This is a genomic window from Gemmobacter aquaticus, from assembly GCF_007859075.1.
In the GTDB taxonomy this organism is placed as follows: domain Bacteria; phylum Pseudomonadota; class Alphaproteobacteria; order Rhodobacterales; family Rhodobacteraceae; genus Gemmobacter; species Gemmobacter aquaticus.
The window spans coordinates 1-54409 of sequence record NZ_VOAK01000023.1 but is presented as its reverse complement, the minus strand read 5'-3'; the positions used below and the strand labels follow the sequence as shown (position 1 = coordinate 54409).

The following is a 54409-nucleotide window of genomic DNA, read 5'->3' as shown; positions in this document are numbered from 1 at the left end:
TCGAAGACGGCATAAGGCGCAAGGTTCGGATGCGCGTTCCCCATCTTTTGTGGTGCAACGCCGGTGGCCAGATAGTTCAGCGACTGGTTGGCCATGATCGCCGTCGCCACATCCATCAGCGCCATGTCGATGTGCTGGCCCTCTCCCGTCCGACCACGCTGAACAAGGGCGGCCAGAATGGCGGTGGCTGCGTAGATGCCCGTAAAGACATCGGTGACAGCAACGCCCGCCTTTTGCGGCTGGCCTTCGGGTTCGCCGGTCACGCTCATCAGCCCGGCCATGCCCTGGATGATGAAGTCATAGCCCGCGCGGTGGGCATAAGGCCCGGTCTGCCCGAAGCCGGTGATCGAGCAATAGACCAGCCGCGGATTGACCTTGCGCAGGCTTTCGTAGTCCAGCCCGTATTTCGCAAGGCCCCCCAGCTTGAAGTTTTCGATCACCACATCGGCATCGGCGACAAGGCGGCGTACCGTTTCCTGGCCCTCCTTGGTGCGGAAGTCGCAGGTGATGCCGCGTTTCCCGCGGTTCGTCGCGTGGAAATAGGCGGCACTCTGTTCGCCACCATTGTCGATGAAGGGCGGCCCCCAACGACGGGTATCGTCGCCTTCGGGGGCTTCAACCTTGATCACATCGGCGCCAAGGTCGGCCAGTGTCTGGCCGGCCCATGGTCCGGCCAGAATCCGGGCAAGTTCGATCACGCGGATCCCGTGCAGTGGGGCGGTCATGTTACTTGGCAAGCTCCGCGTCGATCAGCGCCTTCAGATCGGTGTAGGACATGTTTGAATGCTTGGTGCCATTGATGAACAGCGTGGGCGTGGCCTCGACCCCGTCCTCGGCCATGGTTTCCTCAAACCGCTTGACCATGGCTTCGGCCAGTTTCTGGTCATTGAAACAGGCGTCGAGTTGTTCGTCGTTCATGCCCGCCGCCTTGCCGATGGTCTTGAGATTCGCGATCACCGTGGCCGGATCGTTCGAGGCCGCCCATTCCTGCTGCTTTTCGAACAGCACGCCGTTGATCCCGAAATAACGCATCTCGCCGCTGCAGCGGGCAAGCATCGCAGCCCACAGTCCATAGCGGTCGAAATAGACCTCGCGATAGATGAATTTCACCTTGCCGGTGTCGATGTATTCGGCCTTCAGCGGCTTGAAGACCTGCTCGTGAAAGTTGGCGCAATGGGGGCAGGTGTATGAGGCATATTCAGTCAGCGTCACCTTCGCGTCCGGGCTACCCAGAACCATATCCGGTACAGGCGGTGCCTCGGCCGTCGGAGTCGGGGTGGCGGCGTCCTGTGCAAGGGCCGGCAGCCCGAAGCCTGCGGCCAGCGCGGCACTTGCAGCCAGCGCGAACACGTCGCGGCGATTCATTTTGATCATATTCTGCCTTTCAACTGCTTCGGCGAGTTAAGATGTTCTGTGCCAGGGTTTCAAGCGCCTTGCGCAGGCCCTCGTCCTGAACCCCGTCGGCGGTATCGCGGGCGCGGGCAAGCATCTCTGGGGCGGGCGGCTTGGCAGCGGCTGTGGCGGGGGCGTGTTCAAACTGCGCCTGTCCGTCTGCAAAGCCAGTGGCCGCCGTCTGCGTCAGCACCACCCTGCCGATTGCGGCATAGCCGTAACAGGCATTCACCCGGTCACGGATACGCGGCAGTTGCATCTGCACAAGCGGCGCGTCGGTGGGTTTGACCAGCAGGGTCAGCGTGGCGCCGAATGACCCTTTGGCAAACCCAACCTTGACCGGTCGGGTCACGCGGGCCAGATCCTCGCCCGCCACCTCGGCCCAGTGGGTCAGAAGCCGGGTCACCGCGAAGCCGCGGCTTTCACCCGCCTGCCGGATGCGATCACGCAACAGGCCCGAGGTTGCCTCAAAGCCGCGCATCCTGCGCCCCTTGGCCGGGGCGGCGGTGCGTTCAGTTGGGTCGTGGCCCTCGCCCTTGTCGTTCATGCCGCCTCCATTGCGGCCAACCTACATGAGGGGCCGCGGTCGTTCCAGTGGTGCGGATTCAAGTGTCCATAAAGAATGCGTGACACTGTGCCCCAAGGCTCTGCGCCCTTGTCTTCTTTTCGCAAGTATCCTCGGGGGGAAGCCCGCAGGGCGCGGGGGGCAGACAGCCCCCCGTTGCGCGGTCGGGCAGGTATCGACGCGGTGGGGTGACGTCCAATTCGCCGCGTGATAGGCAAAGGGAATGGACCAGTTGCCCAGCAAAGAACAGATCCTTCAATGGATCGCCGACAATCCGACGCTTGCCTCCAAACGCGACATCGCCAAGGCCTTTGGCATCAAGGGTGGCGCCGCGCGGATCGAGTTGAAGCGCCTGCTCAAGGAATTGGAGCAGGAAGGCGGCGTTGCGCGCCGCAAGCGCCAGTTCCGCGAAAGCGGGTCGCTGCCGCCTGTGTCGATCCTGCGGATCCTGCCGCCCGATGCCTCGGGCGATCTCTTCGCCGTACCGCAGGAATGGGACAGCGGCGATGCCCCGCGTATCCATCTGATCACCCGCGCGGGTGATCCGGCGTTAGGGTCAGGCGACAAGGTTCTTGCGCGGCTGGACAAGGTCGAGGGCGAGGATTTCGCCTATCAGGGCCGGCTCATCCGCAAGCTGGGCACCTCGGCTTTGCGCATTCTGGGCGTTTTCCGCAGCACGCATGAAGGCGGGCGGATCGTTCCCATCGATAAGGGGGCCGACAAGGAATGGCGTGTGCCCACCGGTCTTACCATGGAGGCCGCCGATGGTGAACTGGTCGAGGCCGAGCAGGCCGGGCCAAAGCGCATGGGGCTGCCCACCGCGCGGGTGATCGCACGGCTGGGTGACCCTTCCGGCCCCAAGGCCGTCAGCCTGATCGCCATTCATCAGCACGGGATCCCTGATCAGTTCCCGGAAGCCGTTCTTGCCGAGGCGGACCGGGCCGAACCCGCTCATCTTGATGCGCGCGAGGATCTGCGCCACCTGCCGCTTGTTACCATCGATCCGATCGATGCCCGCGACCGCGATGACGCCGTTCTGGCGATCGCGGATGAAACCCCCGGCAATCCCGGCGGCTTCCTCCTCTGGGTCGCCATTGCCGATGTGGCCCATTATGTCCGCCCCGGCGCCGAGCTGGACCGCGAGGCGCGCCGGCGTGGCAACTCGACCTATTTCCCCGACCGGGTCGTGCCGATGCTGCCAGATGTCCTGTCGGGCGATCTGTGCTCGCTGCACGAAGGGGTGGACCGGCCCTGCATGGCGGTCGAGATCCGCATCGACGCGCAGGGGCACAAACTGTCGCATCGCTTCACCCGTGGCCTCATGCGTTCGCGCGGGTCTTTGCATTACGGACAGGTGCAGGCCGCCATCGACGGCGCCGTCGAGCCGAAGTTGGAGCCGCTGCTCGATCCGGTGATCCGGCCGCTTTACGCCGCCTATGCTGCGCTGAAAAGCGCCCGCGCCGTGCGCCAGCCGCTGGATCTGGATCTGCCCGAACGCAAGATCATCCTGTCGGAAGAAGGCAAGGTGACCTCTGTCGCCTTCCGCGAGCGCTTTGATGCGCACAAGCTGATCGAAGAGGCGATGATCCTTGCCAATGTCTGCGCGGCGGAAGAGCTGATCCGCCTCAAGTCGCCGCTCTTGTTCCGCGTACATGAAGAGCCGAGCCCCGAAAAGCTGGATGCGCTGCGCGAGGTGGCCGAGGCCTCGGGGTTCACATTGGCCAAGGGGCAGGTGCTCAAGACCGCGCACCTCAACCGGCTGTTGCAACAGGCCGAGGGCACCGATCAGGACGAACTGATCAACATCACCACGCTGCGCTCTATGACGCAGGCCTATTACAGCCCACAAAACTTTGGTCACTTCGGGCTGGCCCTTCGCAACTACGCGCATTTCACCTCGCCCATCCGGCGCTATTCCGACCTGATCGTGCATCGCGCCCTGATCGCTGCGCATCGCTGGGGCGACGATGGCCTGTCGCGTTGGGATATCGAGAACCTCGAGGAAACCGCCAAGCTGATCTCCGAGGCCGAGCGCCGCTCCATGGCGGCCGAGCGTGACACCATCGACCGCTATCTGGCGGCCTATCTGTCCGACCGGATCGGCCAGACCTTTACCGGGCGCGTTTCGGGCGTGCAGAAGTTCGGTCTCTTCGTGAAGCTTGATGAAACCGGCGCCGACGGTCTTGTGCCGATCCGCGAGGTGGGGCGCGAGTTCTTCTACTTTGATTCCGACAGCCAGACGCTGACCGGTGCTGACACCGGCCTGACGATCGGCCCCGGCGCGCGCGTCACGGTGCGGCTGGCCGAGGCCGTACCGGTCACCGGCGGATTGCTTCTGGAACTCTTGGAGATCGAGGGCGGGGCCCTGCCTGCCCGCAAGCCCACCAAACGCGGTCGCGGTGGCCCGATGCGCAGCGGACGCCCCACGGCGCGGCGCACGATCGTGCGCAAACGGCGCTAGATAGGCAGGCGCATACGCCGTTAGACGGGCGCCACCCTGCCGACGCCGCGTGCAATCGCGGCATCGGTGCTTCCCCCAGCGGGTAGCTTCGGGTTAGAGTTGTATCCGAGCAGACAAAACCAACCCGCCAAGGGCAAATCATGCATATTTCCAGAACCTTTGCCGCAATCGCGATTGCCGCCGTCCTGTCCGCCTGCGTCGGCGGTGGTGGCGCAGGACAGACCGGGAGCAGCCCGACCGTGATCAAATATGGCCGTGACCAGAATCCAGACCCGGCCAAGGTGGCGGGCCTGAACGCCTGGGTCGAATCCTTCCGCCCGCGCGCCCTGTCTTCTGGCGTCTCGGCTACCACCTATGACGCGGCCTTCAGCGACGTGGTCTACAATCCCGTCGTGATCGAACGGTCGATGAATCAGGCCGAGTTCACCAAGTCGCTGTGGGAGTATCTGGAGACCGCCGTTTCCGACAAGCGCGTGGCCAATGGCCGGGCCATGCTCGCCCGCTACGACGGCGTGCTGAACCAGATCGAGGCCACCTACGGCGTTGACAAGGAAGTCGTCGTCGCGGTTTGGGGTATGGAAAGCTCTTACGGTGAAAAGCGGGGCGATCTGCCGCTGATCGAGGCGCTGGCGACCCTGTCCTACGACGGGCGCCGGGCCGAGTTCTTTCAGGGCCAGCTTCTGGGCGCGCTGAAGATCCTGCAGGCGGGCGACACGGATTCCCGGCACATGATCGGGAGTTGGGCCGGGGCGATGGGGCATACGCAGTTCATTCCGACTTCGTACCTTGCTTTTGCGGTTGATTTCACCGGCGATGGCCGCCGCGACATCTGGTCGGATGATCCGACCGACGCGCTCGCCTCGACGGCCGCCTATCTGGCACGGTCGGGCTGGCAGCAGGGCCAGCCCTGGGGCATGGAGGTGACCTTGCCCGCCGGGTTCAATGCGGCCGTGTCGGGCAAAAATGCCAAGCGTTCGGGCGCCGACTGGCGGGCGATGGGACTGCGCCGGGCCGATGGTGGTGCGATCCCCGACGGGCAGGCGGCACTTCTGCTGCCTGCAGGCGTCAAGGGTGCGGCCTTCCTGATCTATCGCAACTTCCACGCCATTGAGCGCTACAATCAGGCCGATTCCTATGTGATCGGCGTCGGTCACCTGTCAGACCGGCTTAAAGGGGGCGGTCCCCTCAAGACCCCGTGGCCCGCGGGGGATGCGACGCTCCGGCTGTCCGAGCGGATGGAGTTGCAAGAGCGCCTGACGGCCGCAGGCTATGATACCGGCGGCACGGACGGTAATGTCGGCCCCAAGACCTATGCTGCGATCAAGGCCTTCCAGTCGTCGCGCGGGCTGGTCCCCGATGGCTACCCGGACCGTGAGTTGCTCGACCTGTTGCGGCGGTCCTGATCGTCGGACGGGGGGCTTTGCGCCCCCCGCGGTCATCGCTGCGCGCTGCCCTTCCCCCCGCAGGATATTTGAGAAAGGAAAGGGCGCCTTGACGTTTTATTAACCCCTCCGGCGTAGTCTCAAAGGGCGGTACAGGCGGGGACGCCGATGACCGCAAAGGAAAGGGGCCCGGTGTGGGATGCCACGCCGGGCAACTCGTCCTTGGCCTGCTTTCCTTTTCCAAATATCCTGCGGGGGTCCGGGGGCGCAAAGCCCCCGGGGCGGGGTAGATCAGAGGCCAGCCTCTGTCTCGGTCAGCAGCCCCTCGCTGACCAGCCGCCGCGCCCAGCCCTGCCAGCCGTCAAAACGGTGGCAGCGCCAGCCGCGCTCCTCTGCGGCCACGATATTGTCCTGACGGTCATCGGTGAACAGCAACTCATGCGGGGCCAATCCCGTTTCTTGCTCGACCAGTTCATAGATTCGCGGGTCGGGCTTGGTGACCCCCATGTGACCCGAGACGAAAGCCCGGTCAAACTCGGACAGGAAGTCATATTGGGTCTGCGCAAAGGCGAAGCTGTGGATGCCAAAGTTGGTCAGCGCATGGACGGGCATGCCACGCGCGCGCAAGGCCCGCATCAGCGAGATTGATCCGTCAATGGCGGGCGAGGCCATGTCGATCCAGTTGTCGAACCACATCCGGATCTCGGACTGCCATTCGGGGTGGCGGTCGGCCCAGGCGTAGATCGTTTCACGGAACGGTCCGCCCGCGTCGATCTCTTCGTTCATTGCGTGTAGGTCAACTTCGGCGAACAGCGCCTCGCGCTCGGCCCGGCCGATCTGCCAATCGTAAAATCGTTCCGGGTTCCACTCGATCAGCACATTGCCGATGTCGAAGATCACCGCCTTGACCGTCATTCCCGTCTCCTTGTCGCGCCCTCGCGCCAGAGCACATAGAGCCCGGCACCGCAGATCAAGGCAATCCCCAACCATGCGGTTGCATCCGGCCACTGGCCGAAAACGAGGACACCCCACAGGATCGCCATGGGCATGGCGGCGTATTCAAAGGGCGCGATGACCGCTGCCTCGCACATGCGGTAGGCCTGACTGACCAGAAGTCCGCCGATCGCGACCGAGAGGCCTGTCGCCAGAAACGCGGGCCAATCCTGTGGTGCAGGCCAGATCCACGCGCGGAAGAGAAAGGCGAGCGAGGGGTTTTCTGACCCCGCAAGATGCCCGTCCCCGACAACAAGCCCCATCGCCGTGCTGATCAGGATGAAGCCGATCTGCACATAGAGGTTCAGTGTGGCTGCACTTTCCGTCGCGCGCATATGGCGCGTCATCATATTGGTCGAGGCATAGGTTACGGCCGAGATCAGCACGAGGATGGCAGCCGGTTGAAACGCGCCGGCGCCGGGGCGCAGCATCACGACAACGCCCAGAAGCCCGAGCCCCACAGCGGTCCATCGGCGCGGGCCGACGGTCTCGCCCAGAACGAGAACGGAAAGCAGCGTGACGACGAGGGGGCTGATGAAGGCGATTGCAACGGCATCGGCGAGCGGAAGGGCTGCAAGGCCAAGGAAGTAGGTGATGTTCGACACCATGACGAGGCTTACGCGCAGAAGATGCCCGCGCGGGCGGCTTGTGCGCAATTGGCTGTAGCCGCCAGCCATGCCCATGAAAACCAACAGGAAAAGCAGGCTGATGATCGAGCGGGTCAGAATGATCTGGTGGAGCGCATAGGTGTCCGACAGCGACTTGATCGCGACGTCGTTCACCGAAAGCACGGCGGCGCCACAGACAGCGGCCAGAATGCCCAAGGTGGCAAGGCGGGGGGCGGTATCGATCATCATGCCGTGTGATACCGCGCGGACCGTGCCGCGTCTGTCTTGGCCGCGACACGGGGCAGCGACACAAAATGTCGTCTTTCTGCTATGATCCGGCTTGCCGTATCGCGCGATCCAACGCGTCGAGAAAGCGCGAGCGATCCGCGCGCGAGAACGGCTTGCCGCCGCCCTGCCGGAACGGATCGGCGCTGCGCAGGTCCTGCATCAGGTCTCGGGTAGCCAGAACCATGCCGATATTGGCGGTCGTCAACGCTTCGCCGTTGGGTTTGACCACGCGGGCGCCGGCGGCGACACAGCGCGCCGCGAGCGGGATGTCCGAGGTGATGACAACATCCCTCGGCCCCGCATTGGCCGCGATCCACTTGTCGGCCTCATCCGGCCCTTCGGCGACAAACACGCTGCGCACCAGCGGGTTGGCCGAAGGGCGGATGCCACCGTTCGAGACCAGCACCATCTCGATCCGGTGCCGCGTTGCCACGGTTTCCGCCTCGGCCTTTACCGGGCAGGCGTCGGCATCGACATAGATGACCGGACGGCGATCAGTCATAGAGCGCCGCGACGTGAAAGCCGATGTGATCTTCGATAAAGGTCGAGACGAAGAAGTAGCTGTGGTCATAGCCCTTCTGCATCCGCAGGATTCCGCCCTGACGTCGGGCGGCCATCGCCTCGGCCAGTGCCTCGGGGCGTAGTAGTTCGATGAACTGGTCGCTTGCGCCCTGATCGATCAGGATCGGCCCGTCAAAGCCGCGCTTGCGCATCAGCAGTGTGGCGTCATAGGCCGCCCATTTCGCCTCGTCTGCGCCCAGATAGGCGGTGAACTGCTTGCGGCCCCAATCGCTTGCGATGGGGTTGGCGATCGGTGCAAAAGCCGAAACCGAACGGAAGCGCCCCGGAAAGCTCATTCCGATGGTCAGCGCGCCATGGCCCCCCATCGAATGCCCCATGATCGACTGCCGCTCCTCGGCAAGCGGGAAGGCGTTGAACAAAAGCCGGGGCAACTCATCGGTCACATAGTCCCACATGCGGAAATGCGGCGCCCAGGGTGCCTCGGTCGCGTTGACGTAAAAGCCCGCGCCCTGACCCAGATCATAGGCGTCGTCGTTGGCGATATGGGCGCCACGCGGAGAGGTATCGGGAAACACCAGCGCAACGCCGGCCTCTGCCGCCCATTTCTGCGCGCCTGCCTTCACCATTGCGTTTTCATGCGTGCAGGTCAGCCCGGAAAGATACCAGATCAGCGGAACCGGACCACGCTCGGCCTCTTCGGGCAGGAACAGGCCAAAGGTCATGTCGCAGCCGCAGACCTGCGAGGCATGCGCGTAAACGCCCTGAACGCCCCCGTGGCAGCGGTTCTCGGATAGTGTCTTCATCAGTCCTCCTCAGCCCTTGATCCAGGCGATGACGGTGGTGACGGTCACGATGCTGGCGGCCGTCGAAATCAGGATGGCTGTAGAGACCCGCTGCGGGGCCACGCCGTAATGCTGGGCCAGAATATAGACATTGCCGGCAACCGGAAGGCTTGCCGCAGCGATCATTACGCCTGCGGCCTCGCGCTCCACCGGAAAGAGCCAGAGTGCCGCAATCGCGACCAGCAGGGGATGCAGGATCAACTTGGCGAAAGACAGCCAGCTTGCCACGCCCAACCGCTCGGCCCCCCGCCCGGCGAGCGAGGCGCCAATGGCAAAAAGCGCACCCGGCGTTGCCGCGCCCCCCAAAAGCGAGAGGAACTCGTTCACCGGCCCCGGCACCGGCAAGGCCCAGGCCGACCAGATCAGGCCCAGCACGATCGACACGACCATCGGATTCTTCAGCCAGCCAATCGCCAAGGATCTCAGCGCATGCCGCCCAAGTGCGCCGCCACGTGCGCCGGTGATGATCAAGGTGAACAGCGATGAAAACACCACCATATCCACGGTCAGCACCATCAGGACCGGCCCCGCCGCCGCTGGCCCGAGCAGGACGACCAGCATGGGCACACCGAGAAAACCGGTATTGCCGGACTGCGCGCATTGCGCCTCCATCGCGGCCTCCTCGATGCCACGCCCGCGGATCGTGGCGACGCCCAGCACCAGAAGGTAGAGAACCAACGAGGCCGAAAGATAGGCCATGACGAAGGTCGGATCGAAGATGTCGGCCAGGCTCAGGTTCGCGGCAAACCGGAACAGCATCGCCGAGAGCGCGAAGTAGAAAACGAACTTCGTAAGCCAGGCCACGCCCTCTTGCGGAAACATCCGGCTGCGACCTGCCAGATAGCCGACCCCGATCAGCGCAAAGAAGGGAAGCGTTTTCAGAAGGATAGAGATCATGCGCACCCCGTGGTCGTCCGCAGGCTTTCACGTCGCAAAGGCGGATGCAACCCTATGCGATGCCCCGGCGGCCCTATGGGCGGCCCGCCGTGGCGCAACTGCTGCGGGCGAGGGGAATCTAACCGCCGCCGATCAGCACGCCTGCCGCAAAGACCAGCGCACCGCCCAGAACCACCTGAAAGACCGCGCGGAAGAAGGGGGTCTGCATGTAGCGGTTCTGGATCCAGACAATCGCCCAAAGTTCGACGAACACCACGATCACCGCGATAGCCGTGGCCGTCCAGAAATCGGCGATGAGGTAGGGGAGGGCGTGACCCAGGCCGCCGAGTGTCGTCATCACGCCGGATGCGAAGCCGCGTTTGACCGGAGAGCCCCGACCCGACAGTACGCCATCGTCATGCGCAGCCTCGGTAAAGCCCATGGAGATGCCCGCGCCGACAGATGCTGCAAGGCCCACCAGAAAGGTGGTCCAGGTGTCCTGCGTCGCAAAGGCGGTGGCAAAGATCGGCGCCAGCGTCGAGACAGAGCCATCCATCAAGCCCGCAAGCCCCGGCTGCACCCATGTCAGCACGAACTGCCGATGCGCCGCCGCATCCTCGGCGCTGCGGCTGTCGGCATCGAGATGAACCTGCTCAAGCCGCTCGGCAGCTTGTTCATGACCCGCCTCGGCTGCAGCCAGATCGCCCAGAAGTTTGCGCGTGGCGGCATCCTGCGTGGCCTGCGCCGCCTTCAGATAGAAGGCACCCGCCTGCGCTTCCATTGCGGCGGCCTCGGCCCGGATGGCCGAAAGGCTCAGGTCCGGCATCAGCCAGACCGGGCGGCGTGCCTGAAAGCCCGCGACATGCTCGCGCCGGATCAGCGGGATCACCTCGCCAAACCGCGCGCGGTGCAGCGCGATCAGGCTCTGGCGGTGGCTGTCCTCTTCCAGCGCCATGCCGTCAAAGACAGCGGCGGTGGCTGGATAGTCGGCGCGCAGGCGCTGCGCATAGGTGCGATAGATACTGGCGTCGTCTTCCTCGGACGCGATGGCGAGGGCAAGGATCTCTTGCTCGGACAGGTCCGCGAACTTGCGACGATGCGACAGGGCAGAAAGCATGGCTTCACCAAATTAGAATAATTCTAATATAGGCGACTGCCGCGTATTGGCAAGCTGTTCCGAAGGTCAGGACAGATCGCGCGCCAGCAACTGCCCGCCGGGGCCGGGCTTGACCTCGAATCGGCTGGAGATCTTGCGCACCAGGTCCGAAAGCTTGGCGCTGCCATAGGTGCGGGTATCGAAGTCCGGGTTCGCCTGCGTGATGTACTGGCCGATCTGGCCTAGAGAATACCATTCGCCATCCGGATCGATGGCCCGCATTGCCGCAACAATCAGCGGGATCGCCTTTTGTGGTGGCTCTTTCTCGCGCCGCGTCATGGGCTTTGGCTCTGCCAACTGCCCCGCACGGGCGGGTTGTGCCACCACCTCTTCCGGCTCATCCGCCGACAGGTTCTCGACATAGATGAAGCGTTTGCAGGCCATGCGGAAGGCCTCCGGCGTCTTCTTCTCGCCGATGCCATAGACATCGAGCCCCTGTTCGCGGATGCGCGCGGCAAGGCGGGTAAAATCGCTGTCGGAACTGACCAGCACGAAGCCGTCGAACAGCCCGGAATGCAGAAAGTCCATCGCCGCGATCACCAGACCGATGTCGGAGGCATTCTTGCCCTTGGTATTGGAAAACTGTTGGTCGGCAACCATGCCAAGTGCTGCAACCTTCTTGGCCCAGCCCCCAAGACGCTGCGCAGACCAGTCACCATAGATGCGCCGCACGCTGGCCTCGCCCAGCCCCGCGATCTCTTCAAAGATCGCCTCGGCATAGCCGGATGGCACGTTGTCGGCGTCGATCAGCACACATAGGCGGGGGGCGCGGGCTTCGGGCATGGCTGTCCTCTTGTTGTTCTTGGCTGCATTGTCACAGCTTCCTGACACAAGGGAAAGCTCTTTCCGTCCGCGCGGTCAGGCGATCAGCTCGGCGGCCTTGGCGTCTGACGCCCGCAAAGCATCGGCCGGGGTCATCGAAACCAGCAGCCCGCGCTGGCCCGCATTGATCCAGACCCGGTCCAGCCCACAGGCCTGCACTTCGATCACGGTCGGGCTGGCCCTCTTCTGCCCAAAGGGAGAAATGCCGCCCACACGGTATCCGGTCAGCCGCTCGGCCTTTGCAGGCAGCATCATCTCGGCCTGCTTGCCGCCAAAGGCAGCGGCCACCTTCTTCATGGAGAGTTGGCGATCGGACGGCAGCACGCAGCAGCCGGGCTTTCCATCGACCTCGACCATCAGGGTTTTCAGCATGGATGCTGGCAGGATTCCCAGAGCCTTTGCCGCCGCGAGCCCGATGGCATCGGCGGACGGATCATAGTCATAGGGATGCAGCGCGAACACGATCTTCAGCGCGGCAAGATGTTTCAGTCCGGGGGTCGAGGCCATAATGGGTCGTTACTTTGCCGGGGCCGGGCCACCTGCGGGCGGCCAGGCCCTCTTTCCTTTGAAAAAAATCCTCTGGGGGTCCGGGGGGCGAAGCGCCCCCGGTGCCAGCTCTCAGTAAACCACGACCGCGCGGATGGATTTGCCGGCGTGCATCAGATCGAAGCCTTCGTTAATGCGCTCCAGCGGCAGGATATGCGTGATCATGCTGTCGATCTCGATCTTGCCGTCCATGTACCAGTCGACGATCTTCGGCACGTCCGTGCGGCCGCGCGCGCCGCCAAAGGCGGTACCTTTCCAGACCCGGCCCGTCACCAGCTGGAAGGGGCGTGTCTGGATTTCGGCGCCAGCCGGGGCCACGCCGATGATGATCGACTGACCCCAGCCCCGGTGCGTGCATTCCAGCGCGTCGCGCATGACCTTGACGTTACCGGTGCAGTCGAACGAGTAATCCGCCCCGCCGATCTGGTCGGCCTCGGTCTTGGTCAGGTTCACGATGGCCTGCACCACCGATCCCTCGATCTCTTTCGGGTTGATGAAGTGGGTCATCCCGAACTTCTCGCCCCATTGCTTCTTGTCGTTGTTCAGATCGACCCCGATGATCATGTCGGCGCCCGCCATCTTCAGGCCCTGAATGACGTTCAGGCCGATGCCGCCCAGACCAAAGACCACAGCCTTTGCGCCGATCTCGACCTTGGCCGTGTTGATCACTGCACCGATGCCGGTGGTCACGCCGCAGCCGATGTAGCAGATCTTGTCGAAGGGGGCATCCTCGCGCACCTTGGCCAGCGCGATCTCGGGCACCACGGTGTGCTGGGCAAAGGTCGAGCAACCCATGTAGTGATGGATCGGCGTGCCATCCAGCATCGAGAAGCGCGTGGTGCCATCCGGCAGCAGGCCCTGACCCTGCGTCGCGCGGATGGCGGTGCAGAGGTTGGTCTTCTGGCTAAGGCAGGACGGGCATTGGCGACATTCCGGGGTGTAAAGCGGAATGACATGGTCGCCCGGTTTCAGTGTGGTGACGCCGGGGCCACATTCGATGACGACGCCTGCACCCTCATGGCCCAGAATCGCCGGGAACAGCCCCTCGGGATCGGCCCCCGACAGGGTGAATTCGTCGGTGTGGCAGATCCCCGTGGCCTTGATCTCGACCAGAACCTCACCCCATTTCGGGCCTTCGAGGTTCACCTCCATGATCTCCAATGGCTTGCCTGGGGCAACGGCGACGGCGGCGCGTGTGCGCATGGGTACCTCCCTCTGTCAATTTGCGCCAAGTTGTGCCAAAGAGTCGCGGAACGCAACGCGGGAAAACGACACGTATGAACAGACTTGCGAAATTCGCGGCACTTTCTTTGACGCTGCTGCTCGTGGCCTGCGCCGCGCCCGAGCCTGAAACGGTGGTACCGGCCGCCCCTCCGGGGATTGACCCGGTGACCGGTTTGCCGGTCGATCTGACACCGGGCCTGAATGAACGCGAGCCCGACACCTGCCACGCGGCGGACTACCAGTACCTGATGGGTCAGACAGAGGCGGCAGTCATGGCGGCGGCCATCACCGATCGTCCGACGCGGATGGTGACGATGGGCGGGATCGTGAGCCAGGAAGAGTACAACTCGTTCCGGGTGAACTTCTACACGGATGCGACGGGCCGAATCGTCCGTATCAGCTGCGGCTGAAAACCGCCTGCATGCAGTCGGTTGCCACCCCTGCCCTTGCCAAGGGCGGGGGTGTTTTACATGCTGGCTAACAGTGGACAGGTGAGGCATGAGACGGACAATCGCGTTTTCGGGGATCGCGGTCATTCTGGCTGGATGCGCAGCACCGCGTGTCGACGAGCCAGACCATGGCGCCCCACAGGGCTGCGGTGCCGGGAGATTGGCCGGCTGGGTCGGGCAACCGGTCGCCGCGCTCGACGAGCAATACCTGCCCTCGACCATCCGCATTCTCAGACCGGGCACCCCGGTGACCGAGGATTTCAGCCCAAGCCGTCTGAACGTCGATGTCGATGCAGCCGGGACCATCACCGGATTTCACTGCGGCTGATCTGCCGCACCTTTACGGAGGCTATGATGACAAGGACCTATTCGTTCACCGCAGGCTGTGTAGCCCTGTTGGCACTTGCTGCCTGCGTCTCCGAGCCAGCGGTCGTGGCAGCGGAAGAAGATCAATGTGGCGCTTCGGCCCAGCAGGGCCTGATCGGCCAAAGCCGCGAAGTGCTGACCGAGAAGTCCTTCACCGGACCGGTCCGCGTGATCGGGCCTAATCAGGCGGTCACGATGGACTTCAACCCCGAGCGGATCAACCTTGAAACCGACTCGGTCGGGATCATTACGCGCGTCTTCTGCGGCTGACGGCAAACCCGGCCCCCGCAATACGTGCAGGGGCCGGAGTTCGTCTGATTACATGCGATAGTCGGTGTGGCAGGCCTTGCAGGTGCCGCCTGCGACCCCGATTCCGGCCTGCAATGTCGGAAGCGAGCTGGCGTCAATTGCGGCTGCAGCTTCCTGTGCTTTCGACGCCTTGGACACAAAGTCATCCCAGTTCGTCCAGATCTCGGGCTTTGCCTCGGATGCCGGATCGGTGGCCTGTGGTTCAAACTTGGCAGGAACTTCGGCAAAGGCGGCGGCAAGCGCATCCTTCGCGGCAGTGGCTGCGGCCGCGTCGAATGCGGCCTTCTCACCGGCCATGTCGCCCAGAACCTTCATGTTCTGTCCCACGGTCTTCATCAGATCGGTCCGTGCCTTCACGGTGGGGTCTTTTGGCTCTTCCTTGGCAAAGGCGGCAGTCGCGGTAACGGTCACAAGGATCATGGCGAGTCTGGAAATGGTCTTCATGCTCTGGCTCCGGGCTGGGAAAAACACCCCGACTATAGGGGCGAAGATCACCGTCGCGATATCCAGCTTGGCCCGGCCAGGCACTTGTCACGCGAATGTGTATGCGCAGCGTCTGGTCACAGCAGGTGCAGCAGCGCTTCGACCTCGGCCTCGGTGGTGGCCCAGCTTGTTACCAGACGCGCACCCTCAAATCCCTCGGGGGCGGGCATGTCGTGGAAGGTTGCACCGGCAGCACGCAGCCGGGCAGAGGTGCCCTGAGGCCAATGCGGAAAGAGGATGTTGGCCTCGACCGGATGGGCAAGCGCAATCCCGCGTGCTGACAGGCCATGGACCAGACGCGCGGCCATTCCGTTGGCATGCGCTGCCCAGTCGAGCCAGCGGTTGTCTTCGAGCATGGCAAGCATCTGTGCTGCCAGATACCGCCCCTTGGACAGAAGATGTCCACCCCGCTTGCGGCGCAGGTCGAACTCCCATGCGCGCTCAGGATCAAAGAGGACAACCGCCTCGACCCCCATCAGGCCGTTCTTCGTGCCGCCGAAGGACAGCACATCGACCCCTGCGCGCCATGTCAGCTCTGCCGGATGTGTGCCGGTGGCGGCAACCGCATTGGCAAAACGCGCGCCATCCAGATGAACGGGCATGCCGCCCGCGCGGGCCAGATCGACCAGCGCTGCGGTCTGCGCGGCGGAATAGACAGTCCCCGCCTCGGTCACGTTGGTCAGCGAGAGCATGCCGCGTTGCTGGTTGTGTACGCTCGCCCCGCTGGCCTCGATGGCCCGCGCAAGTGCCGATGCGTCGATCCGGCCGTGCGCGCCGGGGATCAGCGAAAGGCGGGCGCCGTGAGTGTAGAACTCGGGCGCGCCGCACTCATCCTCGGCAATATGTGCATGCTCGTGGCAAAAGACCGTGCCCCAGGGCGGGCAAAAGGCTGCAAGAGACAGCGCATTCGCCGCCGTGCCGGTCGCGACCAGCCGGACAACAGCATCCGGCGCGCGCAGCACCTCACGCATCAGTGCCTCGACGGCCTGCGTCAGGTCATCGGCCCCATAGCCAGGGGCGCCGCCATGATTGGCCTTGGACAGAGCCGCCAGAACCGCGGGTGGAACGGGGGCTGCGTTGTCCGAATTGAAGATCATGGTGTCTCGTCGATGATGTAATTGTCCCACTCGTCTTCGGGCACCTCGAATTCGGGCACCGTCCAGCCCCGGACCGAGGCCCCGGCGGTATGCACCGATTCCGGATCGCCCGTAACCAGAGGGTGCCAGTCGGGCAGGGGCTTGCCTTCGTGCAGCAACCGGTAGGCACAGGTCCTCGGCATCCAGTAAGCGATCTTGGGCAGGGTTGACGGGGTCAGCTGCACGCAATCAGGCACGAATTGCTTGCGGATCGGGTATTGCGTGCAGCGGCAGGTTTCCCCATCGAGCAAGCGGCAGGCGACGCGGGTGAATTCAACTTCGCCCGTGTCTTCGTACTCGATCTTGTTCAGGCAGCATTTGCCGCAGCCATCACACAACGCCTCCCATTCATCGGAGGTCATGTTCTTCAGCGGGACGGTTTCCCAAAAGCGGGGGCGGAGCCTGGACATGCCGTAAGGTGCCTTGAGTTGCGCCAAAAGGAAAGGGGCGGTCAGGCGGCGAGGATCGCCCGCGCCCGATCGCAATCAGCATGCATCTGCTCCATCAGCGCGGGCAGACCATCGAACTTCATCTCGGGACGCAGATAGTCCACCAGCGCAACCGACAGGTGCTGGCCGTAAAGGTCGCCGGCAAAGTCGAAGATGAAGGTCTCGAGGTTCGGGGCGTTCTCACCAAACATCGGCCGCACGCCGAGGCTTGCTGCGCCACCGTAACTGCCGGCCCGCGGGCCGGTCAGAACATCGACCTTCACCGCATAGACGCCAAGGCGCGGCAGGTGCAGGCCCGCCACGCTCATGTTGGCCGTCGGAAAGCCCAATTCGCGCCCACGCTTTTCACCGTGAATGACTTCGCCCTCGATCCGGTGCAGGTGGCCCAGCATGGCTGCTGCGTCCTGCGGGCGGCCTTCGCTCAGCGCGTTGCGTATCGCGGTGGAGGAGATCTCCTTGCCGCCCGAGCGCAGAAGGGGGGCCACGGTGACGCCAAAGCCGTACTGCCGGCCAAGGTCCGTCAGGTCTGCAACCGTGCCCTTGCGACCCTTGCCGAAGCAGAAGTCGCTGCCGACGGTCACATGGGTGACGCCAAGGCCATTGGCCAGAACCTCGCGCGCGAAGTCCTCTGGCGAAAAGCCTGCCATCTCTGCGCCGAAGGGCAACTCATACAGCCGCTCCACCCCCAGCTTGGCCAGCCGGTTGGCGCGCGCTTCGGAGTTCATCAGGCGGAAGGGTGGGGCATCCGGCGCAAAATACTCGCGCGGGTGTGGCTCAAAGGTCAGAACGCCCAGACGGCCCTGCGCGGCGGCGCTTTCAATCACCGAGCGGTGGCCCAGATGGACGCCATCAAAATTGCCCATGGCAACCGATGCCCCCCGATCTGCGGGCAACAGCCCCTGCCAGGATTGGATGATCTTCATGCGGCCCCAAAGCGAGGGCGCGGCCCTCAGTCGAACTTGCGGCTTGGTGCCAGAACCAGCGCCTCGCCCTTCAGGACAACCGTATTACCCACGGCGCAATGGGTTTCAAGGGTCACGCGACGTTTGGCATGGTCAATCGCGGTCACCTTGACCTCGGCAAGAACCGTGTCGCCGGGGCGGACGGGCGCCATGAATTTCAGGCTTTGGCCCAGATAGACCGTGCCATGGCCGGGCAGCTGTTCGCCGATCACGGCCGAGATCAGACCGGCTGTCAGCATCCCATGCGCGATGCGGCCTTGAAAGATCGTGTCCTGCGCATAGGCATCGTCCAGATGCACAGGATTCCGGTCGGTCGAGATCTCGGCGAACATCTCGATGTCGCGATCCGTCACCGTCTTGCGCAGGTGGCGCGTCATTCCGATTTCGATGTCTTCGATGCAGATCGTGCCGCGGGGCATGTTGTCGAGCATCCTCGAATCCTCCGGTTTCTGCGCTGCAATCTAGCAGATGCTGCATTGCAGCGCAATCCGTCGGGCAATAATTGTCCGTAGATGCGACAAAAGTGGTAATTATGTTGCGAGGGCGTTATCCGAGGTGCGCCATCGCATGGGTTGGGGCAAGGCCCTCCTCCTCGAACCAGGCCTCTAGCAAGTCCTTGTTAGGATTTGCTGAATCCGGGCCAAACCGGTCTGCGACGATGCCGCCGGTGATGAAGAGCGTATCGATCCCCTCATTCTGGCCGCCCAGAACGTCGGTCCAGGGGCCGTCTCCGATGCAGAGGATGTCGTCATTGCCGATCTCGCCCACGGTCTCGGCCAGCTTGCGCCGTGCAAGGTCATAGATCGGCGGATGCGGCTTGCCGAAATACAGCACCTCACCGCCGCGCTCGGCATAGGCTTCGGCCAGCGCCCCCGCGCAGTAAACCCGCTTGTCGCCCATGTCGACGACGATATCGGGGTTGGCGCAGAGCATCTTGAGGCCGCGTGTCTTGGCCAGCAAAAGCTCTCCGCGATAGTCTTCGGGCGTCTCGGTCAGATCATCGCGCAGGCCGGTGCAGACAATACCTTCGGCCTCGGCCAGCGGCACGAATTCGATCTTCGGGTTCTTGTCTGCGATAGCCTGCAGGGCGGGGGGCAGGTCGGTGAAGAAGGGCATGTCCTTTTCGGCACCGATGAAATGCACCTTGAAGCCCACTGCGCCGGTCACCAGCGCATGTTGCGCGGCGTCCCCGGAAGAGACGATGAAATCATAGCAGTCACGCGGGGCGCCGATGCGTTCCAGCTGCGCGGCAACCGATCCGAACGGACGCGGGGCGTTGGTCATCAGGACGACCGTTCCCCCTTGGGCGCGAAAGGCCTGCAGGGCTGCGACGGCGGCGGGGTAGGCGGTCTTGCCGTTGTGCAGGCAGCCCCACAGGTCGCAGAAGACCGCGCGGTAACGGAACGAGATATCGGAGAATGCGGCGATCATCTGGGTCATTTCGGGGCCTTTCTGGAACACATGTCTGAAGCAGGACCACGGAAGGGTAACGGGCACAAGACGGGAAAAGCAAAGGGCCGGGGAAGACCCCCGGCCCGTTTCCGCGCATTCGGCCGCAGTCAGAGCTTCAGCGAAGGGATGATCTGCTTCTTGCGGCTCATGATGCCGGGCAGCACAACCGTGTCGCCGCTGACCTTGCAGCCAAAGCTTGCCTCGGCCAGTTGCTTCACCAGATCGTTGGGCACCAGCAAAGTCGCCTCTTCGCGAATGATGTCGACAACAAAGAGAAGCACCTGATCGGCGCCGTCTTCCTTGGCCACCTCGATCATCGAAGACATCAGGCTGTCCTTGCGATCGAGTACGACCTTTGGTGCCGTGGTTTCCAGAACCGAGACGCGCAGCTCCTTGCCCGCGACGTTGTATTCCTTGGAATCCATCCGCAGCAGCTCGGCGTCGCTAAAGGCCGAGACGTCCGACTTGGCCTCAAACATCTTCGCGGCCAGTTCCGGGATCGACACGCCCAGATCTGCGGCAAGGCTTTCGGCCACGGCGCGGTCATGGGCGGTAGTGGTGGGGCTGCGGAATTCCAGCGTATCCGAGAGGATGCAGGACAGCATTGCGCCCTTCACGCCGCGGGGCGCGCGTGCCACGTCGGCCCCCATCAGGTCATGCATGATGGTGGCGGTGCAGGCCAGCGGGCGGATGGTGATGTCGATCGGGGTCTTGGTCTTAAGCCCGCCAACCAGCATGTGGTGGTCGATGATGGCGAGCAGCTTTGCCTCGTTGATCGAGGGGACCAGTTCGGCCGGGTTGTTGGTATCGACGATCACGACCTCGTCCCCGGCGGCGATGTCGGTGATGATGGCAGGCTTCGCAAGCTCCCAGTGCTTGAGCACGAAGGCCGCTTCGGTGTTGGGTTCACCCAGAAGCACGGCCTCGGCCGGGGTGCCTTTCACCTCGGACAGATACCAGGCCCAGGCAATGGGCGAGCCGGTGGAATCGGTGTCGGGGGATTTGTGGCCGAAGACCTTGATCATCTTGTGTCATCCGTCGCTGAAAGGGTCGGGCGCCTTATAGGCAAGCGCGGGCAGCTTGTCACGCTGGCGAAAGGCCGCGCCCGGCTTGCCTGCGACAGGGCAAAGCTCAGCCGTCAAGCTGCTCAAGCTGCCAGCCGCTTTCGGCCAAGAGGTTCAGCACTCCGGTCTCGCCCGCAAGGTGCAGCGCGCCAAAGGCGGCGACGATGGGGCCCTTGGCTGCGGCCTCCTCGATCACCGGGATCCAGCTTTGATTACGCTCGGTCATCAGAACCGCCTCCATCTGCGCGAATTCGGCATCGGCGCGTTCCGGTGTGTAGCCCGGCATCTGGCCGCTCAACTGGCGCAGAAACTCCCACACCATGCGGCTTTCCCCCCGGAAATAGGCGTCCGACAGCGTCACCGAAAAGTCGGCGACCCGGTCTTCCATCATCAGCGAGGACCGCAGCATCGCGAGCTGTTCTTCGGCAGACATCGAATCGAAGATGCGAAAGACGGTGGTGTAGGGTTCAAGCGCCCGAATGGGGATGTCCCGCTCCTTGGCCAGCTCCATCACCCGATGGTCGAGCCCGAGCCCGGCTGTCACCTCGGCCATGTCACAGGGCGGTATGGCAAGGATCGAGGCCAGATACCACGGCTGCATCTTCGCCCCCATGATCGCGGGCACATTCCGGGCGGCAAGGGCCTGCGCCATTTGCGCCCATTCCTCGGGCGGGAACTGCTGCATGAGGCTGGGGCCATCGGTCAGAAACAGCAGGCCCGGATCGGCGGCAAGGTCGCGCTTGAGCGCGGCCTCCTCATCAGGGCCGGCCTCGACCAGCAGGGCCGTTGCGCCCTCCATCATGCCCGCGACGCGGGCGGTCAACGTCGCATGCCTGTCATCGGACAGGTGATAGGTGCCGACAAGCAGGACGGATTGCTCGCCCTTGGTCGCGCGCCAAAGATTGCCGCTGGAAAAGGGATGCGCCCGCGTCGCCACTTCCAGCGCCTGCGAATCAGCAGGCGCAAGGTCGGCGATCAGATTCACACCCGAACAGCGGGCCAAGGCCGATCCACCTGCAATCGTGGCGGGAAGGGTGGCGAGAAACAGCGCGGGCGCCAGACGGCGGAGAATGGATTTCAGCGACATGGCCAAGAGCCTGACATATTGCGCCCGAGGGCGAAAGGCGAAGCCGCGAAATTTTGATCGCGGGCGTTGACAGGGCTTGAATGGGTGCCTAACTGTGTGGCCGTTAGCACTCACCAGAAGCGAGTGCTAATCGAATTCAAACCTGGAAACCGAGGGAGTGTTACCAGATGGCTTTCAAACCGCTGCATGATCGTGTGCTGGTCAAGCGCGTCCAGAGCGACGAAAAGACCAAGGGCGGCCTGATCATCCCCGACACCGCCAAGGAAAAACCCGCTGAAGGCGAAGTGGTCGCCGTGGGTGAGGGCGCGCGCAAGGACTCGGGCGAGCTGATCGCGCCGACCGTCAAGGCCGGTGATCGTGTGCTGTTCGGCAAGTGGTCGGGCACCGAAGTCACGCTGAATGGCGAAGAACTGCTGATCATGAAGGAAAGCGACATCCTCGGCATCATCGCCTGATGACTGCCTGACGGATCGCTAATCCCCAACCAATTCCCAAGGAGCAAGACAATGGCTGCCAAGGACGTCAAGTTTGATACCGATGCCCGCGACCGCATGCTGCGCGGCGTGAACATCCTCGCCGATGCCGTGAAAGTGACGCTGGGCCCGAAAGGCCGCAACGTCGTTATCGAAAAGTCGTTCGGTGCGCCCCGCATCACCAAGGACGGCGTTTCGGTCGCCAAGGAAATCGAACTGGCCGACAAGTTCGAGAACATGGGCGCGCAGATGGTGAAAGAAGTCGCCTCGCGCACCAATGACGAGGCTGGCGACGGCACCACCACCGCGACCGTTCTGGCCCAGGCGATCATCAAGGAAGGCCTGAAGGCCGTTGCCGCCGGCATGAACCCGATGGACCTGAAGCGTGGCATCGACATGGCCACCACCAAGGTCGTCGAGGCGATCAAGGCGGCGTCCCGTCCGGTCAAGGACAGCGACGAAGTCGCCCAGGTCGGCACCATCTCGGCCAACGGCGAAGCCCAGATCGGCCGCTTCATCGCTGACGCGATGCAGAAGGTCGGCAACGAGGGTGTGATCACCGTCGAAGAAAACAAGGGCATGGACACCGAGGTTGAAGTCGTCGAAGGCATGCAGTTCGACCGCGGCTACCTGTCGCCCTACTTCGTGACCAACGCCGACAAGATGGTCGCCGAACTGGAAGACGCCCTGATCCTGCTGCACGAGAAGAAACTCTCGTCGCTGCAGCCGATGGTTCCGCTGCTGGAAGCCGTGATCCAGTCGCAGCGCCCGCTGATCATCGTGGCAGAAGACGTGGAAGGCGAGGCTCTGGCCACGCTCGTCGTCAACAAGCTGCGTGGCGGCCTGAAAATCGCTGCTGTCAAGGCGCCGGGCTTCGGCGATCGCCGCAAGGCCATGCTGCAGGACATCGCGATCCTGACCGGCGGTCAGGTCATCAGCGACGATCTGGGCATGAAGCTGGAAAACGTCACCATCGACATGCTGGGCCGCGCCAAGAAAGTGTCCATCAATAAGGACAACACCACCATCGTTGATGGCGCTGGTGACAAGGCCGAGATCGAAGCCCGCGTGGCCCAGATCCGCACCCAGATCGAGGAAACCACCTCGGACTACGACCGTGAGAAACTGCAAGAGCGCGTGGCCAAACTGGCTGGCGGCGTTGCCGTGATCCGCGTCGGCGGTTCGACCGAGATCGAAGTGAAAGAGCGCAAGGACCGCGTGGATGACGCGCTGAACGCCACCCGTGCGGCCGTTCAGGAAGGCATCGTCGTCGGCGGCGGCGTTGCGCTGGTTCAGGCTGGCAAGGTCCTCGATGGGCTGAGCGGCGCAAACAGCGACCAGAACGCCGGTATCGTGATCGTGAAGCGCGCGCTGGAAGCGCCGCTGCGCCAGATCGCCGAAAACGCTGGCGTCGATGGCGCCGTGGTTGCCGGCAAGGTGCGCGAGTCGTCGGACAAGAACTTTGGCTTCAACGCCCAGACCGAAGAATATGGCGACATGTTCGCTTTCGGTGTGATCGATCCGGCCAAAGTGACCCGCACCGCGCTGGAAGATGCGGCTTCGGTCGCCTCGCTGCTGATCACCACCGAAGCCATGATCGCTGACAAACCGGCCGACAAGTCGGCTCCGGCGATGCCCGGCGGCGGCATGGGCGGCGGGATGGACTTCTGATCCAGCCGAACCCGGTACAGGAAAGGGCGCCTTCGGGCGCCCTTTTTTATGTTCGGCACCCCGAACGCTGCCTTGTCGCGCACCGGTCAGCACGGCACACTCAGGCCGCAGTCTGGCTGGGGTGAGAAAATGGCGGATCGTTATGGGAGTATTGCCAAAAGCATCTCGCATTGGTGCGGCCGCCAGTCGACCTTTCTTCTGGCGTTTGGTGTCATTGCGGTGTGGATCGTGACGGGCCCGGTGTTCGGGTTTTCCGACACCTGGCAACTGGTGATCAATACCGGCACGACCATCGTGACCTTCCTGATGGTCTTCCTGATCCAGAACACGCAGAACCGCGATACCGCGGCGATCCAGTTGAAGCTTGATGAGCTGATCCGGGCCACGCAGGGCGCGCATAATGCGCTGATGGATATCGAGGAACTGGAAGAACGCCAGCTTGAGGTGTTTCGGGCGCGCTATGAACGTCTCGCCGCCGAGGCACGCAGCGCCTTGCAAAAGGGCATGCCGGATACCGGCACCCCTGATACTTAGCCCGGGTGATGCGCGGCGCTACTTGCCGGCCGCCGGAACCTGAACGCGGTTCACATGGCCCATCTTGCGCCCCGGACGGGCTTCGGATTTGCCATAGAGATGCAGGGCGGCGTTCCGCTCGCGCGCAATCTCGGGCACGCGCAGGATGTCATCGCCGATCAGGTTCTCCATCACCACATCGGAATGGCGGCTGCCATCGCCGAGCGGCCAGCCCGCAACGGCACGAATGTGCTGCTCGAACTGGTCAATCGCGCAGCCGTTCTGCGTCCAGTGGCCGGAGTTGTGGACCCGTGGCGCGATCTCGTTCACCAGAAGTCCCTGCCGCGTCACGAACAGCTCAACCCCCATGACACCGACGTAATCGAGCGCGTTCAGGATGCGCGCCGCCAGCAGCACTGCATCGCTGCGCTGTGCGGGGGAAAGGCGGGCCGGAATGGTCGTGCTATGCAGGATGCCGTCGCGATGGACGTTTTCGCCCGGATCGAAACAGGCGACCGAGCCATCAAGCCCGCGGGCTGCAATGACCGACACCTCGTGGCTGAAGGTCACGAAACCCTCAAGAACCGCAGGTGCGCCGGCCATTGCGGCCAGCGCGGCCTCTGCATCCTCAGGCCCCCGCAGGCGCGCCTGACCTTTGCCGTCATAGCCCAGGCGGGTGGTCTTGAGGATCGCAGGGGCGCCGATGCGGGACAGCGCGGCCTGCAGCTCGTCCATCCCGTTGACGGCCGAATAGGGCGCGGTTGTCAGGCCCAGCCCGGTAAGGAAGTCCTTCTCGGAGATCCGGTCCTGGCTGATCGCCAGCGCGCGGCGGTTGGGGCGGATCGGCCTTGCGGCTTCCAGCAGGTCAAGGGCTGCCGTCGGGATGTTCTCGAATTCATAGGTGATGACATCAACCGAGGCGGCGAAGGCGCGCAGTGCCTCGGTATCGTCATAGCTGGCCGTGGTCAGCCGGTCTGCAACATGAGCTGCGGGCGGATTTTCCATCGGCTCGTAGATGTGGGTGCGAAAGCCCAGACGCGAGGCGGCGACCGAAAGCATCCGGCCAAGCTGACCGCCGCCCAGAATACCGATGACCGAGCCAAGGGGGAGGGCGTCACTCATCCTTGGGCTCCTCGGGGATCGAGGCGGACAGTGCGTCGCGCCAGGCGTCCAGCCGGGCCGCCAGCGCAGGGTCACTGATCGCGAGGATCCCTGCCGCCATCAGGCCGGCATTGGCCGCTCCCGCCGCGCCGATCGCCATGGTCGCGACCGGAAAGCCCTTGGGCATCTGCAGGATCGAATAGAGGCTGTCGACACCAGACAGGGCCTTGGTCTGCACTGGAACCCCGATCACCGGCACACGGGTTTTCGACGCCATCATACCCGGCAGGTGTGCGGCACCGCCTGCACCGGCGATGATGACCTTTAGGCCACGATCCACAGCTGTCTTGCCATAGGTCCAAAGCCGGTCGGGCGTGCGGTGGGCCGAGACGATTTTCGCCTCATAGGCGATGCCCAACTCGTCGAGGATCGTCGCCGCCTCGCGCATTGTCGGCCAGTCAGACTGGCTGCCCATGATGATTCCGACGTGAACGGCCATCGCATCCCCCTTGGTTTGCAGGCGCTTTAGCGCGGCGCGGGGCGGGGGGCAAGCATTTGGGCCGCAAGCAAGCCAGCAAGGGCGCAGGGGGCTGTCTGCCCCCTCTTGGCCTTCGGCCAATTCACCCCCGAGGATACTTTCAAAAGCAAAGCGCAGATCAGGCTATGATGTCGGGGATCAGGCTGTCCTCGATCTTGACGATCTGATCCTTGAGGCAGAGCTTCTGCTTCTTGAGACGCCGCAGGGTCAGCTGATCGGGGCGGCCCGTGGCCTCAAGCGCGGAAATCGCCTCATCAAGGTCGCGATGCTCGCGCCTCAGCACCTCGAGCCGGATGCGCAGCATCTCTTCGAGATTGAGTTCCATCGACGCGTTCATATGAGGGATCCTGGCGTGGGCTCGGTTCGAGTCGTTATCATTGGGGTGTAATTATAACGGTTTTTCCGTGATTTGGGAAGAAATCTGGCCCCTCGCTGCGGGATTTGGTCAAATGCCGCGCCACTTGCGCGCCGCCCGCGCGCGCCCCATATTCAAGGGGAAGCCGTGATGCCCGACAGGGGTCCGGCGGCACGGTCGCTTATTTCGAGGACACGTCGATGACCAAGATCAGTTTCGGGGCACATCCCTATCTGCTCGGCTTTGAACAGCTGGAACGGCTGGTCGAGCGTACCGCCAAGTCGGGGGACGGCTATCCGCCGTTCAACATAGAGGCAGTGTCTGACAACGCCTATCGCATCACGCTAGCTGTCGCGGGGTTTCGCGACGAGGAGCTTTCGATCACGGTCGAGGATCGCCAGCTGGTGATCCGTGGCCGGCAGAGCGATGACGAGGTGCAGCGCGTCTGGCTGCATCGGGGGATCGCAAGCCGGGCCTTCCAGCGCAGCTTTGTGCTGGCCGACGGGGTGGAGGTCGCAGGTGCGCAGATGGATCACGGGCTTTTGCACATCGACCTGCAGCGCATCGTGCCCGATACCGTTGTTCAAACGATCCCGATCCGCACGGGCCGGCCGGAAAAGCCCGCCGCCCCGGTGAAGCGGATCGAGGCGAAGTGAGGAGGTCTGGTCATGGATACCAAAGTCGATTTCATCCCCGCCGCTGAAAGCAACATCGTCTACGTGCGCCCTGTTGCCGTGGCGGATCTTCCCGAAGAGGTCCGGGCGCAGGCCGAGGGGCTTGAGCGTCTCTATGCGGTTCACCGCCCGGATGGCGAACGCCTCGCACTGGTCCGCGACCGCCAGCTTGCGTTCGCGCTGGCCCTTCAGAACGATCTGGCGCCCGTTAACGTGCACTGACTGGGCAAGGCGCTGTACCGGATGCAGAAAGGGCGGTCCCAGCGGTCCCGCCCTTTCTCGTTCAGGGGATCGGGCGTCAGTGCCCGGCGAGCCAGCGCTCGGCATCCAGTGCCGCCATGCAGCCCATGCCGGCCGAGGTAATCGCCTGACGATAGATGTGGTCGGTCAGATCACCCGCCGCGAAGACGCCGGGAATGGACGTGCGGGTGCTGCCCGCTTCGACCTTTACGTAGCCACCGTTGTGCAGCTCGAGCTGATCCTTGACCAGTTCGGATGCCGGGGCATGGCCGATCGCCACGAAGAACCCGGCGCAGGGCACGTCGGTCTCCTCGCCCGTCTGCAGGTTGCGGGCGCGCACGGCGGTGACGCCGAGCGGGGCATCGGTGCCCAGAACCTCGGTCACCTCATGGTTCCACAGAAGCGCAATCTTGGGGTGCTTGAACAGACGATCCTGCAGGATCTTCTCGGCGCGCAGCGAATCGCGACGGTGGATCAAGGTCACCTTGCTGGCAAAGTTGGTCAGGAACAGCGCCTCTTCGACAGCTGTATTGCCGCCGCCGATGACCACGACCTCTTTGCCGCGGTAGAAAAAGCCGTCACAGGTGGCGCAGGCTGAAACGCCGAAGCCCTTGAACTTCTCTTCGCTGGGCAGGCCCAGCCACTTCGCTTGCGCACCCGTCGCAAGGATCACGGCGTCAGCGGTAAAGGTGGTTCCACTGTCGGCGCGCGACACGAAGGGGCGCTGCGACAGGTCAAGCTCGGCGATATAGTCGCTGACGATCTCGGCCCCCATGGCGCGGGCATGTTCTTCCATTCGCACCATCAGATCGGGGCCCTGCACCTCGGTGTCGCCCGGCCAGTTCTCAACCTCGGTCGTGATGGTCAGCTGACCGCCCGGTTGCAGACCCTGAACAAGCACCGGCTGCAGCATGGCGCGGGCCGAGTATACAGCGGCCGTATAGCCTGCCGGGCCGGAGCCAATGATCAGAACCTTGGAATGCCGCGTCTCGCCCATGATGCGCCCGTTTGCCTGTGTTGGTATCGACGTTTCATATAGGCAAGCCGTCCGGCAAGGGCAAACGCGTTTCCCGGCATGGCGGGCATGGCGATGGCGCATAGGGGCGGCCCGTGTCGTTCTTGGCTGCCTTGGCGAAAGAATGTTGCGCTATCGGGCGAATATTCCTAATGTCCGCGCAAAGACGCGCAGCATTTGCCACGCGCTGCGGCAACAACGACAAAAGAACAACAAGGAAGAGATGCATGGCCGGCACCCGGCTTGACCCGATCGACCGTCATATTCTGGCCGAACTTCAGGCCGACGGCAGGATGACCAATGTTGAACTGGCCAAGCGGGTGGGCATTTCGGCGCCGCCCTGTCTGCGTCGGGTGCGCACATTGGAGGAGGCAGGCTATATCCGCGGCTACCATGCCGAGGTGGATGCGCGCGAGCTGGGGTTCGAGGTCGCAGTCTTTGCCATGGTACGCCTTCACAGCCAGGCCGAATCCGATCTCTCTGCCTTTGAGGCGCGCTGCAAGGGCTGGCCGTTGGTTCGTGAATGCCACATGCTGAACGGCGAGATCGACTTTATCCTGAAATGCGTAGCCCCTGATCTGTCGAGCTTTCAGGGGTTCCTGACGGGCGAGTTGCTCAAGGCCGACAATGTCGCCAGCGTGAAAACGAGCCTCGTCATCCGCTGCGCCAAGGATGAGCCGGGCCTTCCCTTCGATGTTCTGGAAGAGCGGTTGAACCGCAGCGCCTGATCGCGGGCCAAGGCCCGCGTCATTCCCCGACCTGCTATCGTCTCTCGCTGATTGGTCGCCCAGAATCAGAACAGGCGGCCCCTAACGCCGCGCAGAGGTTCGCAGCAGGACCGCCCGTGCAGAGCAACTTAACAACTGAACCGGACATATTCCGGCACGTATGACGATTTTCACCGTCATGGGCACAGCGTCCGGTCCGGTCGCTGCAAGTCAAAAATGGCAAAAGATGGGCGTCCTGTCAAAGAGATTTCGGCAGGGGTGCCGCCAGAAAGCCGCTAGTCTCTGAAATTGCGGCAAAAATGCCGTAACTGGGTGCGTGTTCCAAGGCGGCGGCCATCGTGGTTCAGGCGACATCGCCCGAATCGTATCACCCGGACCCTACAGGCGGATGCACGAAATCAGCCGCCCATAGTCTGCTTCTTTGCGATGCGTCGTCCGGCGGAAGGAATAGAACCGGTCGGGGTCGCGGTAGGTGCAGTGGCGCGTCCATTCGGCATGGCCGACACCGGCCTCGCGCAGACGCCATAGCGCATAGGCCGGCAGATCGAACATGGCGCGGTCGCCCTCGCCTTGTGCGAAGAAGCGTGCGGCCTCGGGCGTGTCGTCGATAAAGCCGTAGACGAACTCTGGCCCGACCTCGTAGGCCGACTGCGAGATGGTGGGGCCGATGACCGCGGTGATGCGGTCACGTCTTGCGCCCAGCCCTTCCATCGCATCGAGCGTGGCCTCCAGTACGCCGTCTCGGGTGCCGCGCCATCCCGCATGGGCGGCGCCAATCACACCGGCGGTGGCGTCGGCAAAGAGCACGGGCTGGCAATCGGCCGTGAGAACCCCAAGGACAAGGCCGGGCGTGGCGGTCACCATGGCATCGGCCTGCGGCGCGGGTTGGGCGGGCATGCCGTCCAGAACCGCCACATCGGCGGAATGCACCTGATGCACGGTTGCCAGACGGTCGATCGTGGCGCCCATCGCCTCGGCCACGCGCGCGCGGTTGATGGCCACAACCTCGGCCAGGTCAGAGGACCCGGTCCCGCAATTCAGCCCGGCAAAGATCCCCGAGGACGCCCCCCCCTTCCGGGTGAAGAAACCATGGCGGATGCCGGCAAGAGCCGGGGCGGTGATGTATTCGATCTGCGCGGTCTGGGGCATGTCAACTCTGCGGAAAGCCGGGCGGAACAGGCGTGCCGGGGGCATGGATGGCAAGCGCCTTGAACAGCGTTCCCATTTCTGCCGGGTGGGTCAAGCGCCGCGTCGCGGCAAGGTGCGATTGAAGGGCTTGGCCGTCCAGGCGATTGCCGAGTGTCGCGGCGCGGGCATCGATGCCAAGTGCCGTCAGCAAGGCCCCTTGCGTGGTAAAGGCATGGGGGCAGGGGGCAGCCGCCTCTGCCAGCGTCTGGAAATCGACATGCGCGGTCAGATCGGCAAGGCCCGGCTCTGCCAGCGGATCGGCATAGGCGTGATTGCGCAGGGCCTGAAACGAATCGCCTGTCAGGTGCCTGTCACCGTAGTCGACGATCAAGGCGGCCCCGCCATGCCGTGCGATGCGGGCCGCGATCTCAGCCATGATCGGCGCCGCTGCGGGGCATACCTCCACGATATCGCCCGGCGCGGTATCGGTGAGGCGGTCGTCCAGAAGCGCGATCGGCGCTGGTGCCGCCAGCGCGATCGAAAGCCGCGCGCCATCAGTCGTGACCATCGTTTCGCGCCAGCCTGCCGGATCGCGGGTGAATTGCCGGATCGGCAGCGCATCAAAGAACTCGTTCGCCAAAAGAAAGAGCGGCAGGTCGGGCAACTCGGCGGCATGATCCACCCACGTGGCCGGTGTGGTGCCTAGGGCGGTGCGCTGGATCTCGCGCAGGCGGGGCGAGGCATCAATCATCACCACCCGCATGGCGTCGTGAAAGCCGGGCACCCGCGCCGTCGCGCGCAAGACATCGGCCATCAGCGTGCCGCGTCCGGGGCCCACTTCGGCCAGCGCAAAGGGCGATGGGCGGCCAAGGTCCAGCCAGTACTGCGCGAGGCAGAGGCCAAGCAACTCGCCGAACATCTGCGAGATCTCGGGCGCAGTGGTGAAATCGCCTGCGCGGCCAAAGGGCATGCGCGTGGTGTAATAGCCATGCGTCGGGTGCAGCAGGCACTCGGCCATGTAGTCGGCCAGCCGGATCGGCCCGGTTGCGGCGATCCGCCGGATCAGCAGATCCTCAAGCGGGGTCACGCCGCGCCCTCATGACAAACCAGACCCCCACAAGCACCATCGGCAGCGACAGAAGCTGCCCGGCCGTCAGTCCATAGCCGCCAAGGTGCAGATAGAGGCCCAGCGGGTTGTCGGCGGTCACGAACTGCGCGTCCGGCTGACGGAAGAACTCGACCAGAAAACGCGCAATCCCATAGCCGGCAAAGAAAGTGCCCGCGATCAGGCCGGGGCGACGGAAGGCGCTGTCGGCACGAAAGGCAAGCCACAGCAGCAATGCGCCAAGAAGCAGACCTTCCAGCCCGGCCTCGTAAAGCTGGCTCGGATGGCGCACGCAGGGTGTCAGGCCTTCGGCGCAGCTTTGCGCGGCCTCTCCCGGAAAGGCCACGCCCCAGGGCAGGGTGGTCGGCCGTCCCCAAAGCTCGGCATTGATGAAATTGGCGATGCGGCCCAGCAGAAGGCCCGGCGGTGTCGCCAGTGCCAGAAGGTCGGCCATCGGCAGAAGCGGGATCCCTTCCCGCTGGCAGAACCACAGTGCCGCGACCACGACGCCGAGGAAGCCGCCGTGGAAGGACATTCCCCCCTCCCACACGCGCAGGATCTCGGCCGGGTTCGCGAGATAGTAACCCGGCTGGTAGAAGAGGACGAAGCCAAGCCGTCCGCCGATGACAACGCCAAGGATGATCCATGTCAGCAGCCGGTCCAGCTGTTCTGCATCCAGCGGTGCGGCCGTGGTCCACAGGCGCGGCGTCCGGATTGCCCTGAGCACAAGGCGCCAGCCGATCAACAGACCCGCGATATAGGCCAGGGCATACCAGCGCAGGGCAAAGGTGATGCCGAAGATGTCGATCGCGAAGATCTCGGGGCGGATGTCGGGGAAAGGGATGTAACTCATGCGCGCTCCGGCTTTGGTCCGCGGGGCCGGTTCGGCCTTGGCGGGGGTGCCCAAGGCGCTTGTCGGGCGGGGTTGCGGCAATGTCAACCATGGCCATCCCCTTGCGCGCGCCGGTCTGCCCACGCATATACAGCTTGCAGCAAATGGAGACGCCCATGCAGACCCGCAGCAAGATTTTCGACGATCTGTCGCAGCTGATGACCAACGCGATGGGTGTGGCGCAAGGTGCCCGGACCGAGGCCGAGACGGCGATGAAAAGCATGATCGACCGCTGGATGGCCGACCGCGATTTCGTCACGCGTGAAGAGTTTGATGCCGTGCGCGCCATGGCGCAGAAGGCCCGCGAAGAGAACGAGGCGCTGGCCGCCCGCATCGCGGCGCTTGAGGCGGGCAAGAAATAAGACTGCACCACCCGGACGAAAGCCGCGCGGCGATCCGACCTTAGCCCGTATCGCGCGGGCGCGGCAGCGGTTAGAACCGGGTCATGGTTACGATCCTGAACCGCTGGCGCAACTGGTCCTTGTCCGCGCAATTTGCGCTGGCTGGCGGCATTGTCATGCTTTGCGCGATGCTGGTGGTCGGCCAATGGGTCGCCGCGCGCATCGAGGAATCGGTGGTGCGCAATTGGGCGAATACCACCGCACTTTACATGGAAAGCTTCATCTCTCCGCTTAGTCAGGATCTGGCTGCGGCGGACGAGCTTTCGCCGCTTGCCCACCGGGCGCTGGAAGAGGTGTTTCAGTCGACCACGCTGGGTGAGCGGGTGGTCTCTTACAAGATCTGGAAGCCTGGCGGGCTGATCGTGGAGGCCTCGGACAAGGCCTTGATCGGCGAGCGTTTCCCCGAATCGGCGGAATTGCGTGCGGCTTGGGGCGGCCGGGTCAGCGGCGAGATCGCCGACCCCGAGGATGACGAGAACCGCGCCGAGACCGAGCTGGGCATTCCCTTGCTCGAAATCTACAGCCCGATCCGCGAAGTCTGGTCGGGCCGGATCATCGGCGTGGTCGAATTTTACGAAAAGACCGATGCGCTGATTTCGGATCTGGCTGAAGCACGGCGCAAAAGCTGGGCAACCGTGGCGGCTGTCTTTGCGGCCATTGGCGTGATCCTCTGGGGGATCGTCGCGCGCGGAAGCCGCACCATCGAGACGCAGCGGGCTGAAATGCAGCGACAGGTCACAGCGCTTGCTGAACTATCGGATCACAACAATGCGCTGCGCCTTCGGGTGCAGGGTGCCGCCGCGCGCTCGGCGGCGCTGCATGATCAGGTGCTGCGCCAGTTGGGCGCTGATCTCCATGACGGCCCCGCCCAGCTTCTGGGCTACGCAGCCTTGCGCCTAGACGGCCTTGGCGTGCAGCCCGGCGCCGAAGAGCGACTCTCCGAGGTGGACCGGGCCGTGAAGGATGCGATCCGCGAGATCCGCTCCATCTCGCGCGGGGTGTCGCTGCCAGATATCGCGCAGCGCAGCGTCTGCCAGATCATCACCGGGCTGGCCGAGGCGCATCAGGCGCGCAGCGGCGCCCCGGTCGCGGTTTCATGCGATGATCGCGGCCTGCCTGCACTTGGCGTGGCGGAGAAGACCTGCATCTACCGCTTTGTCCAGGAAGGGCTGAACAACGCATGGCGCCATGCCGAGGCCCGCGGTCAGGAGGTGCGCCTGTCGGCCGAGGCTGACCGGTTGGTGCTGTGCGTGTGCGATGACGGACCTGGATTTGCCGGGTCTGCGCCCAATTCCGAGGGCTTGGGGCTGGTCGGTCTGCGCGACCGGGTCGAAGCGCTTGGCGGAACATTCGAGATTGAGAACCGGCCGCAAGGCGGCGCGCGCCTGCGTATGACGCTGTCGCCGGCTGGCGAGAGTTAAGGGACGGAAGGGACGCCATGGACCAGATCAGCATCGTGATTGCCGACGATCATCCGCTCTACCGTGAGGGGGTTGCCCGGACCCTGATGGAGGACAAGGCGCTGATCGTCGTGGGGCAGGCGCAGGATGCGGGCGGGGCGGTCGAGCTTGCCGCCCGGTTGAAGCCGGATCTGCTGCTTCTGGATATCTCGATGCCCGGCGGCGGGGGGCTTGCGGCGCTGCGCGAGGCGATCACGCTGCCGGATGCCCCCAAGATCGCCATGCTGACCGCATCGGAAGAGGATGATCAGGTGATGCAGGCGCTCAAGGCCGGGGCGCTTGGCTATGTGCTCAAAGGCGTCGGCGCGCGCGAGCTGGTAGGGATCGTCAAGGATCTGGCGCGTGGTCAGACCTATGTCTCGCCGGTGCTGGCCGGGCGCCTGCTGGCCAGCATGCGAAACGGCGGGGCCGCGCGTCCGGCAAACCCGCTTGCGGACCTTTCAAAGCGTGAGGAAGACATCCTGCGCCTTGTCGCGGAAGGTAAGAGCAACAAGGAAATCGGCCTGACGCTCGATCTGCAGGAAAAGACTGTGAAGCACTACATGACCTCCATCCTGCAGAAGCTTCATCTTCGGAACCGGGTAGAGGCTGCGGTGCTCGCCCGCGAGCACCTGCGTCGTTAGCGAAGATCAAGCAGGTCTTTAAGCCGGGCGATGTCCTTGCGCGTCACGCCGCGCCGCGTGACCGGATTGCCGCGCGGGTCGGTCAGCCGATAGGTGCTGCCCTTGAACTCTTCGCGCCACCCGGCACGATCCGTCACCGAGACGCCGCCGGGGGCGACCTCGATCAGCACATCGAGCCCCCGTTCCGAGATCTGGCGGAAGCGCGATTTGTCGGCGGTTGTGACCTTGCGGCGCTCGATCACACGTCCGCGTGCATCAAATTTCTCGATCACATTGCCGGTGATACGCTCTTCCCGGCCATCGCTGTAGATGCGACGCATGCCGCGGGGCAGGGCGGGAAGCGCGGTGGAATCGGATGATGCCCGCGCGCGGGCGCTGCGCGACTTTGTGCTGTCACCGCCCTCCGCTCCGGCGCCCGGTCGCCCCGAGCCGGAGCTGCCGCCTGAGCTGTCGTCACGGTCGTCGTCGTCATCATCGCCCGAGCCCGACCCGCCGCCTGATCCGCCACCTTTGCCGCTGTCATCATCGTCGTCATCCGACCCGCCGCCCGACCCGCCGCCCGAGCCACCGCCCGAGCCGCCGTCGTCGCCATCATCGTCCGACCCACCGTCATCGTCGTCGTCATCGCGACCGCCACCAGAGCCGCTGTTGTCGTCATCATCGTTATCGTCATCGTCCCGACCGCCGCCGGACCCGCTGTTGTCATCGTCGTCATCGTCGTCCGAGCCGCCGTCATCATCGCCGCCCCGATCCCCATCCTTTGCCCATGCAGCGCCCGCCAGACTGACGTCCGGCAGAACAACCTCAGCCGCAGCCCAGAAGGCCAGCAGCAGGGCAAGGTGAAGAAAGAGGCGACGTGACATGGTCTGATCCGTTACAGCAGATCTCTCAGCCGATTGACATCGGCCTGGGTTGCCGGGCGCTCTTCGACCGTGCGGCCGTTCGCGTCCTTGCGTTCATAGAAACCGCTTTCGATCTCTTCCTTGGTTCCGTCGGAATAGGTGACCTCGATGTTGCCGTCGGACTGTTCGGACTTCACGACGCGAACCGGCCCGGTGCCACCATTGCCACCACCAGCGCTGTCATCATCCGAGTCGTCGTTGCGATCATCGTCGTCATCACGGTCATCGTCGTCGTCGTCGTCGCTGCCACGGCCGCTGTTGTCATCGTCGTCGTCATCGTCGTCGCTGCCACGGCCGCTGTTGTCATCGTCATCATCATCGTCGCGATCGCCGCCATTGTCGTCATTGCTGTCGTCATCGTCGTCGTCGCTGTCATCATCGTCGCGATCGCCGCCATTGTCGTCATTGCTGTCGTCATCGTCGTCGTCGCTGTCATCATCGTCGCGATCGCCGCCATTGTCGTCATCGCTGTCGTCATCGTCGTCGTCGCTGTCATCATCGTCGCGATCGCCGCCGTTGTCGTCATCGCTGTCGTCGCCGCCGTCGCTGCCTTTGTTGTCACCGTCGTCCGACCCGCGGCGGGCCTCGGCCGCGCCATCGCTCAGCGAGAACTCACCGCTGACGGGATCAAACCGGACGGACCAGGGTTGCGTCGCAAGAAGCCCGGCGATCAGGGCCAGCAGCGGCAGACGGCGGGCGGGAATCAAGGAAAAGCTTGGTTTCATTGTCGTCTCTCCTGTCAGGTCCGGCCGAACCGGCGGGACATATCCCCTGTCTGCACGGGGATTGCGCGCGTGCCGACCCGTACCAGACCAATGAGCGGACCTGCCCGACCATTGCCCTCTCTTGATGCGACGAAAGGCCGGATAGGTCACCAGACCAAGGTCCGACAATTCGGCACATCCGTGGTATTCGATGGGGGCTTGCAGTTCCCGGCCCTGCGGTGGTAATCGGTCTGCGGTAGCGGCGGGTATGGTGTAGTGGTAGCGCCTCAGCCTTCCAAGCTGATGGGGCGGGTTCGATTCCCGCTACCCGCTCCAATCGACCAAACTTCGGTCGCGCTCTCCAATCACCTCAAAGCGTATGCGACCCGATCCGGTGGGCCTTGCGGAACACGCCGGGTGCATATGGGGCTTTTCTCGACCCGGCAGGAGCCCGCCGGTGAAGCAGGATGAAAACCTAGCCGGCGTGCCCGGGTTGTTCACTGTGGCAACGCGGGTCCCGTTCTGGCTAGGCACCTGTCAGATCGGGCTCGGCCTTCGACTTGCGGGCGATGAAGGCCACGAAGGCACGCACGCGTTCGGCAATCAGCCGGTTGTCAGGGTAGACCGCGTGCAGCGGGACGTGGCCGGGATTCCACTCTGGCAGAACCGGCACAAGGGCGCCCGAGCGCAGCGCGTCTCCGATCGCAAAGGCCGGAAGCTGGCAGATGCCCGCGCCTTCCAGGGCTGCGGTGCGAAGCGCCCAGCCTTCGTTCAGCTCCAGCCTGGGAAGTATTGGCACCTCGACGCGTTCGGTGCCTCGCGTCATCGTCCAGACTCTGCCTCGGCGCAGGTGCGCAAAGTGCAGCAGATCGTGCTTTGACAGATCCTCCGGCCGCTCAGGGTGCCCGCGACGGGCGAGGTAGTCGCCGCGCGCGCAGGTTAGAAGTGGCGATATCCCAAGTTTGCGGGTGATAAGGTTCTCCTCGATCTCGATCACGCCGCGGATTGCAAGATCGAACCGCCTTTCGATCAGGTTGTGGGCTGCGTTGGACAGGTCAAGTTCGATGCGCGTTCCCGGATGCAGTGCAAGAAATTCTGCAACCCAGGGTACGAGGAAGCGCTGGCCCATATCCGGTGGCGCCGTGATGCGCAGCCGGCCCTCTGGCGTGCTGTGTTCGGCCCGCGCCGCGCGCTCGGCGAGATCCACGCGCTCGGCGATGTCGCCAAGACGTTCGCGGTAGGCCTCGCCTGCCGGTGTCAGACGAACCAGCCGGGTGGATCGGTGGAAAAGGCGCAGGCCCAGACGTGCCTCCAGATCTGCCACCTGCGCGCTGATGGTCGAGCGCGTAAGGCCGATCGCCTCCGCCGCAGCGGTGAAGCTTGCATGCTCTGCCACGGCAAGGAACGCCGCAACACCATGAAGCGGATCAACGGTCTTCATTTGTCAAGTTATCCAGACAATGTTGCGCGGTGCAGCCACTTTATCGGCCAAGCATCGTTGATTTATACGGCTGTCACTTTAATTCACAATCCTGATGGAGTTACAGATGCAGACCTTTAGTCAAGCTGCCTTTTCCGCGCCCGGCGCCGGCACCCTCGCAACCGGCTTTGGCCCCCACATCATTCGGATCTCGGCTGAAGAGACCGGAGGGCGTCTTGGTGTATTCGAGGCTGAGGTGCCGGCCGGCGAGGGGCCGCCGCCCCATGTGCATGATCGTGAGGAGGAATTCTTCCGTGTGCTCGATGGTCACTTCGCCTTCTGGTGCAACGGGCAGCGCGTTGACCTTGGTGCAGGCGGTGTGATCGTTGTGCCACGTGGGGCGGTTCACCGCTTTCAGAATATCGGCGAATCTGCAGGCCGCCTGATGGTTGTGATGACCCCGGGCGGATTCGAGGGCTTCTTCTCTGCCGTCGAGGCAGAACAGCCGAGCTCACCCCAGGAGATCGATGCGCTTGCCGCACGCTTCAGCCTGCGTTTCGTTCCCGCCCTGTCGGCGCAGGCCGCCGCCTGAGCGGGGAATGCGGCAATGATGCCGAGAGGGCCGGGCACATCAGTTGTGCCCGGCGCGACGCTCGGATGACCCATGGATCCGGCTGGGCACACCGCATTGAAAAGCGGCGGGCCCGAGCAGTCCTGACGCCAATGGGCGGTTTGCCAAAGGCGGCAGCGTCAGGTAAAATTTTGGCCTCTGCATCCGTCTGATGACATGTCGGAGGTGCCCCCATGTATCGAACAATTCTTCTGGCTTACGACGGAACGCGCGAGGGGCGGCTTGCCCTGCGCGAAGGTGCCATGTTGGCAAAGCAGTTTCGTTCAGACGTCGTGTTGCTGGCCGTGGTGGAGGCGTCGCTCACTCCGGTCGCCGTTGATATTGGCGTGGCCTATGTTCCCTACGATCAAAGCGATGAGTATCAGCTGATCCTCGACGAAGGATCAGAGCGGCTGCAGAAACTGGGTCTGGCGCACAAAGTGAAACTACAGGTGGGAGACCCGGTCTCCTGCATCGTGAAAGCGGCAAAGGACGCCCATGCCGATCTTGTCGTGATCGGTCATCACAAAACGGGCTGGTTGTCGCGATGGCTGCACGAACCCGTGGTTGCTGCACTGATAGAGAGTCTCGAGTGCAGCGTGCTTTCGGGACGGATGGAGATCTCGGACGACGAACTGTTTGGCCCGATTGCCTGACGGAAACCGTGCGGGCGGCATCGATCGCTCTGATGCAACGTCCCCGGGGTTGAAAATGGCGACTTTCTGATGGGGCGGGTTTGCGTCGTGACCGGAGCATTCCGCTTCCGTCGGCCAGATCGGCGATTTGGTTAATGCCGCGGTGACCGGCGCCAGTCGGTCGGGGCTTGTCCGAACTTTGCGCGGAACAGGCGCGAAAACTGTGCCTGGTCGCAGAATCCGAACCGATAGGAGATCTCGGCCATCGACAGTGCGGGGGAAGAGGTGATCGCCTCGCGCGCGGCAATCAGGCGCTCATCCCGGATGAACTGCGACACTGTCTGGTTGGTGTCGCCGAACAGCTCATGCAGGTAGCGTTTCGAGATGCCGCAAGCGTCGGCCACAAACTCAGGCGAAAGGGCCGGGCTCGACAGATGCTTGCGGATGATCTGCTCGGCCCGCCTCAGATGCCCTGCACGAACAGATGTGCGGACCTGTTGGTCATCGGCAGCCGTTTCATCCAGCGCAAGGGCCAGCACCTCGACCATCTGCCGACCCAGAACCTCGGCCGCGCGGCCCTCGCTCAGCGGCAGTGAGTGCAATTGCTTCATCATCGTAGTGAAGAGCGCGGGCAACCCCGTGCGCGCATCAATGATCTTGGCGCAAAAACGATCAGGATCGCGCACCTTTTCCGACAGGGATTTCTTGCTGATCTTCAGGACGCTCAGCTCATTTGCGGTGTCATAGGCGAACCGATAGGGCTCGTCCCCACGTTCAAGGATGAAGCCACCCGGGTCGCAACGCACCTCGCGGCCGATCTGCCTGAACTCCACCGGGCTCAGGCGCGGGACGGTGATGAGATACTCTTCCTCGCGCGTGTGCGAGATATGGGTGGGCCTGCGCTCATATTGCAGTGGCATGGTTGCCAGTCGCGACAGCGAGACGCTGCCCATCTGCCGACGCTCAAGCGTTCCGGTAAAGCTTGCAGGGTCACGAAAGGTCAGGTGCAGCGGAAAATAGGTCTCAGTGATCACCCGCCCCCAATGCGCGGACCGCTGGCCGGGCACGATCTGGTCGGTGCTGTGTGCCGTGACGTCCATGCGCCCTCTCCCCAAAGCGCTGATTGAGAATCGGTAGGCCCGAAACCCGCCCCGATCAAGCAATATCCGCGTGGCGCGCAGCCAGAATGCACGCGCAGACAAGGCTTTGTGCGCCCTGCGCCAAACCGGGAAGGACCCTTGCACGGAAAGACAAATCATCGCGCTTTGCGGTTCAAGCGTCACCACCCGATTTCCGTCACTCTGCTGGAATGACGAGAGGCTGGAAAACGGCCCGGGCGATCAGGGAGAGTTGAACAAGCGTGCCCCGCATCGCCCGCGGCCCGTTTTCCCATCGGGGGAGGACCGAGGGATGACGAAACGAAATGTGGACCCGATCACGCTGTCGGTGGTGCGGGGCGTGCTGGAGACCACGCAGCGCGAGATGACACTAACGCTTGAGCAGACCGCACGGTCGTCGGTGTTCAATCTTGCGCATGACTATTCGACCGCGCTTTTCAACCACACGCCTGAGATGATCCTGCAGGGGCAGGACATCCCGATCCACCTAGGCAGCTTGATTCCGGCCATGAAGTCGGTCGCTCGGTTCTTCGAGGGGGATATTCATGAGGGCGACCTGATCCTGCACAACGATCCGGCCTATGGCGGCAGTCATATCATCGACACCTGCATGTATTACCCGGTGTTCTATGAAGGCGAGCTGGTTTTCTGGACGGTCTGCAAAGGACATCTGACTGATATCGGCGGCCCGGTTCCCGCTGGCTACAACCCCAATGCCACAGAGATCTTTGCCGAGGGGCTCCGCATCCCGCCGGTCAAGCTGTGGGACCGTGGGAGGCCACGCAAGGATGTGATGAACCTGCTTCTGACCAACATGCGCGCCCGTCGCGATCAGGAAGGTGACTTCAACGCCCTGATCGGTGCCTGCCAGGTTGGCGCGCGCAATCTGGTCAACCTGATGAAGAAATACGGCAAGGACGTGGTTCAGGACTGCATCGCAGAGCTTCTCGACATGGCCGAGATGCATATGCGCAAGCTGATCTTCGAGGTGCCGGACGGCACCTATACCGGCACCGCTATCCTCGAGGATGCGGGCCACGGTTTTGGCGATTTCGAGATCACCGCCACAGTGACGATCAAGGGCGACGGCTGTCATATCGAGATCTCTTCGCCGCCGCAGATTCCCTATTTCATCAACAGCTATGAGGGAAACAGCCATTCCGGCGTCTATCTGGGCCTGATGATGTTCGCGCAGCTGCCCCCTCCCTATAACGAGGGACTCTATCGCTGCGTGTCGACCGACATGGGACCCAAGGGCACGCTCTGCAATGCGAAATCGCCTGCGCCGCACATGAACTGCACCACCACGCCGATGGAGACGCTGACAGACGCAGTGCGGCTGGCGTTTGAACAGGCCGCCCCTCACAAGGTCTCGGCCAGTTGGGGCCACGCAAACGGCTGCAACATCGCCGGTTGGGACAAGCGGCACGATGAGGAGTATGTGACGATGGTCCTGGCCTCGATCATCTCGGGGGCAGGGGCTACGGCGCAGGCCGATGGTTGGCACGCCGTGGGTCCGGAATGCTGCTTTGGCGCGCTGACTTCGGGCGATATCGAGATGCTGGAACACAGCTACCCGATCATCATCCATCGCTATTCGTTGATGGAGGACAGCGGTGGTGCCGGGCGCAACCGTGGCGGTTCGGGCACCTGCTGGGAGGTCGAGCCGCTGGATACCCCGATGACGCTGATCACCTTTGGCGAGGGGCGCCGCATCCCGGCAATGGGTGCGGCCGGGGCGAAATCGACCATGGTGCAGAGCAAGGTCGGGCGCCTGGAGGTGACTCGGGGAGGCGAGACGCAGATCATCACCGATAACGTGATCGAGACGATCCATCCCGGTGAACGCGCGGCGAACAAGAACCCCGGCGGTGGCGGCTATGGCAACCCGTTCGAGCGTGACGTCCAGAAGGTGGTTGAGGACGTGCGCAACGGCCTGGTCAGCCTTGAAGGCGCTCGCCTCGACTATGGCGTCATCATCACGGACCGCGATAGCCTGACCGTGGATCACGACGCGACCGCGCGGCTGCGCGCGGCCTGATCCAACGATTTCCTGACACATCCGGCGCGACGCGTGCGGGGACAATGGTCCCCGCCCGGCCCCGGCTACCCGAAAGGACCCATCCCATGCAGAACCAGTATCGTCTCGGCATCGACGCGGGCGGCACCTTCACCGACTTCATTCTGGCGGATCGCAAGGGCGGCGTGCGCATCTTCAAGGCGCTGTCCACCCCCAACGATCCGACAGCCGCAATTCGCAACGGTCTGCGCCTTATTGAAGAGGAAACCGGCCTGTCACCGCAAGAGATCGTCTCGAACGCTGATCTCTGCATCAACGGTACGACCGTCGGGTTGAACGCGTTGATCACCCACAACGGCGCAAAAACCGGCCTGATCGCGACACGCGGGCATGAAGACAGCATCGAGATCCGCCTGGGCCACAAGGAAGATGGCTATCGCTATGATCCGGAATACCCACCAGCGACCATGCTTGTGCCGCGCTATCTGCGCCGTGGCGTTGCGGAACGGGTGCTGTCGACCGGCAAGGTGTACACGCCCCTGAACGAGGACGACGTGCGCGATGCCTGCCGGCACTTCCTGCGCGAGGGCGTGGAATCCGTCGCGATCAGCTTTGTCTGGTCGGTGCTTCATCCCGAGCACGAGGCCCGCGCAGCCGAAATCGTGCGCGAAATGATGCCCGATGTTCGCCTGACCGTGGGCAGCCAGCTTTATCCGCAGGTGCGGGAATACACGCGCACCTCGACCGCGATCGTGAACGCCTATCTCGCCCCGATCCTGCAACGGTATGTCGAGGCTGTGGATGCCTATTTCCAGTCGCTCGGCGCCCGCCATCCGGTTCGCTACTTCCAGTCGAACGGCGGTCTCGCCCTTGGGCGGGTGGTCAGCGACCAGTCGGTCTATGCAATCAACTCGGGCCCCGCTTCGGCCCCGCAGGCCGCGCTCTGGCTGGGTGAGCCCTGGGGAATGAAGGACATCATCACCGTCGATATGGGCGGCACCTCGTTCGACATCACGCTGACGCGCGATGGCCGGGCGAATGTGTCAAAGAACATCGACTTCCTGCGCTACCGCATCGGCATTCCGATGATCCAGGTTGAAACGCTGGGGGCGGGCGGCGGTTCGATCGGCTGGATCGACAGCATGGGCCTGATGCAGATGGGCCCGCAATCGGCCGGGTCAGAGCCAGGTCCCGCCTGCTACGATCAGGGTGGTGACAAGCCCACAACCACCGATGCGAACCTCGTTCTGGGCTATCTCAATCCCGATGGGCTTGTCGGCGGCCGTCTGCCGCTGAACGTGGATTTGGCACGCCGCGCGATCCAGACACATCTGGCCGACCCGCTCGGCATCAGTGTCGAGAAGGCGGCCCACGGGATGTTCACCATCGTGAACAACAACATGGTGAACGCGATCCGCCGCGTTTCGGTCGAGCGTGGCTATGATCCTCGCGACTTTGTGCTGAACTGTGCAGGTGGCGCGACGGCGGCGCATATCACGGCGCTGGCGCGCGAGATGGGCATCCGCAAGGTGCTGATCTCCAAACTCGCCTCGGGGCTTTGCGCCTTTGGGCAGATCCTGTCGGACGTGAAATACAACTACATGGCCCCCGTCGCAGCGCGTCTTGAAGGGGCAGAGGCCGCGGCGCGTCTGAACGGGCTGTTCAATCAGCTTGAGGCCCGTGGCCGCGCCGATCTTCTGTCAGACGGTTTCACCGAGGATCGCGTCTCGGTCCGTCGCAGTCTCGACATGCGTTATGTCGGGCAGGTGCATGAATGCACCGTGGATATCGATCCTTTCGAGGTGACCGAATCCGCGCTCGAGCGTCTGAAGGCTGCGTTCCACGCCCGCCATGAAGAGCTTTACACCTATGCCGAGCCGCATAGCGCGGTCGAGGTGGTGAATGTCGAGAGTGCCATCGCCGGTGCGGTGGACAAGCCTGCGCGCATGATGATGCCCGTTGGTCGCGGCGCCCATTCCGCGCTGAAGGGGACGCGTAGGATGATCTTCAACGCAGACGGCATCCCGCATGAAACACCTGTCTATGACGGCGCACTCCTGGGGGCAGGGGACCGGGTTTCGGGACCGGCCGTCATCCAAGAGGTCACGACCACGATCGTCATCGAACCCGGCTGGCTGGCCGAACTGGATGCCTCGGGCGTTTATGTCCTGACCATGGCCACCGAAGATGCGCTTGCCCAGCATCGCGCCCGCGCAGTCGAGGTGGCCTGACATGGTGCTGGCGCTGGAACAGGTGGGGGTCGCCTTCGGCGGCTTCCGGGCGCTGACCGATGTCACGCTTTCGGTTGCGCCCGGACAGGTGGTGGGATTGATCGGCCCCAATGGGGCGGGCAAGACGACCTGCGTCAATGTCCTGACCGGGTTTCAGCGGCCAACCCACGGCAAGGTCATCCTGCAGGGGCGCGAGGTCTCGGGTCTGGCGGCGCATGAGATGCGGCGGGCCGGCGTTGCGCGCACGTTTCAGGCGGGCCGGCTTTTCGGCGGGCTCGATGTGCTCGACAACCTTGCCTGTACCGGCGTTGGCCTTGGCCTGCGCCGCAGTGTGGCCGAGCATGAGGCAAGCGCGCTGCTCAACTGGATGGGGATGGCTGCCCTGGAAAGCCGCGCGGCGGCGGGGCTGCCCTATACTGATGAGCGCCGTGTCGCGATTGCCCGCGCCCTGATGGGCAAGCCGCGATTCCTGCTGCTGGACGAGCCGGCGGCGGGCATGTCCGAGGCCGAGGCCGCCGACCTTGCCGCGCTGATCGGCCGTATTGCTGCCGAGCTTGGCGTCGGTTGCCTGCTGATCGAACACAATGTCGGGCTGGTCCTTTCGGTCTGCACCCAGGTCGTCGTCCTCGACGGCGGCCGGATCATCGAAAAGGGTGACCGCGAGGCAATCCTTGGCTCGCGGGCCGTACGCGAGGCCTACCTCGGCACCTATGCGGAGGCGGCGTGATGTCCAAGCTCGGTGTCTTTGACCTCGCCGTGCGCTACGGCAAACTGACGGCAATCTCTGACCTGAGCCTTTCGGTGGCCGAGGGGGAGAGGGTCTTTATCTCTGGCCCCAACGGGGCGGGGAAGTCGTCGCTTCTGTCGGCCATTGCGGGGGCGGTTCGCGCTGCCCATGGCCGGATCGAGATGGACGGTGAGATCCTGTCGGGGTTGGGCGTCGAAGGGATCGCCCGGAGGGGCCTGTCGATGGTGCCCGAGGGGCGGCGCATCTTCGCAGGGCTGACCGTGCAGGAGAACCTGATGGTGGGCGCCGGAATGCGCCGTGACCGCTCGGCCATCGGCGATGATCTGGAAACCGTGTTTGCCGCCTTTCCGATCCTGCGGGAACGCGCACGTTCCAGTGCCGGGGCGCTTTCGGGGGGGCAGCAACAAATGCTCGCCATCGGGCGGGCGATCATGACCAACCCCAAGGTCATGCTGGTCGATGAACCCTCGCTCGGCCTTGCGCCCAAGGTTGTGGACGAGGTCTATGACCGGTTGTGCCAGCTGCAAGAGCTGCGTGGCCTCACGCTGGTGATCGTCGAGCAATCCTCGGCCCGCGCGGCACGGGTGGGTGGGCGCATGCTGCTGATGCGTGCGGGCCGCATCGTCGGTGATGGGGACGCCGCCGATTTCGCTGCACGTGACCTGCTGACAGAGGCCTATTTCGGAGGTGCGGCATGAGCCTGCAATTGCTGTTTGATGCGCTGGCTCTGGGCGGGATCTACGCCATTGCCGCGCTTGGGATCGCTCTCATATTCGGGGTGATGCGGCTTGTGAACTTTGCCCACGGCCAGTTCATTGCCTGCGCGGTCTTTGCCCTGATCGTACCCTCGACTGACGCGCTGGCGGTGCTGGGGCTGGGTCGTCTGCCCGCACCCGTGCTGATCCCGCTGATCCTTGCGCTTGGTGCGGGGCTTGCTGTCGCGGCCGAGGCGTTGGTCTTTCGTCTGATGCGGAATGCCTCTCCGGTCGCGCTGATGGTTGGCAGTTTCGCCCTTGGGGTGGCGCTTCAGAACCTGCTGTTGGTGGTCTACGGCGGGCGCCCGAAGGCGGTCAGCCTCTGGGCTGAACTGAGTCATCCGGTGCAGATCGCAAGTGCCGAGGTGCCGCTTTTGCAGCTGATCGTCATTGTCACGGTGGCGATGATCCTGGCCGCGCTTGCGATCATGCTGCGTCACACACGGCTGGGGCTCGAGATGCGAGCAGCGGCCGAGGATTTCACCATGGCCCGCATGTTGGGTGTCCGCGCGAACCGCGTGATCTCCGGCGCCTTTGCGCTGTCTGGCGCGATGGCGGCTGTCGTCGCGCTGGTTCTGGTGGCGCAGACTGGCGTGGCTGATGTCCGCATGGGCGGGCAAATCATGCTGGTGGCCTTCATCGCAACGGTCGTGGGCGGCATGGGCAGCCTGTCGGGTGCGGTCGCGGCGGGTCTGGCCATCGGTGCCGCGTCGGCCTTCCTGCAGGCGGGACTGCCTGCCGATGCGCGGCCCTTCCGCGATGCCTTCCTCTACGGAGGAGTCATCCTTGTCCTCCTCATCCGGCCGCAAGGCCTTTTCGCCCCGGTCGGGGCCAAGCCGAGGGTCTGAACATGCCCAGCCAACACCAGCTCCGCCGTCGCAGTGCTGCGACCACCCCGCTTCTTCTTGGGCTACTGCTTCTGACCTTCGTACTTGTCGCACTTGGCCTTGGTGACAGGGCCATTGCCCGCATGGCCGCTGAAACGCTGATAAGGGTGACGATGGTCGTAGGCTTCTGGATATTTGTCGGAAACTCGGGCGTCGTAAGCTTTGGGCATGCCGCCTTCGGCTGTATCGGGGCCTATGTCTCGGCCTGGCTCACGCTCAATCCGGCGATGAAGGCAGCCCTTCTGCCGGGACTGCCTGAGGGATTGGCGGCTGCCGACTGGCCCGTGCTGCCCGCCGCGATTGCGGGGGGGCTGGCGGCAGCGGTCATCGCGCTGTTGACCGGGGCTGCGATCCTGCGGCTTTCGGGGATCGCGGCCTCGATCGCGACATTCGCCTTTCTCGCGATGGTGAATACCATCTGGGCCAACTGGACGCCGGTCACGGGGGGGACCTCGTCGGTGGTGGGGCTGGATCGCTATATCACGCCTTGGGTTGCACTTGGCTGGGCATTTGCGGCGATCCTTGTCGCTGCGCTCCATGCGCATTCGGCCTCGGGGCTTGCGCTCAGGGCCACGCGTGAGGATGAGGTGGCCGCCGCCGCATCTGGGATCGACCGCTATCGGCACCGCTTGCTTGCCTATACGCTCTCAGGCTTTTTCTGCGGGATCGGTGGTGCGCTGATGGGGCATTTCATCGGCGTCATCAATCCCGATGGCTTTTACCTTGGCCTCACCTTCCTGATGCTTGCGATGCTCGTCATCGGCGGCGTCGGGTCGCTTTCCGGCGCAGTGGTCGGTGTGCTTGCGCTGTCGATTGCCGTCGAGGGGCTGGTACGGCTTGAAAAGGGCATCGCGGTCGGGGCCACGACCTTCGCGCTGCCCCCCGGCAGCCAAGAGATCATTCTGGCTGTCGCCATGATCCTGATCCTGATCTTCCGCCCCGCGGGCCTGATGGCCGGGCGCGAGGTGATGCTGCCTGCCCGCTGGGTCGCGAGGCGGGGCACCTGAAAACCTGACGACCCGAACAACAGGAGAGAGAGCCGATGAAACGACTTGCATGCCACGTGCTGGCATTGATGACGCTTGCCGCACCAACCCTTGCCGCCGAGGATCTGACCGTAGGTTTCGCGATCGCGAAATCCGGCTGGATGGAGGCCTATGACACACCTGCCGCCACCGCCGCCATGATCCGCATCGAAGAGATCAACGCCGCTGGCGGCCTGCTTGGCCGGCAGATCAAGGTGGTCGAGGCCGATACCCGCACCGACCGCGCCGAAAGCGCCAAGGCCGGGCTCGATGTGCTGGATCATGGGGCCGAGATGATGGTCGTCTCGTGCGACTACGACTTTGGCGCGCCTGCGGCGTTGGTGGCCGAGGGCGAGGGGATTAACAGCTTTTTCCTGTGCGCCGAGGATGTGAAGGCGGGTATTCAGGGTGTAGGCCCGAACAGTTTCTCATCCTCGGTCCTGGCCTCGGTTCAGGGAGCGACCATGGCTGAATGGGCCCACGCCCGACGCAATGCACGGACAGCCTACGTGCTGGAAGACACGTTCATCGAGTACAACAAGGGGATCTGCACCGGGTTCAACTGGATGTTCCCGCAACTGGACGGCGCCGGTATCGTCGGCAGTGACACCTTCAAGAACGACGATGCCTCGATTGCAAGCCAGATCACGCGCATCAAGGCGCTGCCGGAACAGCCCGATGTCATCATGCTCTGCTCGGTCATGCCGGGTGCTGCTGCCGCCGTGCGCCAGTTGCGCGCTGCCGGGATCACCTCGCTGATCCTGAACGGCTCGGCCGTCGATGGGTCGTATTGGCTGGAGGCGACGCCCGACCTGTCGGGTTTCGTCGTGCCGGTTCAGGGCTCGATCTATGGCGATGATCCACGCGCCGAGGTGGAGATGTTCAACAAGGCCTATGAGGCAAAGACCGGTGGCCGCCCCGCCAGCCAGTATGCCTATCCGGGCTATGTGCTGATTGACCTGTGGGCCAAGGCGGTCGAACGCGCCGGCACGGTTGATGGCGCTGCAGTGACGGCAGAGCTGGAAAAGATGCAGGATGAGCCGACGGCCTTTGGTCCACGCAGCTTTTCGTCCGAACTGCACCACCAGAACACCGCGCTCATGCAGATCATCGAGATTACTGGCGGCAAGCCGGCCCGCGTGGACGAATGGCGCATCTCGGAGCCGGTTCCACTTGATGTGCTGATGGGGAGATAAGGCGATCTGGGCGCGGGGCTCTGGTCCCGCGCCACATCACAGATAGGGCGGTGTGCAGGCAGAGACGACGATGGCCTCGCGATCGCCGATGTTGCGGAAGCGATGAGGCTGGGTCGATTCAAAGAGATAGCTGTCCCCGGCCTTGAGCAGTGCGACCTGATCGCCCACCGTCACCTCCACCTCGCCCGCGATCACGACCCCCCCCTCATGCGAGACATGCTCCAGCATCTGCGCCCCGGTGTCTGCGCCGGGTTCATAGCGTTCGTAGAGGATCTGCAGATTATGCGCGCGGGCATCGCCAACCTGCTGCAGCGTGATCTTGCCGCGCGGGTCATCCAGGGTCGAATAAAGCCGGGTCGTCAGGTCACGCAGATCCTGCGGCTTGAAGAAAACCGACTGGCTGATGGGCGCGTCAGGTTCGAAAAACTCTGACATCGTGACATTGAGTCCGCCTAGAATTTTGCGCAACGATGCCACGGATGGGCTGGATCTATTGGTCTCGATCATCGAAATCTGGCCATGCGGAACGCCTGATGCCTCGGCCAGCTGTCGCTGTGACAGCCCCGCGGTCTGACGCATATAGCGCAATCTCTCGCCTACGTTGAACTCTTGCATGTCAAAGCCCTATCGTTTCTAGGACCTTACGGTCTGGTCGGGCGGCGCACAATCTCTTGTCTGGCGGTGCGTATAATTCACAAATGCATTGCTCAAAATATTGAGCAATGTTAGGTGTGATTCTGCCCGCAACCCAGGAGCCTGCAATGACCGAAGCCGTCCAGTTGTCTGCCCGCAAATCCGCCGCCGTCGCCCGGGGAGTCTCGACGCGCGGCATCTTTGCGGTCCGCGCCGAGAACGCCGAACTGTGGGATGCAGATGGGCGGCGCTTCATCGATTTTGCGGCGGGTATTGCCGTGAACAATACGGGCCACCGTCATCCGCGCGTGATGGCAGCCGTGGCCGAGCAGGCGCAGGCCTTTACCCATACCTGCTTTCACGTCGCCCCCTATGAGGGCTACATCGCCCTTGCCGAGCGGTTGAATGCCGCCACGCCGGGTGATTTCGAGAAGAAGACCATGCTCGTCACTACAGGGGCCGAGGCGGTGGAGAACGCGATTAAGATGGCGCGCGCCTTTACCGGGCGGTCCGGTGTGATTGCCTTTGCGGGCGGGTTCCATGGCCGGACACTGCTGGGCATGGCGCTGACCGGCAAGGTGGCGCCCTACAAGAAGGGCTTCGGCGCCATGCCGCCCGAGATCATGCATGCGCCGTTCCCGAATGCCTTCCATGGCGTGACCGAAGCCGATGCGCTTGGCCAGCTTGAGCGCCTTTTTGCCTCATCCGTTGATCCCGACCGCGTTGCCGCGATCATCATCGAGCCGGTGCAGGGCGAAGGTGGGTTCAACATCGCACCCGCTGGCTTCCTGCGTGCCCTGCGTGACATCTGTGACCGTCACGGGATTGTTCTGATCGCGGATGAGGTGCAGTCGGGCATGGCGCGGACCGGGCGGATGTTCGGCTTCGATCATTCCGGCGTGGCTCCCGATCTTGTCACGATGGCGAAGGGGCTTGCCGGGGGGTTCCCGTTGTCGGCCGTGACGGGCCGAGCCGAGATCGTCGACGCGCCCAATCCCGGGGGCGTCGGGGGCACCTATGCCGGCAATCCGCTGGCCGTGGCCGCCTCGCATGCCGTTCTGGACGTGATCCGAGATGAGGATCTCTGCGCCCGCGCGGCCGAGATCGGCGACAGGATCCGCGCCCGACTGAACCAGATCGCCGCCCGGCAGGGTATGGAATGCATTGGCGAGGTGCGCGGGTTGGGGGCGATGAATGCGATCGAACTTGTGGCCGACCGCGAGACCAACGCCCCTGACGCATCCCTCACCGCCGCCATCGTGGCCGAGGCGGAGGCGCGCGGGCTGATCCTTCTGTCCTGCGGTACCCGTTACAACGTGATCCGCCTGTTGCCGCCCCTGACCATCCCGATGGCGCAACTGGATGAGGCTTTGTCGATCATCGAGGCCTCGATCGAGGCGGCGGTCATGAAGAAAGCTGCCTGAGGTACACCGACGACCGACTTCGCCTTCCCCCCTGCCTGTACCGGGCAGGGGCCAATCCCTTCCGGCCGAGAGAGTGCCTGACATGCAAGATGCGCATTTGAACCTGATCGACGGGATGTGGCTACCGGGCGATCATCTGATCCAGAACCGCAACCCATCAGACCAGTCGGACCTGATCGGCCACTACGCCGCAGGAACCGCAAGCGACGTTGATCGCGCGGCGCAGGCGGCCTCCGCCGCCCTGCCTGACTGGCAAGCCAAGGGGCCACTTGCGCGGGCCGAGCTTCTGGACCGCATCGCCCGTCGCATCGACGAGGAGGCTGCGGTGATCGGCCGTATGCTTGCCCGAGAAGAGGGCAAGATCCTGCCCGAAGCGATTGCCGAGGTGCGGCGCGCAGCGCAGGTCTTTCGCTTCTTCGCGGGTGAAGCGCTGCGCCTGCCGGGTGAGGCGATCGCCTCGGTCCGGCCGGGCGTGGACGTCGAGGTCATGCGGGAGGCCGTGGGGGTCGTGGGCCTGATCACACCATGGAACTTCCCTGCCGCAATTCCCGCATGGAAGATTGCCCCGGCGCTGGCCTATGGAAATGCCGTCGTTCTGAAGCCGGCAGAGCTTGTTCCCGGCACGGCGCATCTGCTGGCCCGCATCATCCACGAGGAAGGCTGCCCGCCCGGCATTTTCAATCTGGTCATGGGGCCGGGGTCGGTTGTCGGTCAGGCCATGGTCGAACATCCCTTGATTGTGGCGATTTCCTTTACCGGATCTGTGCCGACGGGCCGCGCTATCGCACGCGCCGCGGCCCTTGGCATGAAGCGCGTCCAGCTGGAGATGGGGGGCAAAAACCCCATGGTCGTAATGGATGACGCCGATCTCGATACGGCGGTGGCAGCCTGCCTGAACGGCGCGTTTTTCTCGACCGGCCAGCGCTGTACCGCCTCATCGCGGCTGATCGTGCAATCTGGCATCCACGATGCCTTTGTCGAGCGTTTGACGAAGGAAATGCTCGCGCTGCGCGTCGGCCCCGCCCTGGCCGAAGACAGCCAGATCGGCCCCGTCGTCTCGGTCGCACAGTTGCAGGTCAATCTCGACTATGTCGCATTGGCACGCACCGAGGGATGCGAGGTCATCGGAGGCGAACGCCTGAATGGGCCGACGGATGGGTTCTTCCAGCGCCCGGCACTGTTTCTGAACGCAAGCAACCGCATGCGTATCTCGCGCGAGGAGATCTTCGGCCCCTGTGCAGCGGTGATCCGTGTCGGTGACTTCGACGAGGCGCTGGAGGTTGCCAATGACAGCGAGTTCGGCCTTTCAGCCGGGATCTGCACAAACTCGCTCACCTATGCCCGCGCTTTCCGGCATCGGGTCAGGGCCGGCATGGTCATGGTTAACCTGCCAACAGCCGGGGTCGATTTCCATGTGCCCTTTGGTGGCACGAAAGGCAGCTCTTTTGGCCCGCGGGAACAGGGCCGGCATGCGGTGGAGTTCTACACCACCGTCAAGACAGCATACTGCTTTGCGGGGTAGGCCATGGGAATGGCGCTGATCCTGACAATCAATCCCGGCACCACAACCACGCGACTTGGACTTTTCCGACCCGAGGGGGACCGGGTATCCCAAGTGCTCGAACGCACTCTCGAACATGACGAAGCGACGATGGCGCGTTTTGACAGCATCGCCGCGCAGTTACCCTTTAGGGCAAGCGCAGTGCAGGACTTTCTCGACAGGGTTCCAGGGGGTGTGCGACTGGCGGCGGTGGCAGGTCGCGGGGGCATGCTGTCTCCAGTTCCAGCGGGCGTGATCGCGGTGGACGACGCCCTTGTGGATTTCGCGCTGCACCGTCCAGCGCACCACCATGCCTCGAACCTCGGCGCGCCGCTTGCAAACCGGATCGCCTTGGCTGCGGGCTGCCCGGCCTATGTGGTGGACCCGGTTTCGGTTGATGAACTGCCAGCCGTTGCCCGCCTGTCTGGATACCCCGATATTCCGCGCTTTTCCTTTGTCCACGCGCTCAACATCCGCGCCTGCGGGCGGCGCCTCGCGGCAGATCTTGGAAAGCCCTTTGAAGAGCTTGACGCGGTCGTGGCACATCTGGGGGCCGGCATCTCGGTCGCAGCGATCCGCAAGGGCCGGATCGTGGATAGTACCAACCGGATGGAGAACTCGCCATTTTCACCTGAAAGGGCGGGCGGTCTGCCACCCATGCCGCTGATCGACCTGTGCTATTCGGGCCAGTACAGCAAAGCAGAGCTGAAGCGCCGACTTTACGGGCAGGGCGGCGTTTACGCCTATCTCGGCACCAAGGACATGCGTCGTGTCGAGGAGATGATCGCCAAAGGGGACGCGCGAGCGGAACTGGTCTGGCAGGCAATGGTCTACCAGATCATCAAGGCGATTGGCAGCATGGCCGCTGTTCTGGGCTTCCGTCCGGACGGCATTGTCCTGACCGGTGGCATGGTCCAGTCAACACGATTGCGCCCTGCCGTGATTGGGCAGATCGGCGGGCTGGCACCCGTGACCTGCTATCCCGGCAGCCACGAAAGCGAGGCGCTGGCGCAAGGAGTGGCGCGTGTCCTCTCAGGGGCCGAGGTCGCCCGCAGCTGGCCCGTCGCGCCCGAGGTGGAAGGTCTGCCATGGTGATCCGCAGCTTCACGGAACTGGAATCCGCGCTGCCAGAGGCCCCGCCGCTGCGCCCGGCGGTTGCAGGGGGCGTGGATGCGGCGACCTTGTCCGCGCTGGTCGAGGCAATGACACAAGGCCGTGTCGCGGATGCCGTGGTGACCGGTGATGCCACAGCAATCCGTGCAATGCTGCCTGTGGGGCTGGTGTCGCGTTTCCAGATCCTGTCGTCCGACGGCCCGGCCGAGGCCGCAGGTCTTGCCGTGGCCGCCGTTCGCGCGGGCGACGCGAACCTGCTGGTCAAGGGGGGCGTCGACAGTGCGGCCTATCTGCGCGCGGTGGTCGCCCGCGAGACGGGTCTGCGCGCCTCAGAGGTTTTGTCGAATGTCACCCTTGCCGAGATGCCATCAGTTCCGCGATTGATTGGCGCCACAGACAACGGCATCCTCCCCTTGCCGACGCTTGCGCAGAAACGGGCGATCATCGCCAATGCGGTGCCGCTGTTCCGTGGGCTTGGTATCACCCCGCTGCGCGTTGCGGCCATCGCTGCCTCGGAGAAGATACATCCCGGCCAGCCCGCGACAACCGATGCTGCGGCATTGCGCGACGAAGCGGCACAGGGCGCCCTTGGTGCGGTGCTGGCCGATGGTCCCTTCGGCTATGATGTGGCGCTTTCGCGTGCGGCCGCAGTTAAGAAGGGCTTTCATGCCTCTGCGGTGGCAGGGCTTGCGGATCTGATCCTGTTTCCATCGATCGAGGCCGGCAATGCCACGGTCAAGGCCTGGAAGCTGCACGGCCAAGCGCGAACGGCCAGCATCGTTCTGGGGGCGCAGGTGCCGGTCCTGCTCAACTCGCGCGCGGACGGGGCCGAACAGCGCCGCCTCGGACTTCTTCTCGCCGCTGCCATGCTGGCGGTGCAGGGCAACCAATCGACCCCGTCCACCAATTCCGATGGCGGGCAGGCAGTGCATTCCTGCCAAGATGAACGGAGCATCCCATGAAACTGCTTGTACCGGTCAAACGCGTGATTGACTACAACGTGAAGGTCCGTGTGAAGGCGGATGGCACGGGAGTTGATCTTGCGAACGTGAAGATGTCGATGAACCCGTTTGACGAGATCGCGGTTGAAGAGGCGA

General features: G+C 63.8%; 59 protein-coding genes, 1 tRNA gene and 1 pseudogene (1 of these 61 cut by a window edge). 29 read left to right on the top strand and 32 right to left on the bottom strand.

Going from position 1 to position 54409, the window contains the following annotated elements; genetic code table 11:
• The 3 genes in view from FQU74_RS14750 to FQU74_RS14740 are tightly spaced (at most 19 nt apart) and all read right to left on the bottom strand, a layout consistent with a single transcriptional unit that may run on beyond the window.
• Positions 1 to 725, bottom strand: the 5' portion of a protein-coding gene (locus FQU74_RS14750; protein ID WP_146287248.1) for a CaiB/BaiF CoA transferase family protein. Its footprint begins 409 nt before the window's first position; only the first 725 of its 1134 coding nucleotides appear in the window; it begins with the start codon at positions 723 to 725; its stop codon lies off the left edge, out of view.
• Between the two features lies 1 nt (position 726).
• Positions 727 to 1365, bottom strand: coding sequence for a DsbA family protein (locus tag FQU74_RS14745; RefSeq protein ID WP_146287433.1), 639 nt, complete (start codon positions 1363 to 1365; stop codon positions 727 to 729).
• A gap of 19 nt (positions 1366 to 1384) precedes the next feature.
• Positions 1385 to 1873, bottom strand: a complete 489-nt coding sequence (locus FQU74_RS14740) for a DUF721 domain-containing protein (protein WP_146287432.1) — start codon at positions 1871 to 1873, stop codon at positions 1385 to 1387.
• A 307-nt stretch (positions 1874 to 2180) separates the two neighbouring features.
• Here FQU74_RS14740 and rnr point away from each other — a divergent pair, with 307 nt between their 5' ends.
• Both rnr and FQU74_RS14730 read left to right on the top strand, forming a co-directional pair.
• The gene (gene rnr, locus FQU74_RS14735; protein WP_146287247.1) at positions 2181 to 4418 is read left to right on the top strand and encodes a ribonuclease R; all 2238 of its coding nucleotides are present in this window, start codon (positions 2181 to 2183) and stop codon (positions 4416 to 4418) included.
• Between the two features lie 140 nt (positions 4419 to 4558).
• A complete protein-coding gene (locus FQU74_RS14730; RefSeq protein WP_146287246.1) occupies positions 4559 to 5821 on the top strand; it encodes a lytic murein transglycosylase in 1263 nt (420 codons plus the stop codon).
• 270 nt (positions 5822 to 6091) lie between these two features.
• Here the strand turns inward: FQU74_RS14730 and FQU74_RS14725 are convergent, their stop codons facing one another.
• From FQU74_RS14725 to FQU74_RS14685, 9 genes are all read right to left on the bottom strand, one after another.
• On the bottom strand, positions 6092 to 6715 hold the full coding sequence (locus FQU74_RS14725) for an HAD family hydrolase (RefSeq protein WP_146287245.1): 624 nt from the start codon (positions 6713 to 6715) through the stop codon (positions 6092 to 6094).
• On the bottom strand, positions 6712 to 7650 hold the full coding sequence (locus FQU74_RS14720; RefSeq protein ID WP_308423078.1) for a DMT family transporter: 939 nt from the start codon (positions 7648 to 7650) through the stop codon (positions 6712 to 6714). Before FQU74_RS14720 ends, FQU74_RS14725 begins: the two co-directional genes overlap by 4 nt.
• Positions 7651 to 7729: 79 nt before the next feature.
• The gene (locus FQU74_RS14715) at positions 7730 to 8191 is read right to left on the bottom strand and encodes a YaiI/YqxD family protein (protein WP_146287244.1); all 462 of its coding nucleotides are present in this window, start codon (positions 8189 to 8191) and stop codon (positions 7730 to 7732) included.
• Positions 8184 to 9014, bottom strand: coding sequence for an S-formylglutathione hydrolase (gene fghA / locus FQU74_RS14710; RefSeq protein WP_146287243.1), 831 nt, complete (start codon positions 9012 to 9014; stop codon positions 8184 to 8186). Before fghA ends, FQU74_RS14715 begins: the two co-directional genes overlap by 8 nt.
• A gap of 9 nt (positions 9015 to 9023) precedes the next feature.
• Positions 9024 to 9950 carry an AEC family transporter gene (locus tag FQU74_RS14705; protein ID WP_146287242.1) on the bottom strand — a complete coding sequence of 309 codons (927 nt, stop codon included), beginning with the start codon at positions 9948 to 9950 and terminating at the stop codon, positions 9024 to 9026.
• A gap of 118 nt (positions 9951 to 10068) precedes the next feature.
• The gene (mbfA, locus tag FQU74_RS14700; RefSeq protein ID WP_146287241.1) at positions 10069 to 11046 is read right to left on the bottom strand and encodes an iron exporter MbfA; all 978 of its coding nucleotides are present in this window, start codon (positions 11044 to 11046) and stop codon (positions 10069 to 10071) included.
• 66 nt (positions 11047 to 11112) lie between these two features.
• Positions 11113 to 11868, bottom strand: a complete 756-nt coding sequence (locus FQU74_RS14695) for an NYN domain-containing protein (protein WP_146287240.1) — start codon at positions 11866 to 11868, stop codon at positions 11113 to 11115.
• A gap of 75 nt (positions 11869 to 11943) precedes the next feature.
• Complete coding sequence (locus FQU74_RS14690; RefSeq protein WP_146287239.1) at positions 11944 to 12414, bottom strand: aminoacyl-tRNA deacylase; 471 nt, start codon at positions 12412 to 12414, stop codon at positions 11944 to 11946.
• Positions 12415 to 12525: 111 nt separating this feature from the next.
• A complete protein-coding gene (locus FQU74_RS14685) occupies positions 12526 to 13656 on the bottom strand; it encodes an S-(hydroxymethyl)glutathione dehydrogenase/class III alcohol dehydrogenase (RefSeq protein WP_146287238.1) in 1131 nt (376 codons plus the stop codon).
• A 74-nt stretch (positions 13657 to 13730) separates the two neighbouring features.
• On the opposite strand from FQU74_RS14685, the gene FQU74_RS14680 reads away from it, so the two are divergent.
• The 3 genes from FQU74_RS14680 to FQU74_RS14670 all read left to right on the top strand — a co-directional run bounded on the left by FQU74_RS14680 (position 13731) and on the right by FQU74_RS14670 (position 14762).
• Complete coding sequence (locus tag FQU74_RS14680) at positions 13731 to 14087, top strand: I78 family peptidase inhibitor (RefSeq protein WP_158635598.1); 357 nt, start codon at positions 13731 to 13733, stop codon at positions 14085 to 14087.
• An 88-nt stretch (positions 14088 to 14175) separates the two neighbouring features.
• Positions 14176 to 14454: an I78 family peptidase inhibitor gene (locus tag FQU74_RS14675; protein ID WP_146287236.1), complete on the top strand. Its 279-nt coding sequence runs from the start codon at positions 14176 to 14178 to the stop codon at positions 14452 to 14454.
• Between the two features lie 26 nt (positions 14455 to 14480).
• Positions 14481 to 14762 carry an I78 family peptidase inhibitor gene (locus FQU74_RS14670; RefSeq protein WP_146287235.1) on the top strand — a complete coding sequence of 94 codons (282 nt, stop codon included), beginning with the start codon at positions 14481 to 14483 and terminating at the stop codon, positions 14760 to 14762.
• A 48-nt stretch (positions 14763 to 14810) separates the two neighbouring features.
• Here the strand turns inward: FQU74_RS14670 and FQU74_RS14665 are convergent, their stop codons facing one another.
• The 8 genes from FQU74_RS14665 to FQU74_RS14630 all read right to left on the bottom strand — a co-directional run bounded on the left by FQU74_RS14665 (position 14811) and on the right by FQU74_RS14630 (position 21434).
• Entirely contained in the window at positions 14811 to 15245 is a 435-nt protein-coding gene (locus tag FQU74_RS14665; protein ID WP_146287234.1) for a c-type cytochrome, read from the bottom strand.
• Positions 15246 to 15361: 116 nt separating this feature from the next.
• Positions 15362 to 16381, bottom strand: coding sequence for a threonine aldolase family protein (locus tag FQU74_RS14660; RefSeq protein ID WP_146287233.1), 1020 nt, complete (start codon positions 16379 to 16381; stop codon positions 15362 to 15364).
• Positions 16378 to 16830 (bottom strand): YcgN family cysteine cluster protein, encoded by a 453-nt coding sequence (locus FQU74_RS14655; protein WP_146287232.1) that lies wholly within the window; start codon positions 16828 to 16830, stop codon positions 16378 to 16380. Before FQU74_RS14655 ends, FQU74_RS14660 begins: the two co-directional genes overlap by 4 nt.
• Positions 16831 to 16871: 41 nt before the next feature.
• Positions 16872 to 17792 carry a bifunctional riboflavin kinase/FAD synthetase gene (locus tag FQU74_RS14650; protein ID WP_146287231.1) on the bottom strand — a complete coding sequence of 307 codons (921 nt, stop codon included), beginning with the start codon at positions 17790 to 17792 and terminating at the stop codon, positions 16872 to 16874.
• Positions 17793 to 17818: 26 nt separating this feature from the next.
• A complete protein-coding gene (locus FQU74_RS14645; protein ID WP_146287230.1) occupies positions 17819 to 18262 on the bottom strand; it encodes a MaoC family dehydratase in 444 nt (147 codons plus the stop codon).
• A 115-nt stretch (positions 18263 to 18377) separates the two neighbouring features.
• Positions 18378 to 19271: a TIGR01459 family HAD-type hydrolase gene (locus FQU74_RS14640; RefSeq protein WP_146287229.1), complete on the bottom strand. Its 894-nt coding sequence runs from the start codon at positions 19269 to 19271 to the stop codon at positions 18378 to 18380.
• Positions 19272 to 19390: 119 nt separating this feature from the next.
• Complete coding sequence (locus tag FQU74_RS14635; RefSeq protein ID WP_146287228.1) at positions 19391 to 20308, bottom strand: manganese-dependent inorganic pyrophosphatase; 918 nt, start codon at positions 20306 to 20308, stop codon at positions 19391 to 19393.
• Positions 20309 to 20414: 106 nt separating this feature from the next.
• A complete protein-coding gene (locus FQU74_RS14630; protein ID WP_146287227.1) occupies positions 20415 to 21434 on the bottom strand; it encodes a TraB/GumN family protein in 1020 nt (339 codons plus the stop codon).
• 167 nt (positions 21435 to 21601) lie between these two features.
• On the opposite strand from FQU74_RS14630, the gene groES reads away from it, so the two are divergent.
• The 3 genes from groES (at position 21602) to FQU74_RS14615 (ending at position 24112) form a co-directional block, all read left to right on the top strand.
• Complete coding sequence (groES, locus tag FQU74_RS14625) at positions 21602 to 21889, top strand: co-chaperone GroES (protein WP_146287226.1); 288 nt, start codon at positions 21602 to 21604, stop codon at positions 21887 to 21889.
• Between the two features lie 51 nt (positions 21890 to 21940).
• On the top strand, positions 21941 to 23578 hold the full coding sequence (gene groL, locus FQU74_RS14620) for a chaperonin GroEL (RefSeq protein WP_146287225.1): 1638 nt from the start codon (positions 21941 to 21943) through the stop codon (positions 23576 to 23578).
• 129 nt (positions 23579 to 23707) lie between these two features.
• The gene (locus tag FQU74_RS14615; RefSeq protein WP_146287224.1) at positions 23708 to 24112 is read left to right on the top strand and encodes a low affinity iron permease family protein; all 405 of its coding nucleotides are present in this window, start codon (positions 23708 to 23710) and stop codon (positions 24110 to 24112) included.
• An 18-nt stretch (positions 24113 to 24130) separates the two neighbouring features.
• On the opposite strand, the gene FQU74_RS14610 is transcribed toward FQU74_RS14615, so the two are convergent.
• The 3 genes from FQU74_RS14610 to FQU74_RS14600 form a co-directional block, all read right to left on the bottom strand.
• A complete protein-coding gene (locus FQU74_RS14610; RefSeq protein WP_146287223.1) occupies positions 24131 to 25213 on the bottom strand; it encodes a 5-(carboxyamino)imidazole ribonucleotide synthase in 1083 nt (360 codons plus the stop codon).
• Positions 25206 to 25691: a 5-(carboxyamino)imidazole ribonucleotide mutase gene (gene purE / locus FQU74_RS14605; RefSeq protein ID WP_146287222.1), complete on the bottom strand. Its 486-nt coding sequence runs from the start codon at positions 25689 to 25691 to the stop codon at positions 25206 to 25208. The genes FQU74_RS14610 and purE overlap by 8 nt, the downstream gene beginning before the upstream one ends.
• Before the next feature lie 157 nt (positions 25692 to 25848).
• Entirely contained in the window at positions 25849 to 26067 is a 219-nt protein-coding gene (locus FQU74_RS14600; protein WP_146287221.1) for a YdcH family protein, read from the bottom strand.
• Between the two features lie 218 nt (positions 26068 to 26285).
• Between FQU74_RS14600 and FQU74_RS14595 the strand changes: the two genes are divergently transcribed.
• Positions 26286 to 26741 carry an Hsp20 family protein gene (locus tag FQU74_RS14595; RefSeq protein ID WP_146287220.1) on the top strand — a complete coding sequence of 152 codons (456 nt, stop codon included), beginning with the start codon at positions 26286 to 26288 and terminating at the stop codon, positions 26739 to 26741.
• Between the two features lie 12 nt (positions 26742 to 26753).
• Positions 26754 to 26981: a DUF1150 family protein gene (locus tag FQU74_RS14590; RefSeq protein WP_146287219.1), complete on the top strand. Its 228-nt coding sequence runs from the start codon at positions 26754 to 26756 to the stop codon at positions 26979 to 26981.
• A 76-nt stretch (positions 26982 to 27057) separates the two neighbouring features.
• Here the strand turns inward: FQU74_RS14590 and trxB are convergent, their stop codons facing one another.
• Complete coding sequence (gene trxB, locus FQU74_RS14585; RefSeq protein ID WP_146287218.1) at positions 27058 to 27996, bottom strand: thioredoxin-disulfide reductase; 939 nt, start codon at positions 27994 to 27996, stop codon at positions 27058 to 27060.
• 245 nt (positions 27997 to 28241) lie between these two features.
• On the opposite strand from trxB, the gene FQU74_RS14580 reads away from it, so the two are divergent.
• Entirely contained in the window at positions 28242 to 28742 is a 501-nt protein-coding gene (locus FQU74_RS14580) for an Lrp/AsnC family transcriptional regulator (RefSeq protein WP_146287217.1), read from the top strand.
• A 378-nt stretch (positions 28743 to 29120) separates the two neighbouring features.
• On the opposite strand, the gene pgeF is transcribed toward FQU74_RS14580, so the two are convergent.
• Genes pgeF through lgt form a run of 3 tightly spaced genes read right to left on the bottom strand, consistent with a single transcriptional unit; the run spans position 29121 to position 31828 of the window.
• Entirely contained in the window at positions 29121 to 29891 is a 771-nt protein-coding gene (pgeF, locus tag FQU74_RS14575; RefSeq protein ID WP_146287216.1) for a peptidoglycan editing factor PgeF, read from the bottom strand.
• Position 29892: 1 nt separating this feature from the next.
• Positions 29893 to 30957: a class I SAM-dependent methyltransferase gene (locus FQU74_RS14570; RefSeq protein ID WP_146287215.1), complete on the bottom strand. Its 1065-nt coding sequence runs from the start codon at positions 30955 to 30957 to the stop codon at positions 29893 to 29895.
• Positions 30944 to 31828: a prolipoprotein diacylglyceryl transferase gene (gene lgt / locus FQU74_RS14565; RefSeq protein WP_146287214.1), complete on the bottom strand. Its 885-nt coding sequence runs from the start codon at positions 31826 to 31828 to the stop codon at positions 30944 to 30946. The genes FQU74_RS14570 and lgt overlap by 14 nt, the downstream gene beginning before the upstream one ends.
• Positions 31829 to 31983: 155 nt before the next feature.
• On the opposite strand from lgt, the gene FQU74_RS14560 reads away from it, so the two are divergent.
• The 3 genes from FQU74_RS14560 to FQU74_RS14550 all read left to right on the top strand — a co-directional run bounded on the left by FQU74_RS14560 (position 31984) and on the right by FQU74_RS14550 (position 34351).
• On the top strand, positions 31984 to 32229 hold the full coding sequence (locus FQU74_RS14560; protein ID WP_146287213.1) for an accessory factor UbiK family protein: 246 nt from the start codon (positions 31984 to 31986) through the stop codon (positions 32227 to 32229).
• An 83-nt stretch (positions 32230 to 32312) separates the two neighbouring features.
• Positions 32313 to 33689, top strand: a complete 1377-nt coding sequence (locus tag FQU74_RS14555; protein WP_146287212.1) for a sensor histidine kinase — start codon at positions 32313 to 32315, stop codon at positions 33687 to 33689.
• Positions 33690 to 33706: 17 nt separating this feature from the next.
• Positions 33707 to 34351 (top strand): response regulator, encoded by a 645-nt coding sequence (locus tag FQU74_RS14550; RefSeq protein WP_146287211.1) that lies wholly within the window; start codon positions 33707 to 33709, stop codon positions 34349 to 34351.
• Here FQU74_RS14550 and FQU74_RS14545 read toward each other — a convergent pair.
• Both FQU74_RS14545 and FQU74_RS14540 read right to left on the bottom strand, forming a co-directional pair.
• Entirely contained in the window at positions 34348 to 35214 is an 867-nt protein-coding gene (locus tag FQU74_RS14545) for a hypothetical protein (protein ID WP_146287210.1), read from the bottom strand. The two genes, FQU74_RS14550 and FQU74_RS14545, sit on opposite strands and share 4 nt — an antisense overlap.
• A gap of 11 nt (positions 35215 to 35225) precedes the next feature.
• Positions 35226 to 35978 (bottom strand): hypothetical protein, encoded by a 753-nt coding sequence (locus FQU74_RS14540; protein WP_146287209.1) that lies wholly within the window; start codon positions 35976 to 35978, stop codon positions 35226 to 35228.
• Between the two features lie 241 nt (positions 35979 to 36219).
• Between FQU74_RS14540 and FQU74_RS14535 the strand changes: the two genes are divergently transcribed.
• Positions 36220 to 36293, top strand: a tRNA-Gly gene (locus FQU74_RS14535).
• Positions 36294 to 36483: 190 nt separating this feature from the next.
• On the opposite strand, the gene FQU74_RS14530 is transcribed toward FQU74_RS14535, so the two are convergent.
• A complete protein-coding gene (locus FQU74_RS14530) occupies positions 36484 to 37398 on the bottom strand; it encodes a LysR family transcriptional regulator (RefSeq protein WP_146287208.1) in 915 nt (304 codons plus the stop codon).
• A 106-nt stretch (positions 37399 to 37504) separates the two neighbouring features.
• Between FQU74_RS14530 and FQU74_RS14525 the strand changes: the two genes are divergently transcribed.
• Positions 37505 to 37969 (top strand): cupin domain-containing protein, encoded by a 465-nt coding sequence (locus tag FQU74_RS14525; RefSeq protein WP_146287207.1) that lies wholly within the window; start codon positions 37505 to 37507, stop codon positions 37967 to 37969.
• 212 nt (positions 37970 to 38181) lie between these two features.
• A complete protein-coding gene (locus FQU74_RS14520) occupies positions 38182 to 38643 on the top strand; it encodes a universal stress protein (protein WP_146287206.1) in 462 nt (153 codons plus the stop codon).
• A gap of 131 nt (positions 38644 to 38774) precedes the next feature.
• Here the strand turns inward: FQU74_RS14520 and FQU74_RS14515 are convergent, their stop codons facing one another.
• Positions 38775 to 39722, bottom strand: coding sequence for an AraC-like ligand-binding domain-containing protein (locus FQU74_RS14515; RefSeq protein WP_146287205.1), 948 nt, complete (start codon positions 39720 to 39722; stop codon positions 38775 to 38777).
• Positions 39723 to 40032: 310 nt separating this feature from the next.
• Here FQU74_RS14515 and capB point away from each other — a divergent pair, with 310 nt between their 5' ends.
• The 7 genes from capB to FQU74_RS14480 all read left to right on the top strand — a co-directional run bounded on the left by capB (position 40033) and on the right by FQU74_RS14480 (position 48602).
• On the top strand, positions 40033 to 41781 hold the full coding sequence (gene capB, locus FQU74_RS14510; protein ID WP_146287204.1) for a caprolactamase subunit beta: 1749 nt from the start codon (positions 40033 to 40035) through the stop codon (positions 41779 to 41781).
• A gap of 86 nt (positions 41782 to 41867) precedes the next feature.
• On the top strand, positions 41868 to 43991 hold the full coding sequence (capA, locus tag FQU74_RS14505; protein WP_146287203.1) for a caprolactamase subunit alpha: 2124 nt from the start codon (positions 41868 to 41870) through the stop codon (positions 43989 to 43991).
• The gene (locus tag FQU74_RS14500) at positions 43948 to 44718 is read left to right on the top strand and encodes an ABC transporter ATP-binding protein (protein ID WP_229704420.1); all 771 of its coding nucleotides are present in this window, start codon (positions 43948 to 43950) and stop codon (positions 44716 to 44718) included. The genes capA and FQU74_RS14500 overlap by 44 nt, the downstream gene beginning before the upstream one ends.
• A complete protein-coding gene (locus FQU74_RS14495; RefSeq protein ID WP_146287202.1) occupies positions 44718 to 45437 on the top strand; it encodes an ABC transporter ATP-binding protein in 720 nt (239 codons plus the stop codon). The genes FQU74_RS14500 and FQU74_RS14495 overlap by 1 nt, the downstream gene beginning before the upstream one ends.
• Positions 45434 to 46342, top strand: coding sequence for a branched-chain amino acid ABC transporter permease (locus FQU74_RS14490; protein WP_146287201.1), 909 nt, complete (start codon positions 45434 to 45436; stop codon positions 46340 to 46342). The genes FQU74_RS14495 and FQU74_RS14490 overlap by 4 nt, the downstream gene beginning before the upstream one ends.
• Before the next feature lie 2 nt (positions 46343 to 46344).
• Positions 46345 to 47388: a branched-chain amino acid ABC transporter permease gene (locus FQU74_RS14485; RefSeq protein WP_146287200.1), complete on the top strand. Its 1044-nt coding sequence runs from the start codon at positions 46345 to 46347 to the stop codon at positions 47386 to 47388.
• Positions 47389 to 47423: 35 nt separating this feature from the next.
• On the top strand, positions 47424 to 48602 hold the full coding sequence (locus FQU74_RS14480; RefSeq protein WP_146287199.1) for an ABC transporter substrate-binding protein: 1179 nt from the start codon (positions 47424 to 47426) through the stop codon (positions 48600 to 48602).
• A 36-nt stretch (positions 48603 to 48638) separates the two neighbouring features.
• Here the strand turns inward: FQU74_RS14480 and FQU74_RS14475 are convergent, their stop codons facing one another.
• A complete protein-coding gene (locus tag FQU74_RS14475; protein WP_146287198.1) occupies positions 48639 to 49217 on the bottom strand; it encodes a cupin domain-containing protein in 579 nt (192 codons plus the stop codon).
• Positions 49218 to 49363: 146 nt separating this feature from the next.
• On the opposite strand from FQU74_RS14475, the gene gabT reads away from it, so the two are divergent.
• The 5 genes and pseudogenes from gabT to FQU74_RS14450 form a co-directional block, all read left to right on the top strand.
• Positions 49364 to 50659 carry a 4-aminobutyrate--2-oxoglutarate transaminase gene (gene gabT, locus FQU74_RS14470; protein ID WP_146287197.1) on the top strand — a complete coding sequence of 432 codons (1296 nt, stop codon included), beginning with the start codon at positions 49364 to 49366 and terminating at the stop codon, positions 50657 to 50659.
• An 82-nt stretch (positions 50660 to 50741) separates the two neighbouring features.
• Positions 50742 to 52181: an aldehyde dehydrogenase family protein gene (locus FQU74_RS14465; RefSeq protein ID WP_146287196.1), complete on the top strand. Its 1440-nt coding sequence runs from the start codon at positions 50742 to 50744 to the stop codon at positions 52179 to 52181.
• Between the two features lie 9 nt (positions 52182 to 52190).
• Complete coding sequence (gene buk / locus FQU74_RS14460; RefSeq protein ID WP_229704421.1) at positions 52191 to 53294, top strand: butyrate kinase; 1104 nt, start codon at positions 52191 to 52193, stop codon at positions 53292 to 53294.
• Entirely contained in the window at positions 53288 to 54274 is a 987-nt protein-coding gene (locus FQU74_RS14455; protein WP_146287194.1) for a phosphate acyltransferase, read from the top strand. Before buk ends, FQU74_RS14455 begins: the two co-directional genes overlap by 7 nt.
• A pseudogene (locus tag FQU74_RS14450) lies at positions 54271 to 54409 on the top strand (electron transfer flavoprotein subunit beta/FixA family protein); the annotation flags it as partial. The gene FQU74_RS14455 and the pseudogene FQU74_RS14450, both read left to right, overlap by 4 nt.

Coding starts and splice junctions, on each gene's coding strand:
- FQU74_RS14635 (WP_146287228.1), bottom strand. CDS start 20,308: ATGATCAAGGTCTTCGGCCACAAATCCCCCGACACCGATTCCACCGGC.
- FQU74_RS14690 (WP_146287239.1), bottom strand. CDS start 12,414: ATGGCCTCGACCCCCGGACTGAAACATCTTGCCGCGCTGAAGATCGTG.
- FQU74_RS14555 (WP_146287212.1), top strand. CDS start 32,313: ATGGTTACGATCCTGAACCGCTGGCGCAACTGGTCCTTGTCCGCGCAA.
- rnr (WP_146287247.1), top strand. CDS start 2,181: ATGGACCAGTTGCCCAGCAAAGAACAGATCCTTCAATGGATCGCCGAC.
- FQU74_RS14745 (WP_146287433.1), bottom strand. CDS start 1,365: ATGAATCGCCGCGACGTGTTCGCGCTGGCTGCAAGTGCCGCGCTGGCC.
- FQU74_RS14740 (WP_146287432.1), bottom strand. CDS start 1,873: ATGCGCGGCTTTGAGGCAACCTCGGGCCTGTTGCGTGATCGCATCCGG.
- FQU74_RS14600 (WP_146287221.1), bottom strand. CDS start 26,067: ATGAACGCGTCGATGGAACTCAATCTCGAAGAGATGCTGCGCATCCGG.
- FQU74_RS14650 (WP_146287231.1), bottom strand. CDS start 17,792: ATGAAGATCATCCAATCCTGGCAGGGGCTGTTGCCCGCAGATCGGGGG.
- FQU74_RS14595 (WP_146287220.1), top strand. CDS start 26,286: ATGACCAAGATCAGTTTCGGGGCACATCCCTATCTGCTCGGCTTTGAA.
- FQU74_RS14725 (WP_146287245.1), bottom strand. CDS start 6,715: ATGACGGTCAAGGCGGTGATCTTCGACATCGGCAATGTGCTGATCGAG.
- FQU74_RS14455 (WP_146287194.1), top strand. CDS start 53,288: ATGGTGATCCGCAGCTTCACGGAACTGGAATCCGCGCTGCCAGAGGCC.
- FQU74_RS14480 (WP_146287199.1), top strand. CDS start 47,424: ATGAAACGACTTGCATGCCACGTGCTGGCATTGATGACGCTTGCCGCA.
- FQU74_RS14590 (WP_146287219.1), top strand. CDS start 26,754: ATGGATACCAAAGTCGATTTCATCCCCGCCGCTGAAAGCAACATCGTC.
- purE (WP_146287222.1), bottom strand. CDS start 25,691: ATGGCCGTTCACGTCGGAATCATCATGGGCAGCCAGTCTGACTGGCCG.
- FQU74_RS14465 (WP_146287196.1), top strand. CDS start 50,742: ATGCAAGATGCGCATTTGAACCTGATCGACGGGATGTGGCTACCGGGC.
- FQU74_RS14685 (WP_146287238.1), bottom strand. CDS start 13,656: ATGCGCACACGCGCCGCCGTCGCCGTTGCCCCAGGCAAGCCATTGGAG.
- gabT (WP_146287197.1), top strand. CDS start 49,364: ATGACCGAAGCCGTCCAGTTGTCTGCCCGCAAATCCGCCGCCGTCGCC.
- FQU74_RS14500 (WP_229704420.1), top strand. CDS start 43,948: ATGCGCTTGCCCAGCATCGCGCCCGCGCAGTCGAGGTGGCCTGACATG.
- FQU74_RS14720 (WP_308423078.1), bottom strand. CDS start 7,650: ATGATGATCGATACCGCCCCCCGCCTTGCCACCTTGGGCATTCTGGCC.
- trxB (WP_146287218.1), bottom strand. CDS start 27,996: ATGGGCGAGACGCGGCATTCCAAGGTTCTGATCATTGGCTCCGGCCCG.
- groL (WP_146287225.1), top strand. CDS start 21,941: ATGGCTGCCAAGGACGTCAAGTTTGATACCGATGCCCGCGACCGCATG.
- FQU74_RS14580 (WP_146287217.1), top strand. CDS start 28,242: ATGGCCGGCACCCGGCTTGACCCGATCGACCGTCATATTCTGGCCGAA.
- FQU74_RS14655 (WP_146287232.1), bottom strand. CDS start 16,830: ATGTCCAGGCTCCGCCCCCGCTTTTGGGAAACCGTCCCGCTGAAGAAC.
- FQU74_RS14495 (WP_146287202.1), top strand. CDS start 44,718: ATGTCCAAGCTCGGTGTCTTTGACCTCGCCGTGCGCTACGGCAAACTG.
- FQU74_RS14525 (WP_146287207.1), top strand. CDS start 37,505: ATGCAGACCTTTAGTCAAGCTGCCTTTTCCGCGCCCGGCGCCGGCACC.
- FQU74_RS14540 (WP_146287209.1), bottom strand. CDS start 35,978: ATGAAACCAAGCTTTTCCTTGATTCCCGCCCGCCGTCTGCCGCTGCTG.
- FQU74_RS14670 (WP_146287235.1), top strand. CDS start 14,481: ATGACAAGGACCTATTCGTTCACCGCAGGCTGTGTAGCCCTGTTGGCA.
- buk (WP_229704421.1), top strand. CDS start 52,191: ATGGCGCTGATCCTGACAATCAATCCCGGCACCACAACCACGCGACTT.
- FQU74_RS14550 (WP_146287211.1), top strand. CDS start 33,707: ATGGACCAGATCAGCATCGTGATTGCCGACGATCATCCGCTCTACCGT.
- capB (WP_146287204.1), top strand. CDS start 40,033: ATGACGAAACGAAATGTGGACCCGATCACGCTGTCGGTGGTGCGGGGC.
- mbfA (WP_146287241.1), bottom strand. CDS start 11,046: ATGCTTTCTGCCCTGTCGCATCGTCGCAAGTTCGCGGACCTGTCCGAG.
- lgt (WP_146287214.1), bottom strand. CDS start 31,828: ATGAGTTACATCCCTTTCCCCGACATCCGCCCCGAGATCTTCGCGATC.
- FQU74_RS14560 (WP_146287213.1), top strand. CDS start 31,984: ATGCAGACCCGCAGCAAGATTTTCGACGATCTGTCGCAGCTGATGACC.
- fghA (WP_146287243.1), bottom strand. CDS start 9,014: ATGAAGACACTATCCGAGAACCGCTGCCACGGGGGCGTTCAGGGCGTT.
- FQU74_RS14485 (WP_146287200.1), top strand. CDS start 46,345: ATGCCCAGCCAACACCAGCTCCGCCGTCGCAGTGCTGCGACCACCCCG.
- FQU74_RS14630 (WP_146287227.1), bottom strand. CDS start 21,434: ATGTCGCTGAAATCCATTCTCCGCCGTCTGGCGCCCGCGCTGTTTCTC.
- FQU74_RS14515 (WP_146287205.1), bottom strand. CDS start 39,722: ATGGACGTCACGGCACACAGCACCGACCAGATCGTGCCCGGCCAGCGG.
- capA (WP_146287203.1), top strand. CDS start 41,868: ATGCAGAACCAGTATCGTCTCGGCATCGACGCGGGCGGCACCTTCACC.
- FQU74_RS14705 (WP_146287242.1), bottom strand. CDS start 9,950: ATGATCTCTATCCTTCTGAAAACGCTTCCCTTCTTTGCGCTGATCGGG.
- FQU74_RS14610 (WP_146287223.1), bottom strand. CDS start 25,213: ATGAGTGACGCCCTCCCCCTTGGCTCGGTCATCGGTATTCTGGGCGGC.
- FQU74_RS14475 (WP_146287198.1), bottom strand. CDS start 49,217: ATGCAAGAGTTCAACGTAGGCGAGAGATTGCGCTATATGCGTCAGACC.
- FQU74_RS14520 (WP_146287206.1), top strand. CDS start 38,182: ATGTATCGAACAATTCTTCTGGCTTACGACGGAACGCGCGAGGGGCGG.
- FQU74_RS14640 (WP_146287229.1), bottom strand. CDS start 19,271: ATGACCCAGATGATCGCCGCATTCTCCGATATCTCGTTCCGTTACCGC.
- FQU74_RS14530 (WP_146287208.1), bottom strand. CDS start 37,398: ATGAAGACCGTTGATCCGCTTCATGGTGTTGCGGCGTTCCTTGCCGTG.
- FQU74_RS14660 (WP_146287233.1), bottom strand. CDS start 16,381: ATGATCTTCAATTCGGACAACGCAGCCCCCGTTCCACCCGCGGTTCTG.
- FQU74_RS14490 (WP_146287201.1), top strand. CDS start 45,434: ATGAGCCTGCAATTGCTGTTTGATGCGCTGGCTCTGGGCGGGATCTAC.
- FQU74_RS14615 (WP_146287224.1), top strand. CDS start 23,708: ATGGCGGATCGTTATGGGAGTATTGCCAAAAGCATCTCGCATTGGTGC.
- FQU74_RS14715 (WP_146287244.1), bottom strand. CDS start 8,191: ATGACTGATCGCCGTCCGGTCATCTATGTCGATGCCGACGCCTGCCCG.
- FQU74_RS14675 (WP_146287236.1), top strand. CDS start 14,176: ATGAGACGGACAATCGCGTTTTCGGGGATCGCGGTCATTCTGGCTGGA.
- FQU74_RS14695 (WP_146287240.1), bottom strand. CDS start 11,868: ATGCCCGAAGCCCGCGCCCCCCGCCTATGTGTGCTGATCGACGCCGAC.
- groES (WP_146287226.1), top strand. CDS start 21,602: ATGGCTTTCAAACCGCTGCATGATCGTGTGCTGGTCAAGCGCGTCCAG.
- FQU74_RS14645 (WP_146287230.1), bottom strand. CDS start 18,262: ATGCTCGACAACATGCCCCGCGGCACGATCTGCATCGAAGACATCGAA.
- pgeF (WP_146287216.1), bottom strand. CDS start 29,891: ATGCCCCAGACCGCGCAGATCGAATACATCACCGCCCCGGCTCTTGCC.
- FQU74_RS14545 (WP_146287210.1), bottom strand. CDS start 35,214: ATGTCACGTCGCCTCTTTCTTCACCTTGCCCTGCTGCTGGCCTTCTGG.
- FQU74_RS14665 (WP_146287234.1), bottom strand. CDS start 15,245: ATGAAGACCATTTCCAGACTCGCCATGATCCTTGTGACCGTTACCGCG.
- FQU74_RS14680 (WP_158635598.1), top strand. CDS start 13,731: ATGAACAGACTTGCGAAATTCGCGGCACTTTCTTTGACGCTGCTGCTC.
- FQU74_RS14730 (WP_146287246.1), top strand. CDS start 4,559: ATGCATATTTCCAGAACCTTTGCCGCAATCGCGATTGCCGCCGTCCTG.